Origin of the sequence: Methanosarcina sp. UBA411, assembly GCF_002495725.1 — an archaeon.
Classification (GTDB): Archaea; Halobacteriota; Methanosarcinia; order Methanosarcinales; family Methanosarcinaceae; genus Methanosarcina.
Genome location: NZ_DAGK01000031.1, coordinates 290,984 through 348,654, shown reverse-complemented (window position 1 = coordinate 348,654; position 57,671 = coordinate 290,984). Strand labels below are relative to the sequence as shown.

48 protein-coding genes are annotated in these 57,671 nt (G+C 40.5%); 24 read left to right on the top strand and 24 right to left on the bottom strand.

Going from position 1 to position 57,671, the window contains the following annotated elements; all coding sequences use genetic code 11:
- Positions 1 to 265: 265 nt before the first annotated feature.
- Positions 266 to 1,420, bottom strand: coding sequence for a hypothetical protein (locus BP861_RS12635; RefSeq protein ID WP_292376050.1), 1,155 nt, complete (start codon positions 1,418 to 1,420; stop codon positions 266 to 268).
- Positions 1,421 to 1,590: 170 nt separating this feature from the next.
- On the opposite strand from BP861_RS12635, the gene BP861_RS12630 reads away from it, so the two are divergent.
- Both BP861_RS12630 and hisI read left to right on the top strand, forming a co-directional pair.
- Positions 1,591 to 3,570 (top strand): amylo-alpha-1,6-glucosidase, encoded by a 1,980-nt coding sequence (locus BP861_RS12630; RefSeq protein WP_292376048.1) that lies wholly within the window; start codon positions 1,591 to 1,593, stop codon positions 3,568 to 3,570.
- A gap of 87 nt (positions 3,571 to 3,657) precedes the next feature.
- Positions 3,658 to 4,020, top strand: a complete 363-nt coding sequence (gene hisI / locus BP861_RS12625; protein WP_292376046.1) for a phosphoribosyl-AMP cyclohydrolase — start codon at positions 3,658 to 3,660, stop codon at positions 4,018 to 4,020.
- Between the two features lie 323 nt (positions 4,021 to 4,343).
- Here hisI and BP861_RS12620 read toward each other — a convergent pair whose 3' ends face one another.
- Positions 4,344 to 4,808, bottom strand: a complete 465-nt coding sequence (locus tag BP861_RS12620; RefSeq protein WP_292376044.1) for a hypothetical protein — start codon at positions 4,806 to 4,808, stop codon at positions 4,344 to 4,346.
- A gap of 508 nt (positions 4,809 to 5,316) precedes the next feature.
- Here BP861_RS12620 and BP861_RS12615 point away from each other — a divergent pair.
- From BP861_RS12615 to BP861_RS12590, 6 genes are all read left to right on the top strand, one after another.
- Entirely contained in the window at positions 5,317 to 7,245 is a 1,929-nt protein-coding gene (locus BP861_RS12615; protein WP_292376042.1) for a PINc/VapC family ATPase, read from the top strand.
- Positions 7,246 to 7,769: 524 nt separating this feature from the next.
- The gene (locus BP861_RS12610; protein WP_292376040.1) at positions 7,770 to 8,471 is read left to right on the top strand and encodes a hypothetical protein; all 702 of its coding nucleotides are present in this window, start codon (positions 7,770 to 7,772) and stop codon (positions 8,469 to 8,471) included.
- Between the two features lie 230 nt (positions 8,472 to 8,701).
- A complete protein-coding gene (locus BP861_RS12605) occupies positions 8,702 to 8,842 on the top strand; it encodes a hypothetical protein (protein ID WP_292376038.1) in 141 nt (46 codons plus the stop codon).
- Between the two features lie 168 nt (positions 8,843 to 9,010).
- Positions 9,011 to 9,253, top strand: coding sequence for a class I SAM-dependent methyltransferase (locus tag BP861_RS12600; protein ID WP_292376036.1), 243 nt, complete (start codon positions 9,011 to 9,013; stop codon positions 9,251 to 9,253).
- A gap of 986 nt (positions 9,254 to 10,239) precedes the next feature.
- The gene (hisH, locus tag BP861_RS12595) at positions 10,240 to 10,848 is read left to right on the top strand and encodes an imidazole glycerol phosphate synthase subunit HisH (RefSeq protein WP_292376034.1); all 609 of its coding nucleotides are present in this window, start codon (positions 10,240 to 10,242) and stop codon (positions 10,846 to 10,848) included.
- Between the two features lie 202 nt (positions 10,849 to 11,050).
- Positions 11,051 to 12,376: an AIR synthase-related protein gene (locus tag BP861_RS12590; protein ID WP_292376079.1), complete on the top strand. Its 1,326-nt coding sequence runs from the start codon at positions 11,051 to 11,053 to the stop codon at positions 12,374 to 12,376.
- A gap of 189 nt (positions 12,377 to 12,565) precedes the next feature.
- On the opposite strand, the gene BP861_RS12585 is transcribed toward BP861_RS12590, so the two are convergent.
- Positions 12,566 to 13,870: an NfeD family protein gene (locus tag BP861_RS12585; RefSeq protein WP_292376032.1), complete on the bottom strand. Its 1,305-nt coding sequence runs from the start codon at positions 13,868 to 13,870 to the stop codon at positions 12,566 to 12,568.
- A gap of 78 nt (positions 13,871 to 13,948) precedes the next feature.
- Positions 13,949 to 14,731 carry a slipin family protein gene (locus BP861_RS12580; protein ID WP_292376030.1) on the bottom strand — a complete coding sequence of 261 codons (783 nt, stop codon included), beginning with the start codon at positions 14,729 to 14,731 and terminating at the stop codon, positions 13,949 to 13,951.
- A gap of 586 nt (positions 14,732 to 15,317) precedes the next feature.
- Between BP861_RS12580 and BP861_RS12575 the strand changes: the two genes are divergently transcribed.
- The gene (locus BP861_RS12575; protein ID WP_292376028.1) at positions 15,318 to 17,450 is read left to right on the top strand and encodes a DHH family phosphoesterase; all 2,133 of its coding nucleotides are present in this window, start codon (positions 15,318 to 15,320) and stop codon (positions 17,448 to 17,450) included.
- A 547-nt stretch (positions 17,451 to 17,997) separates the two neighbouring features.
- Here the strand turns inward: BP861_RS12575 and BP861_RS12570 are convergent.
- The 4 genes from BP861_RS12570 to BP861_RS12555 all read right to left on the bottom strand — a co-directional run bounded on the left by BP861_RS12570 (position 17,998) and on the right by BP861_RS12555 (position 21,154).
- Positions 17,998 to 18,612: an orotate phosphoribosyltransferase-like protein gene (locus tag BP861_RS12570; protein WP_292376027.1), complete on the bottom strand. Its 615-nt coding sequence runs from the start codon at positions 18,610 to 18,612 to the stop codon at positions 17,998 to 18,000.
- A gap of 165 nt (positions 18,613 to 18,777) precedes the next feature.
- On the bottom strand, positions 18,778 to 19,278 hold the full coding sequence (locus BP861_RS12565; protein ID WP_292376025.1) for an NOB1 family endonuclease: 501 nt from the start codon (positions 19,276 to 19,278) through the stop codon (positions 18,778 to 18,780).
- A gap of 534 nt (positions 19,279 to 19,812) precedes the next feature.
- The gene (locus BP861_RS12560; protein WP_292376023.1) at positions 19,813 to 20,502 is read right to left on the bottom strand and encodes a DUF169 domain-containing protein; all 690 of its coding nucleotides are present in this window, start codon (positions 20,500 to 20,502) and stop codon (positions 19,813 to 19,815) included.
- 325 nt (positions 20,503 to 20,827) lie between these two features.
- A complete protein-coding gene (locus BP861_RS12555) occupies positions 20,828 to 21,154 on the bottom strand; it encodes a DUF6951 family protein (RefSeq protein WP_292376021.1) in 327 nt (108 codons plus the stop codon).
- Positions 21,155 to 21,546: 392 nt separating this feature from the next.
- Between BP861_RS12555 and BP861_RS12550 the strand changes: the two genes are divergently transcribed.
- The 5 genes from BP861_RS12550 (at position 21,547) to BP861_RS12530 (ending at position 26,437) form a co-directional block, all read left to right on the top strand.
- Entirely contained in the window at positions 21,547 to 21,924 is a 378-nt protein-coding gene (locus BP861_RS12550; protein ID WP_292376019.1) for a 30S ribosomal protein S8e, read from the top strand.
- A gap of 69 nt (positions 21,925 to 21,993) precedes the next feature.
- Entirely contained in the window at positions 21,994 to 22,485 is a 492-nt protein-coding gene (locus BP861_RS12545) for an Lrp/AsnC family transcriptional regulator (RefSeq protein WP_292376017.1), read from the top strand.
- Positions 22,486 to 22,565: 80 nt separating this feature from the next.
- Positions 22,566 to 23,747, top strand: a complete 1,182-nt coding sequence (locus tag BP861_RS12540) for an aminotransferase class I/II-fold pyridoxal phosphate-dependent enzyme (protein WP_292376015.1) — start codon at positions 22,566 to 22,568, stop codon at positions 23,745 to 23,747.
- 653 nt (positions 23,748 to 24,400) lie between these two features.
- Complete coding sequence (locus BP861_RS12535) at positions 24,401 to 24,568, top strand: hypothetical protein (RefSeq protein WP_292376013.1); 168 nt, start codon at positions 24,401 to 24,403, stop codon at positions 24,566 to 24,568.
- A 1,185-nt stretch (positions 24,569 to 25,753) separates the two neighbouring features.
- Positions 25,754 to 26,437: a DUF5591 domain-containing protein gene (locus BP861_RS12530; protein ID WP_292376011.1), complete on the top strand. Its 684-nt coding sequence runs from the start codon at positions 25,754 to 25,756 to the stop codon at positions 26,435 to 26,437.
- Between the two features lie 188 nt (positions 26,438 to 26,625).
- Here the strand turns inward: BP861_RS12530 and BP861_RS12525 are convergent, their stop codons facing one another.
- The 9 genes from BP861_RS12525 to cobD form a co-directional block, all read right to left on the bottom strand.
- The gene (locus tag BP861_RS12525; protein WP_292376009.1) at positions 26,626 to 31,548 is read right to left on the bottom strand and encodes a PKD domain-containing protein; all 4,923 of its coding nucleotides are present in this window, start codon (positions 31,546 to 31,548) and stop codon (positions 26,626 to 26,628) included.
- Between the two features lie 542 nt (positions 31,549 to 32,090).
- Complete coding sequence (locus BP861_RS12520; protein WP_349681021.1) at positions 32,091 to 32,465, bottom strand: hypothetical protein; 375 nt, start codon at positions 32,463 to 32,465, stop codon at positions 32,091 to 32,093.
- Positions 32,466 to 32,589: 124 nt separating this feature from the next.
- Positions 32,590 to 33,552, bottom strand: a complete 963-nt coding sequence (locus BP861_RS12515; RefSeq protein WP_292376007.1) for a SufB/SufD family protein — start codon at positions 33,550 to 33,552, stop codon at positions 32,590 to 32,592.
- Between the two features lie 3 nt (positions 33,553 to 33,555).
- Positions 33,556 to 34,266: an ABC transporter ATP-binding protein gene (locus tag BP861_RS12510; protein ID WP_292376006.1), complete on the bottom strand. Its 711-nt coding sequence runs from the start codon at positions 34,264 to 34,266 to the stop codon at positions 33,556 to 33,558.
- Positions 34,267 to 34,308: 42 nt separating this feature from the next.
- On the bottom strand, positions 34,309 to 34,920 hold the full coding sequence (locus BP861_RS12505; protein ID WP_292376004.1) for an NTP transferase domain-containing protein: 612 nt from the start codon (positions 34,918 to 34,920) through the stop codon (positions 34,309 to 34,311).
- Positions 34,905 to 35,747, bottom strand: coding sequence for an adenosylcobinamide-GDP ribazoletransferase (gene cobS / locus BP861_RS12500; protein WP_292376002.1), 843 nt, complete (start codon positions 35,745 to 35,747; stop codon positions 34,905 to 34,907). Before cobS ends, BP861_RS12505 begins: the two co-directional genes overlap by 16 nt.
- A 34-nt stretch (positions 35,748 to 35,781) precedes the next feature.
- Entirely contained in the window at positions 35,782 to 36,324 is a 543-nt protein-coding gene (gene cobZ / locus BP861_RS12495; RefSeq protein ID WP_292376000.1) for an alpha-ribazole phosphatase CobZ, read from the bottom strand.
- 140 nt (positions 36,325 to 36,464) lie between these two features.
- A complete protein-coding gene (locus BP861_RS12490; RefSeq protein ID WP_292375999.1) occupies positions 36,465 to 37,451 on the bottom strand; it encodes a cobalamin biosynthesis protein in 987 nt (328 codons plus the stop codon).
- Positions 37,448 to 38,938 (bottom strand): threonine-phosphate decarboxylase CobD, encoded by a 1,491-nt coding sequence (gene cobD, locus BP861_RS12485; RefSeq protein WP_292375997.1) that lies wholly within the window; start codon positions 38,936 to 38,938, stop codon positions 37,448 to 37,450. The genes BP861_RS12490 and cobD overlap by 4 nt, the downstream gene beginning before the upstream one ends.
- 338 nt (positions 38,939 to 39,276) lie before the next feature.
- Here cobD and hisS point away from each other — a divergent pair, with 338 nt between their 5' ends.
- From hisS to BP861_RS12450, 7 genes are all read left to right on the top strand, one after another.
- The gene (hisS, locus tag BP861_RS12480) at positions 39,277 to 40,506 is read left to right on the top strand and encodes a histidine--tRNA ligase (RefSeq protein ID WP_292375996.1); all 1,230 of its coding nucleotides are present in this window, start codon (positions 39,277 to 39,279) and stop codon (positions 40,504 to 40,506) included.
- Positions 40,507 to 40,951: 445 nt separating this feature from the next.
- Positions 40,952 to 41,458, top strand: a complete 507-nt coding sequence (locus BP861_RS12475; RefSeq protein ID WP_292375994.1) for a rhodanese-like domain-containing protein — start codon at positions 40,952 to 40,954, stop codon at positions 41,456 to 41,458.
- A gap of 361 nt (positions 41,459 to 41,819) precedes the next feature.
- Positions 41,820 to 42,443, top strand: a complete 624-nt coding sequence (locus BP861_RS12470; protein ID WP_292375992.1) for a TetR/AcrR family transcriptional regulator — start codon at positions 41,820 to 41,822, stop codon at positions 42,441 to 42,443.
- Between the two features lie 4 nt (positions 42,444 to 42,447).
- Positions 42,448 to 43,197 carry an ABC transporter ATP-binding protein gene (locus BP861_RS12465; protein ID WP_292375990.1) on the top strand — a complete coding sequence of 250 codons (750 nt, stop codon included), beginning with the start codon at positions 42,448 to 42,450 and terminating at the stop codon, positions 43,195 to 43,197.
- Positions 43,198 to 44,304, top strand: coding sequence for an ABC transporter permease (locus tag BP861_RS12460; RefSeq protein ID WP_292375988.1), 1,107 nt, complete (start codon positions 43,198 to 43,200; stop codon positions 44,302 to 44,304).
- A 1-nt stretch (position 44,305) separates the two neighbouring features.
- Positions 44,306 to 45,298, top strand: a complete 993-nt coding sequence (locus BP861_RS12455; protein ID WP_292375986.1) for a COG1361 S-layer family protein — start codon at positions 44,306 to 44,308, stop codon at positions 45,296 to 45,298.
- A gap of 466 nt (positions 45,299 to 45,764) precedes the next feature.
- Positions 45,765 to 46,973, top strand: coding sequence for a DUF4214 domain-containing protein (locus tag BP861_RS12450; protein ID WP_292375984.1), 1,209 nt, complete (start codon positions 45,765 to 45,767; stop codon positions 46,971 to 46,973).
- Between the two features lie 77 nt (positions 46,974 to 47,050).
- On the opposite strand, the gene BP861_RS12445 is transcribed toward BP861_RS12450, so the two are convergent.
- Positions 47,051 to 47,236, bottom strand: a complete 186-nt coding sequence (locus BP861_RS12445) for a hypothetical protein (RefSeq protein WP_292375982.1) — start codon at positions 47,234 to 47,236, stop codon at positions 47,051 to 47,053.
- A gap of 128 nt (positions 47,237 to 47,364) precedes the next feature.
- Between BP861_RS12445 and BP861_RS12440 the strand changes: the two genes are divergently transcribed.
- On the top strand, positions 47,365 to 47,823 hold the full coding sequence (locus tag BP861_RS12440; protein WP_292375980.1) for a 30S ribosomal protein S15: 459 nt from the start codon (positions 47,365 to 47,367) through the stop codon (positions 47,821 to 47,823).
- Positions 47,824 to 47,981: 158 nt separating this feature from the next.
- Here the strand turns inward: BP861_RS12440 and BP861_RS12435 are convergent, their stop codons facing one another.
- The 5 genes from BP861_RS12435 to nadC form a co-directional block, all read right to left on the bottom strand.
- The gene (locus BP861_RS12435) at positions 47,982 to 48,764 is read right to left on the bottom strand and encodes an ABC transporter ATP-binding protein (protein ID WP_292375978.1); all 783 of its coding nucleotides are present in this window, start codon (positions 48,762 to 48,764) and stop codon (positions 47,982 to 47,984) included.
- Entirely contained in the window at positions 48,761 to 49,831 is a 1,071-nt protein-coding gene (locus BP861_RS12430; protein ID WP_292375976.1) for a FecCD family ABC transporter permease, read from the bottom strand. The genes BP861_RS12435 and BP861_RS12430 overlap by 4 nt, the downstream gene beginning before the upstream one ends.
- 16 nt (positions 49,832 to 49,847) lie before the next feature.
- On the bottom strand, positions 49,848 to 51,059 hold the full coding sequence (locus BP861_RS12425; protein WP_292375974.1) for an iron ABC transporter substrate-binding protein: 1,212 nt from the start codon (positions 51,057 to 51,059) through the stop codon (positions 49,848 to 49,850).
- A 553-nt stretch (positions 51,060 to 51,612) separates the two neighbouring features.
- The gene (locus BP861_RS12420) at positions 51,613 to 52,824 is read right to left on the bottom strand and encodes an iron ABC transporter substrate-binding protein (protein WP_292375972.1); all 1,212 of its coding nucleotides are present in this window, start codon (positions 52,822 to 52,824) and stop codon (positions 51,613 to 51,615) included.
- Between the two features lie 385 nt (positions 52,825 to 53,209).
- Positions 53,210 to 54,034 (bottom strand): carboxylating nicotinate-nucleotide diphosphorylase, encoded by an 825-nt coding sequence (nadC, locus tag BP861_RS12415; RefSeq protein ID WP_292375971.1) that lies wholly within the window; start codon positions 54,032 to 54,034, stop codon positions 53,210 to 53,212.
- Positions 54,035 to 54,233: 199 nt separating this feature from the next.
- On the opposite strand from nadC, the gene BP861_RS12410 reads away from it, so the two are divergent.
- Both BP861_RS12410 and nadA read left to right on the top strand, forming a co-directional pair.
- Positions 54,234 to 55,049 carry an aspartate dehydrogenase gene (locus tag BP861_RS12410; protein WP_292376075.1) on the top strand — a complete coding sequence of 272 codons (816 nt, stop codon included), beginning with the start codon at positions 54,234 to 54,236 and terminating at the stop codon, positions 55,047 to 55,049.
- Between the two features lie 581 nt (positions 55,050 to 55,630).
- On the top strand, positions 55,631 to 56,545 hold the full coding sequence (gene nadA, locus BP861_RS12405; protein ID WP_292375969.1) for a quinolinate synthase NadA: 915 nt from the start codon (positions 55,631 to 55,633) through the stop codon (positions 56,543 to 56,545).
- 132 nt (positions 56,546 to 56,677) lie between these two features.
- Here nadA and BP861_RS12400 read toward each other — a convergent pair.
- On the bottom strand, positions 56,678 to 57,671 hold a 994-nt coding region (locus tag BP861_RS12400; protein ID WP_292375967.1), incomplete at its 5' end, for a PGF-pre-PGF domain-containing protein.

Genomic DNA, 57,671 nt, shown 5'->3' with positions numbered 1-57,671 from the left:
TTTTGAAATAATTCTACGTTTTATTTCCTATAAGATGCCATCCGTTACAGCTTACAGATAATTTCCAAAGGTTATATACTCTTTCATTGGGCAAATATAACGTTTATCGTAAAATTGCGCTTTTTCCTGAAAAAGATCTTTTTTCACAGGAATCTGGAAGGTAGGGTGGGATTCTTTTTCGAGGGATCCTGTTATTCTGCCAATATCTATAAATATATTTTCTATTTAATATATTTTTCTTCCAATACTTTTTCACGTTTTAAATTCACAGAAATTCGGCATCTTCATCAACAGGCTCCTCAAGAACCTTTGCATTATAAGCGTTGATCTCTAGCGAGTTACGTTTCCCCTTTACTTCCCAGACAGGGATATAAACGAGCTCCATATCGAGCTGTATGTCTTCATGCCTAGGGCTGAGACACCTGTGCTCATATATAACTGCCTGTCCTTCCGTATTGTTAAAATGTATTTCGCGTGTGTTTTCCTCTATAATTAAGTCTAGAAGAATCTTCTCTGCCTGTTTTTTATCCACATTCGGTCTTTTTAACTCATACTGCACGGCTGGGATCCTTGTAGGCGCGCCAAGCCCCTCAATTTCCATCTCTTCTTTTGATTTGTTTAAAGCGTTAAGAAATCCCTTTCCCTTTTCGTCAATACTTAAGACTTTTGACCTGAAGCGTTTTTCAACTTCTACGCTATATCTATATTTCCAGAAAGGTACAAATTTTAAAATTGCATCCTTAGGGTTGCTTATGTATGGTTTCGAAATAATAATCGCCTGATTTTTAGAAATCCTTGGCTCTACAGACTGTATGTTTAGTATCTCGTACGATTTGGTCTCTGGAGCCTCAACCTGCTCCGGTTTACTTAAGCTTTTTCTCTCCTCAAAGCTTCGTGTTGGAGGTTGAGTTTCAAAAGAATCTTTTTCAACCTCTGAGTGTTGGTTCTGAAGAGGCAAGAGTTCTCCGTTAAAGTAGGTTTCTTCTCTGAACTTTTCTTTTAGCCCACAGTTTTCGACAGGTAATTCGGAAGTTGCTTGTCTGTGCTGATCTAGTTTCTCATTCTCTGATTGAATTTCCGGTTCAGCATACGAGATCTTTAACTTCTTTTCCAGATTTACAAGAATCGCTCTTCCAATTTGAAGAGCCAGTTCGTTCCTATCCCAAATATAGATCCCAAGTTCAGTTGCATAATTGATTATTTCTTCAGACCCTTTACGGGTCATTACGTAGATTCCTGTACAGTCCCCTATCTTTTCGGAAAAGGCTTTTATTTCCTCATAATCTGGCTGCAGGGCACACCTGATGTAAGCCTGATGCCCGTTTTTCTCCACAAGGATGTCACACTGGCTGGATATTGTGACATTGTATCCAGAGGATTTGAAGATGTCAACAAGGATTTCTAAAAGGTCTTGCTTCATGATTCTCACCTTCTTATATCCTGCACAGCTAAAATAGTTTATGTTCACACCTTAAATTAAATAATTTGACATTTTTTTACTATAAGCCGGCTTTTCTCCTTATTATATTTCCCTAATTCTTTTTTCTAAAGGTACAAATATTTAAGAAATTAAATCCTAACCAGATATTTATGAGTGGTATCAGGTTTGGAGCAGATTCCTTTTCCACATATGAAGAAGGAATAAAGAAAGAGTGGATCGTAGGAAATGGACTCGGGGGATATGCCTCATCTACAGTAATAGGAGCAGGCACAAGAACCTATCATGGACTGCTCGTAGCAGCTCCAGAAAATTCTCCAGGAAGGTTTGTATTGCTTTCCTCTCTTGATGAGGAAATCTCAATTAACGATGAAGTTTATCGGCTTGCAACCCATAAGTATCCTGGTACTGTTTTTCCTTTAGGCTTCAATTACCTCTCCAAATTCGTCCTTGCTCCTTTTCCTCTCTGGGTTTATCGCCCTGGCGATTTTACCGTAAAGAAAAAGGTCTTCATGATTCACAACAGCAACACAACCTGCATTCTCTATGACATCAGATCCAGAAGAGAAGGAGCTATGCTAAGAATTTTCCCGTTGGTAAATTCCAGAAATTTCCATTACACCGTTCGCTCAGGAGAGCTTTCCTTCACTCAGAAAGCTAATCCTGCTGGAGTAAAACTTGAAAGCTCAAATGGTTTTACTTTTTCACTTTCATCCAATCTCCAGTACCATTCTGACCCCAAATGGTACTATAACTTTGAATATGATATTGAGAGACAGAGGGGGCTCAACTTCCAGGAAGATAATTTCAACCCAGGTTATTTCGAAAGCAAACTCAAGCTGGGAACCTCACATTTCTTTATTGTTTCTTCAACCGAAGATATTTCTTCTCTGACTCTCGAGCAAGTTAAGGAATTTTATACAAGGGAAGTCTATCGACAAAATCTCCTTGCCTTTAATTCAAGGCTTACCGAGCCCTTTGCTCTTAAGCTTCTCAGGGCAGCGGACCCTTTTATAGTAAAAAATCCTTCTTCGGATGAAAACACGGTGATTGCAGGATATCACTGGTTTTCAGACTGGGGGAGGGACACCATGATCTCTATGCCTGGCCTGCTTTTAATCCCCCGGCGCTTTGAAGAGGCAAGATATATTCTCAAAAACTTTTCCAGGCATTGTAAGAGAGGTCTGATTCCTAATGTTTTCCTGTCGCTTGGAGGAGAACCAATTTATAACACTGTGGATGCTTCTCTCTGGTTTATTCACACTGTAGGCCGATATTTCGCATATACTAAGGACTTCCTTTTCCTTTCGGATGTCTGGGATACAATGGATAGTATCATAGATAATTACCGTAAGGGTACTGACTTTGGAATCGGTATGGATTCCGATCATCTTATCAGGCAGGGACCTCAGCTAACCTGGATGGATGCGAAAATTGGAGAGTGGGCAGTAACTCCAAGAGCAGGTAAAGCCTGTGAAATCAATGCTCTCTGGTATAATGCCCTGAAAACGGCTTCCAATCTCGGTAGTCTCTTAGGGAAAAACATTTCCTCATATGAAACTCTTGCAGCCGGAGTGGCTTCGAATTTTGAGAATGTTTTCTGGAACCCGGAGACCAATTGTCTCTTTGACCTTGTATCTCAGGACGAAGCAGGAAATCAGGTTAAAGATCCGGCAATCCGGCCTAATCAGATCTTTTCAGTGGCTCTACCTTATACCGTGCTCTCTCCTGATAAAGAAAAAGCGATTGTAGACCGAGTTGAAAAAGACCTTTTGACACCATTTGGGCTTAGAAGCCTCTCGACTGATCATCCTTTATATAAGGGGCATTATTGTGGAGACGCAGTAACAAGAGATGCAGCTTATCATAATGGGACCGCTTGGCCCTGGCTCCTTGGCGCTTACGTGAAAGCTTATCGGAAGGTTCACAACTATTCTAAAGAAAGTCTTGAAGATATGCGGGCTCTCCTTCAAGGTTTTGATGTGCACCTTGAAACAGCAGGTTTAGGTACTATTTCCGAAGTATTTGATGGCGACTATCCTTACTCTCCAGGTGGCTGCATTGCTCAGGCTTGGAGCGTTGCGGAAATTCTCAGGGCATACGTTGAGGATGTTCTTGGAATAAAGCCTTGAAAAAGTACCAGGCTTACTGTTGTCTCTTCAGCAGCTTTTAAATCTAATTCCCTCCCTTTTTTATACTAGTTTTGCAATCTATCTCCCATGATTGATTTTGATACCTTAAAATCCGAGAAAGGTCTAATCCTTGCTGTCGTTCAGGACCAGCTTAGCAGGGAGGTGCTGATGTGTGCTTATATGAATCGAGAAGCTCTTGAGAAGACTGTAGAGACAGGAATTGCACACTTCTGGAGTCGAAGCAGACGACAATTATGGAAAAAAGGAGAAACCTCAGGACATATACAAAAAGTAAAAGATATCAGGGTTGACTGTGATATGGATTCTCTTCTCCTGCTGGTAGAACAGGTTGGTGGAGCCTGTCATATGGGGTACAGGTCCTGTTTTTATAGAAATCTTGATGGAGAGATTGTGGGAGAGAAAGTCTTCGAGCCGGATAATGTATATTAATCTAAAAATTTGGTAAATTTTTATTCATTTCTTTTTTCCTTTTGTATTCTTTATATCTTTATACTATTATGAATAGGACTTACGCAGTTAAATTGAAAAAAGATGGTGAAAAGATGGTATGGAACGTTATGTTTCCTTTAAAATATTTGCTACAGACCTATCTACGCTTCATTTTAGCTCTCTTCCTACGTAAGTCCTATCAGTAAAGACTCTTTAGTAAATTTTAAGAGTCTCGCTGCTTCTAATCAAATGTGGAATTTACAAATGGGTCGTTATTGGTATGGACTTATGACTAATTTGATCGTTGGCTGAATTTGTCAACATTAACAATCCCAACAGTCGTTGAACCAACCGTTGTCACAATATCTCTCGCCGCGTTCTGTGAAACAGCCACCGACGTTAAATAACTTTATTTTGAAATTGTCACGGAAGTCGCCCTTCCAACCGCCACCGAACCATTTATTTTCTGCAAAGCCTAAAACTTTGTTTTCCACTTTCTCTTTAACTACTTCTTTAACTACTACTTTTTCTTTAGCTACCTTCTTAACTACTTTCTCTTTAGCTACCTTTTCTTTAACGCACTTTTCTTTAGCTACCTTTTCTTTAACGCACTTTTCTTTAGCTACTTTTTCTTTAGCGATCTTTTCATGAGGAGTGCTTTTACATTTTTCGTTGCTAGTCTTTGAGTACCACGCACTTGCTGATGCAGCTGTCAAAGATATTACAAGAAAGACAGCCAACAAAACAATAACAGTCTTTTTTATTTTGCTAAACCTTTTCTCTCCCATCTATTGCCTCCATCATTCTGGTTAATTAGATACAATTTCACTTTATTCGGCTTTTCAATCTCATATCATTAGACAAATATACTTACTCTATCAATAAATGATCTAAGTATATTTTAAGAAGACAAATTAAATAGTATATTCCATTTATTCCTTATTTGCCGATAAAAAAGATTCTCCATTGTATCACTAGTGTATTATTATTCCATAAATATAATAATTAGAGAAATATAAATTAGAAACCAATATTAATTAAAATTAGATCTTTTATGTCCAAAACTGTGATTAATATTTATTTAGTTGCCATATTTTAAAATAAATCCTGATAAAAAAATCATGTTTCTATTATTATCAAAAATTTGTGTATTTAATTAATCATCTTTATTTTTATTAGTCACCGTTTAGCTTTCCCAAATCTTTATTCTTACTCTGCACCACTTTCTGGTTTCTTTCTTGTAAAATAAATTGCCAGAAGTTTTATTATATACTTTCTAACTCTATATTTCCTTATATGGCTGATGAGAAGCGGATATGGAGAATTGTTCCGGATACAAGCGTGATTATTGACGGGAGACTTTCATCCCGAATTAAAAGTGGTGAGTTCGGGAGCGTTGAGGTTATCATTCCCGAAGCTGTAGTCTCGGAACTTGAGGCTCAGGCAAATAAGGGCAGAGAAATAGGCTTCAAAGGGCTTGAAGAACTTTCAGAACTTCGCAAGCTGGCAGACAGGGGAGAGATTCAACTTAAATTCAGCGGGGTTCAACCCACTCTTGAGGAGATAAAGCTCTCAAAAGAAGGTAGAGTGGATGCTCTTATCCGAAGTACTGCTATTGAGGTCGGAGGGTTGTTTTTAAGCGAAGACAGGGTACAGTCTCTTATAGCTAAAGCAAAGGGACTTAATGTTGAGTATATACATCCCAAAACCCTGGATCCCTCAGAGTTTACGTCTCTCAAAGTAGAGCATTTTTTCACTGATGATACTATGTCTGTACATCTCAAAAACGGAGTTTCTCCTATGGCCAAGAAGGGGCCTGTAGGGGATATACATTACGTAAGGATTCGTGATGAGCCTGTTACTTCGTTGGAACTTTCCAGGATCTCGAGAGAACTTATTGAAAGGGCGAGACTGGACCCGGAATCTTTTATCGAGATGTCTTCAAGTGGAGCTACTGTCCTGCAAATCCGAAATATGCGAATTGCAATTGCTCACCCTCCCTTTTCCGATGATATGGAAATTACGGTTGTGAGGCCAACAGTTATTGTGGATCTTGAGCATTACCGGCTAAGTGATAAGCTCAAAGAACGGATTGTAAGCCAGCGTGGTATTCTTATTGCCGGTCCTCCAGGAGCCGGAAAGTCTACCTTTGCCGCCGGAGTTGCCCGATACCTGAATGACCAAGGGCAGGTGGTAAAAACTATGGAGTCCCCAAGAGACCTCCAGGTGCCTCCTGAAATTACCCAGTATTCACCTCTAAATGGCAGGATGGAAAATACAGCGGATCTTTTGCTATTGGTCAGGCCTGATTATACGATATATGATGAAGTTCGGAAAACAAGCGATTTCTTAATTTTCGCGGATATGCGGCTTGCAGGCGTGGGAATGATTGGGGTAGTACATGCAACCAGGGCAGTGGATGCAATTCAACGCCTGATAGGAAGGGTTGAATTAGGTGTGATCCCTCAGGTAGTGGATACCGTTATTTTTATTGATAAAGGAGAAGTGGCAAAGGTTCTGGTACTTGAATTTACGGTTAAGGTTCCGCATGGAATGACCGAACAGGACCTTGCAAGGCCGGTAATTGTTATTTCAGACTTTGAGACCCGAAGAGTCGAATATGAGATCTATACCTATGGGGAACAGGTTGTTGTTATGCCAGTTGGGCCTTCTACCGAACTCAGGAAACCTGCCTGGAAGCTTGCGGAGGAGGAGATCGGAAATGTTATTGGCAGGTATGCCTCCGGTCCTGTTGAAGTAAAAGTGACTTCAGATGACAGCGCAATCGTAAAGGTCCGGGAAGATGAGGTGCGGAAAGTTATTGGTAAAGGAGGAAACGTCATTGACCGCATTGAAGATATCCTTGGGTTGCACATCGATGTAAGAGAACTGGAGGTTGGAGCTCCAAAAGCTGAAGAAAAAGGCAGGCGGAAATACGGAGCTGAAAGCAGAGCTCCCAAAGAGAAAAGAAGAACATCTAGCTTTGAGGAAGTGCCTGCTGTTTCTTCCGTTCATCCTTTTATCGAAAGAGATAAGAAGCATCTTATTCTTGGGGCTCCGGAGCTTGCAGGAAAGGATGTGGAAATATATATTGAAGACCAGTACCTTTTCAGTGCAACCGTAAGCCGGCATGGAGACGTTAAACTCAGGGCAAACTCAGACCTTGCATCCGATATTCTGGAAGCCCAGGATAAGGGAGAAACGATCGAGATCAGACTAATCTGACCTCTCCCAATTACCTTTTTTCGAGCTGTTCTCTCTCTTTCCCACTATTTCTTAGTTTTTCTCCCCTTATTTTTCTATTTTACTGTTATTCATTCTTTATTTATTAATTCCTTTTTCCTCTCTCTCCTTCTTCTTCTCTTCTTTTTAGTATTCTGTTTTTCCTGTCCTTCTTCTCTTTTGTTCTTCTTTTTTGCTGCTTGCTTCATTCTATTAATTTAACAATCTCTAAACCTCAAAAATCTTATATAGTGTTTGACATAATTCTGTATTATTAAATTTCAGGGGTTGTGGTCAGATTGAGTAAATTACATCACGCAGAACCAAAAGTCAGGGAGAATTTACAGTGTAGAATTGAAGTTTTTGACCAAAATTAATTTCAAATCCTTATGTTTGTGTATCTAGAAATGTGGAAATATGCTTAAAACCTTAATCTTTCTATTTTCTCTCTGCTATCTAAAACTATAATCTAGGAATGCGTTTTTCACTCATAATTGATGTTTACAAAATATGGGGGAGTTTAAAAGATGAATGATGACCTAGCTGGGATAATAGAATCATGCCCTTTACAACAACAGATTCTTTGTTTCATCGAAAGTGTAGGATTTGTAACAAGTACTGACTTATCTAAAACATTTGGGAAGGGAGAATATACTTTATCTGACCCTGAGCAACGAAATATTTTACATGCTTTTGGACTTTCGGAATCAGTATGCATAGCATTAAATGCATTAATTGAAATGAGAGAACTTATTCCAGTGCCTTGCATGAGTATTCTTTTCGAACACTTCTCAGGTAATATTCCAGATTTGCCACTCTCTTGGGATCTTTCTGAAAGTGATACTCAAACTAAGTGTTGGCTTCCTGTGATCTTTGTAACTGTTGGCGAGTTCAAGAAGTTTGCAGATAAAGTATTTTCAGATAAAACTGAAGCTGAAGCTATAATCACTGAAATAACATCGGAACAACAAAACTGCAACATTAACAAAGCTTATAGTGAATGCATATTGAAAGTGCATTCTTCTGATATCGTCGTTTTGCAAGTCCCTTACGAACACTTTGATGAAGCAAGTAATAGATTAAAATTAGGAGGGGTGAACTACAGTATACATAAAGGCTGTGTACGTTTTGGTAAAAGAGAATTGTTTGTTGTGAAGAATACCGATGTGCCAATAATAGCCAAGTTGTTTATATCGGGGCGTTTAAACGAAAATTGTATGTATGCATAATTGATGACTGTCTTAAAATTCAATCAATTTATACAATTTTAGAGCTTACACACTTATGATTCAAAATTAAGTACAATAAACTCATAATTTTCTAAAACTCAAATTTTCTCTATAATGGTTAGTATACTCGATTTTGAATCATAAGTGCGTAAGTCCTAATTTTTGCATGATTGGAGAAAAAGGAAAACCAGAAAATAATAAAAAGTCTCTAATTTCGGGAGTAAAATATTGTGGCAAAAGCAGCAGCTAAAACAGGAGTAAGTCCAACAGTGCTAATCGCTATTGAGCAATATTTTCCAGAAAAGCAACGCATTATAGAGGATAACTTGGCATATCGTGTATTGCCATTCAGCGCAAGAGTGTTAGTATGATTGATGCGACCCAACTGGGTCAGAAGCTGTCTGATCCATGTGACCGAGAAAGATTTTCCCGGCATCTGGGATGGTTTGGCGTGTAAAAAGCGGTATATAGACGATAAACTAACGAGAAACTAATTAGACGAGAAACTAATCTATTCGAGCAATCAGATTGGAGCGGTAGTGAAGCTGGGTGCAGGATTTGATACCCGAGCATATCGTTTACCTGCTCTATATGACATACCTGTTTGGGAGGTCAATCAACTTGAAAACATCAAAGCCAAGCAGGGCCGACTTTGTAAGGTGCTTGGAAAAATTCCTTCACATATCAAACTTGTTGCAATAAACCTCGACCTCGAAGATCCTGGTACCATACTGGAATCACACGGTTATTCTACGAAACAAGCGGACCTTTTTCATATTTGAAGCTGTCACTCAATATCTGACAGAAAAAGGCATCAGGTCAACCTTTGATTTTCTGGCTAAGGCTGCACGGGGCAGCCGCCTTGTTTTTACGTATATTTGCAAGGACTTTCTTGATGGTCGATTCATGCATGGTTGGGAGAATTTCTACAAAAAGTACGTGGTAAAAAATAAAATCTGACTTTTCGAGATGGGGCCAGACGCATGGCCAAACTTTCTAAAAGAGTATGGTTGGCAGGCAATCGAGGACGTGGGTTACGACGAAATGGCCGAGAGATATATCAAACATACTGGTCGGATACTTGCCTCGACACCGATAGAGCGAATGGTCTACGCGGAAAATTGTAATAACTTTTTAAGACAATGCCGATTTTTATGATAAACGACATAATCTATGTTTTGTTGTTTCAATCATTACAACCTGATTTTTTTCCATATTTTATCCCTTTTAAATTTGTTAAATTATTCATGCTAAAGTTTCTTATATCTTTATGTTTATTTTTTCTCTTTTATTTTTAATCAAGCATTGTTTTATATAAATCAACTTTTTGATATCCTCATTGAAAACTATATATTTATATAGTTCTTTTACCCATAATTTTCTTATTATTGTAGAATAACCTTAACAATCAGAAACGAGGGGAAACAGTTTTTTGACTCAGGAATGCTCTGATGACTCAGACGAATCGGATCGTAACCGTAGTTTCTTGTGTTTTTTAGGACTGCATGAATGGAAACGAAAAAGCGGGGCATTGTGCTTTTTGCCAACAGTGCTCGAAAAACGCTATGAATGCATACATTGTGGCAAATACAAGGTGATTTTTGAAAGGGAGAAAAGCTCTTGCAGCCTTCCTGCTGGCAGGTCTTGACCGTAAAAGATTTACAATCTCCTTTATTTTTCGTCTTATTTTTCTTTCTTTTAATTATTTCCCTGCTATCTTTTTTCTTGCTCGTAAAGTTAATCTATCTTAACTTTGTTTGTTAAAGCTATGAAAAGAATTGTGATTCTCGATTACGGGCTTGGAAATCTCCGCAGTGTTCAAAAAGGGCTCGAACACGTCGGATCAAGTCCCGCAATCTCCGGGGATCCTGAGGAGATTCTTGCCGCAGACGGTTTAATTCTCCCTGGTGTCGGCGCTTTTGTGGATGCGATGAAGTGTCTTGACCCCCTCAAAGGGATTATAGAAGAATATGTACGGTCAGGCAAGCCGATGCTCGGGATATGTCTCGGGCAGCAAGTTCTAATGAGTTCTTCGGAGGAAGGAAAGCTTACTGGCGGGCTTGACCTAATTTCCGGCAAGGTACTGCGCTTTCCAAAATCCGATTTAAAGGTACCTCACATTGGTTGGAACAATATTAAAATCAAGCAGGATCACCCCCTGTTTGAAGGGATTCCTGACAACTCTTTCGTATATTTCGTGCATTCCTACTACGTGGACACATCTTCTGAAAATACCCTTGCAGCTTGCAATTACGGGCTGGATTTTTCAGCTTCGGTTGTAAACTCTAAAGGCAATGTTATGGGCACCCAGTTCCATCCTGAGAAGAGTGGAGCTATTGGGTTGAAAATCCTGAAAAACTTCGTAGATATGTGCTAAAAGGAATTCTCTTGGGAATTTGCCCTCGTGCTCGAAATTTGTTTTTTCATTTTCTTTTGGTTGCTGAATTCTGATTCCTACTTATCTTATACTGAAGCATCTGAAATTAACAGACTACTTGAAATTAATAAACGATACCTGAATGCCAAACTATCCTGCCCTATACCTTTCAGGGCAGAAATATCTGCAAGAGATGGTGACTATGGATATAGAAGGCTACGCAAAACGGGCTCTCAGGGAGGACCCTTCAAACGAAGCAGGGCTTGAGGAAAAGCTAGCTTCAAGAATTCTTGAAATTAAGCATATAAGCTTGGAAAGAGCTCATGAGATAGCGGCTGCGGTCGTTTGTGAGGCAAAAGCAACAATTGATGTGGAAGGAGACGTGTTAAGTCCAACTTTCTCAGGAGTTTCTATGGGAGAATTCGGGGTAGGTTCCAGAGGTACAGGGGATTTTTACGTTCACTCCAAGCTTGGAGAAGTTATAGGTAAGACTGGTGCAGTTGTGGATAGCTCCCAGCTTGACGACTCCGGAGTTGTCAAAATTGGGGAAGATTACCTTGTAGTTACTATTGATGGGATTCACTCTCGCCTTAGCGACTTTCCTTTTCTCTCGGGCTTTCACGTAGCCCGGGCAGCTCTGCGTGATATATACGCTATGGGAGCTCGCCCCCTCGCAATGCTCTCCGATATTCATGTAGCAGACGACGGAGATGTAGCAAAGATCTTCGACCATATTGCAGGAATAACCACGGTCTCGGAACTTACTGGAATACCTCTTATTACCGGAAGCACGCTTCGAATCGGCGGGGATATGGTTATAGGTGAACGCATGACAGGTGGAGTTGGAGCTGTAGGTATAACATCTTCTCTTACCTCGCGCAACCGCACCGAAGCAGGAGACCTTATCCTTATGACCGAAGGAGCAGGCGGGGGTACGGTTTCTACAACTGCGCTTTACTATGGAATGCATGAGGTTGTAGAGGAAACTATTAATATCCGTTTCCTGGAAGCCTGTGAGGCTCTATTGCAGTCCGAGCTGCATAAAAAAGTTCACTCAATGACAGATGTTACTAATGGCGGAATCCGGGGTGATGCCAAGGAAATTTCAAAGACCGCACGTGTAAAACTGGTCTTTGAAGAGGAAAAGATAAGGGCTCTTGTGAACCCAAAGGTACTTTCAATGCTTGAGCATCTAAAAATCGACTATCTGGGAGTCTCTCTCGATGCCCTGCTTATAATTGTCCCCCCTATATATGCTAACGAGATCCTCGATAATATCAGGGCTGCAGGTATTAAAATTGACATTATAGGGCGTGTTGAGGAAGGAAATGGAGCTGAAATCTTCTTAAATGGAGAATGTAGGGACTTTACGCCAAGATTTAGGGAGTCAGCCTACACACCAGTGAAAAAAGTACATGGAGAAGAAAATCCCAGGGATTTTGAAGAAATGAAAGCAGCAATTGATAAGGCTGCGAATGAAGCTATCGAAAAGAAACAAAAAGTCCTTGAAAAAATAAGAAGTAGATAAAGCTTTTTAAAAAAGCCTTTTCAAAAAAGGCTTTAGCGAAAATTGCTTAAATTACCTAGCTCAGGTTAAGCTAAAGCCTTTTAAAAAAGCCTTTAGCGAAAACTGCTTAATTCAGGACTTAACCATGAATTATTAACCTCGTAATTAGAGTAAAGTCAAAAAGTAATTAAACTGGAGAAGAAGGAATAATTACACTTTTCTTTTTACTAAGAGTACTTCCCTTACTTTTCCAGTGATTTCTACTTCTACCTTCGGTTCAATTTTCTCTTCTGATTTGGCTTTCCAGTATTCGCCTTTATAACGAACAAAACCTGTTTTTCCAGGTCCGAGAGGATCTATGGTTTGCGCAGTATCTCCTATAAACTCTCCAATGACCGGTTTTTTCTTTCTTATCTCGTTTACTTTGTATATTGCAAAAACCAGAAACAGCCCAAAAACAATCGTTGGAGCAACAACTGTCAAGGTAAGAAGTCTCCTGAATTCGGGGGTGTAAATATTTTCGCTTCCCATGGGTACAAGGAGTATACTTCCTATTATGAGACTGATGAGTCCCGCAAGCCCGAATATTCCAAAACCAGGTACTTTGATTTCAATAATAAGAAGTCCTATTCCTAAAAGAATAAGAAAAATTGCCCCGATATTGATATCAAAGCCTGTACCTATCAATCCCAGTGCAATTGAGATGATTCCAAAAACCTCTGCTCCAGCTCCTGGACTTGCGATTCCAAAAATTAGACCATAAATCCCTAGGGTCAAAAGAAGGGAGGAAATTATCGGATTTGAAATAAGCCTTAAAAGGGATAGAGAAAGAGGAGGTTCATAGTTTTCGATCTCTGCATTTTCGGTTTGCAGGATTCTTCTTTTTACTTGTTGCCCGTCAATCTGTACTAATAGGTCTGGAATAGAAGGAGCTACATATTCTATTACGCCGGCCTTCAGGGCTTCCTGCGAGTCAAGATTTTTGTTTTTAGTTATTACTTCTTCTGCAAAGGTCTCGTTTCTCCCATGTTTACTGGCTGTTGCAACCGAAAATTTGACAAGAGCGTTTATTATTTTCTCATCTTTAATGGGTTTTGTCCCTTCAGCCGACATCTGAACAGGCTGAGCTGATCCGATGACCGTAAAGGGCGCCATTGCAGCAATATCTGTTCCCATAAGGATAAGAGTGCCGGCTGACCAGGCTTTTCCGCTCTCAGGCACATACCCAATAACAGGCACGCTCGCATTCTCAATTGAACTTATGATTTTTTGGGTTTCATCCAGTCCTCCCCCTGGGGTATTCAAACTGATTACTAAAGCCTCAAAATTTTCGTTTTCAGCTCTTTCTATTGCATCCGCTATAATGTCATCCGAAGCTGGTGTAATAGCCTCAGATATCTCAAGCACAAGCACTTTCTGTTGAGGCTCGGCATCCACAGACGGTATATAAGCGGCTGTGAGGATGAAACACAGGAAGAAGATAAGGAGAAAATGGTGAATCCCTTTTACAGGCATTTTTATCAGTCCTTTCTTACTTATCCATATCCTTCAGTTCTTTTTTGCATTATCATCCTTTTCTTCAGTTTTTTTCCTTCATTGCTCTTTTCTGTCGGCAATAGACTTAGATAAAGCCGCTATATTTCCGGTTTCAAGAGACTGGGACTGTGTTACTACTATGAGATTCTTTTCCCTGGCAATCTCGGCTAAAGTTTGTAGTTCTCTCAATTTAATCGCTGAGAGTGTTCCCTCATAAAAGGTTGCAGCTTCTTTCATTTTCTGTGCAGCCTGAGACTCTCCTTCCGCAAGGATAATCCTGGCACGCTTTTCCCTTTCGGCTTCAGCCTGTTTTGCAATTGCTCTTTTCATTGTTTCTGGCAGGGCAACATCCCTGATTGTAACGCCTGTAACTTTGATCCCCCACGGATCAGTATATGCGTCCAGAAGCTCTTGAATTTGTTTGTTGATATGTTCTCTTTCCGAAAGCAGTTCGTCAAGCTCCATCTGGCCCATTACGTCTCTCAGGGTAGTCTGTGAAAGGGTCGAAGTTGCAAACATATAATTTTCAACCTGAGTTATGGCAGCTCCAGGTTCCACGACTTTATAATAAACAACTGCATCCACTTCAACCGTGACATTATCCCTGGTGATTACGGCTTGCTTGGGCACATCGATGGCAACAACTCTCAGATCGATTTTTATAGCTTTATCAACAATCGGTATGATCAGGAAAACCCCTGGCCCTTTTACACCACTTAGGCGGCCCAGCCTAAAAATGACTACTCTTTCATATTCGTTAACTACTTTTATTGATTGTGAGAGTATTAATATTAAAACTAACAATACAGGAAGATATATTTGACTTGCAAAAATACTCATAATTGTTATGCCCTCTCATTCCATTAATGTTTAAATAATATCTAATAATAATTAAGTATTCTTTGTTAGGATTATTGATAATAAAAGTTTCTATAGAGTAAGTATTCATCATTCAAAAACTTTGCACCCTGAATTCTCAAAATAACTGAAAAACTATATTATACTATATTATCTATTCTTAATTTCTTCTCTAGATTTTCTATTGACTTTAATTTTTCAGATTTTGAGCGAGATCGAAGAAGGAAATGCGAGATCGGAGAAGGAAATAAGTGTTAGAAATGCAGATACCTGATTGTACAAAATTATGAAGTGGCTGCTTGAGAGACTCATTCTGAGAAATAGCTGTCTCTGAAAATACTTATATTTGAAACGTAGAAAATATAAAACAGGGAAAAGTGAGTTGACAGGGAAAAGAGAGCAGAATGGAATTAGTTTTCGGTCTGGGTAGGGCTGTATAGTTAGATCAACGTACTTAAAAGCTGACAATAAGAACGAGAAACACTGTCCAGGCTCAGGAACATGTTCTGGGCCGCAACAGTAGTTCAAGAAAACGCGGGTTCGGAAGAACCATTGGTGTTGGTATTATATGAGTAAGGAATGTCCAGACTGCCACGGACGTGGCTATGAAGTTGTTTCAACTGAAATCTGCCCTCAATGTAAGGGCAAAGGTAAATCAAAATCAATTGATTTCATGAAAATGTCAGAAAAAAATCTTGACAGTTTTCTAAAAAATGGTACTGCATGTGATAAGTGTAAAGGCACTGGAAGTATCGACATAACTACCCCCTGCAAAACCTGCGAAGGACTGGGAAAGATATACACATGCAAGGCTTGTGGAGCGCGTATTGAGAACCCTCAGGATCCTGATGAAGAACTATGTGATTCCTGTGCCCGTTCTCAGTATGTTTATGCCCTTGATGAATCCTGCGACCTTAAGGACGTGGAGGCAGGAAAGCTTTACCATGGGATAGTGAGCAGTAAAGCTTCTTTTGGGGTCTTTGTGGATCTTAACTCTCACGTAAGAGGGCTTATGCACTCTAGCAATGTCGGGGTTCCTCCTGAAGTCGGGGAAGCCGTAATTGTTCTGGTAAAAAGCGTCAAGGCAGGAGGAAAGCTGGATCTGATCCCGAAAACCCTTAAAAAATACGAAACTATCGAGCTTGAAAAAGAACTTCCACTCAAGAACTCAGCTGAAATCGACTCCAGTATGAAGGGCAGGCTACTAAGAATCGAAGGGGAAGTAATTCAGGTAAAACAGACTAGCGGGCCCACGATTTTTACCATCGGCGATGAGGGAGGTTTTGTGCCCTGTGCAGCTTTTGAGAGTGCTGGGAAAAGGTCCTATCCACACATTGATGTAGGAATGATAGTTTCCATTACTGGAGAAGTGACTCTGCGAGATGACCAGATTCAGATAGAGGTCATGAGCATGAAAAAGCTGACAGGTGAGAAGGAAGCAGTTGTCAAGGGCAGAGTTGAAAGTGTAATTAACGAAAAAGCAGCTCCTGCGGATATTCCTTTCCTTGTCAAAAGCGAGATTATGGAGAAACTTAAACCTAAGATGCTCCATGTAGCCAGAGAGATAAAAAAAGCTATTCTCCATTCAACCCCAATTATTCTCAGGCATCATGCTGATGCGGATGGAATTACCTCGGCAATTGCACTTGAGAGAGCGATCCTACCCCTTATTACAGAAATAGGGGGAGCAGATGCGGAATATTACTTCTACAAACGCGCTCCTTCTAAAGCTCCTTTTTATGAGCTTGCTGACGTTACGAGAGATATTTCGTTTGCGCTTGAAGATCTTTCCAGGCATGGGCAGAAAATGCCGCTTGTGATTCTTGTTGACAATGGATCAACCGAAGAAGATGTTCCTTCAATGCGGCAAGCCAGTGTTTATGGAATCGATATGCTTGTGATTGACCATCACCATCCGGACGAGATCGTTGATCAATATCTTATAGGGCACGTAAATCCTGCGCATGTGGGAGGGGATTTCGGGGTTACTGCCGGAATGCTCTGCGCTGAAGTTGCTCGTATGATCAATCCCGGCATTAGCGATACAATAAAGCATCTTCCAGCGGTTTCGGCAGTTGGAGACCGTTCAGAGGCTCCGGAAGCTGAAAGGTACATAGCTCTTGCCTCGGATCGTTATACCCTTGAAGAATTGAAAGAAATGGCTCTGGCTCTGGACTATGAACAGTTCTGGTTGAAATTTAGTAGTGGAAAGGGCCTTATCGATGACATTCTGGATCTTGGGGATCACGAGACTCATAAAAACTTGGTTTCCCTGCTCTGCGAACAAGCAAATTCCATGATACAGGAACAGCTTGAGACCTGCCTCTTTAATGTCAAGTCTCAAAAACTGGCAAATGGGGCTATTATGAATGTGATAGACGTTGAAAACTACGCCCAGAAATTCACCTTCCCGCCACCAGGAAAGACCTCCGGAGAAGTTCATGACGTGCTTACTAAAAAGTATCTGGATAATCCCGTGGTAACCATCGGATATGGTCCTGACTTTGCAGTCATCCGCTCCAAGGGCGTGCTTATGAATATTCCGAAAATCGTTCGGGAACTCCGGGAAGAAATGAAAGGTGCCGGCGTCAGCGGAGGAGGACATCTTGTTGTGGGCAGTATCAAGTTTGTAGAAGGAATGAGGACTGAGGTGCTATCAAGGCTTGCCGAGAAGATTGCATCCGCAGACGTCGAGTATTAAAGGGCTTTAATAGCCTCTTTCCTTCCTTTGCTTCTATTCTGGATAAAAAAATACTATTCTTAATTAGTTTATTTTAAGAAATTCTATTTTTACAAAAGCTCTGTTTTTTCAGATTTTTCCTTCAAAAAAGACTATCAAGCTTATTTTTATTCTAAAATTATGCAGATGATTTTAGTTATTAAAAATTTTAAAGATAGCTGCAGATTTTGGGAAATTTTTAGCTAGTAAACGAAAACGAGAAGAGAACTTCTTATTTATTTTGCTTGAAATCTCTAGACTATTTATTTTTAAAATTTGTGGTTCTAAGTAGTAAATTAAGTTATTGAAAAATATGTGCATAAGACTTTCCCTACACTTCTCTCAAATTTATACCAGCTTTTTCTCAATCCTAGTAAGTTGATCTTGTAGTCCTGCATCAGTTAGGGGTAAATAGTTAACTCATATAAAAGAAAGAAAATTAAGTTAAAAAGCTTGCCTTTCCTATTTATTTCACCAGGAAAGGCTTTCTGCGCAAAAAAGTTTTAACAATTTGTCCTTACTTTGCCTTTTAGTCCAAGCGTACAATCCTTACAAGAGACTGGATCGGGACATTAGCAATCATGTCTGCGCCTTTTTTGTCTACAAGAACCACTACGGCTCTAGGTTTCGCGCCCATTTCCCTAAGTTGCTCTATAACTTCCATCGTTGTAGAGCCTGTAGTAATGACGTCATCCACGATCACGCAGTTCTTGCCGGCAACGCTTCCGAAATTCCTGCTTATTGTTCCTTTCTGGCCTGGCTGAACCACGTCTTGTCCTTTACGGGAATGATAGAGGGCAAAGTCAGCTCCTAGCTCATTTGCCATCATGCTTGCTAGAGGAATTCCACTGGCAGCGACACCGACAACTACGTCGACTTCGGCGTTTGTTTTTTCCAGAGTCTCAAGCACCATGTCGCAGAGCGCAAGCGAGATGTAGTGGAGCCGCGTAGCACTTTTTCCTATACTGCTCCAGTTCACGGAAATATCCTTCGGAGCGGGGACTGCTACTTCTTTTTTTGAACGGGTTAAAAGCCAGGTAACCGTTTCCCTTGAAACGTTGAGTTCGTCAGCAATCTGGCCGGTTACAAGCCCGTTGCTTTGCAGTTCCACAGCTTTCTGGATTAAGTCTTCTATATTCTTCATGCCTCCATTCCCACCTGAGTTTTTTTATCTGGCTGTATTTTTCGACACATTTTACAACTTACTTATAATCTGCCTGGAATACTGCCTGGAAAACTATATTCAAATGTATATTCTCTCAATTAAAGACACTATTACATTATCAAGCATTATATCTTTTTCTTCAGCTCAAGAGTAACTCTTCTCTTTTCTACTTTTTTTTCTTTTTTTCTTAAGGGGTGAACCGCATATAGGGCAAACATCCCCCTTGTCAAAAGTTTTTTTGCAGCCAATACACTGTTTTTGCCAGATAATAATATCCTTTATTTTTTTCTGGGCAATGGGTTTTACCTGAATCCCAAGTTGTACGGCAACGTTTTGGACTGCATAATCATCCGTAAGCAATATGCCTTTGTCCCTGTATTCAAGAGCTTTTGCAAGGATTTCAAGGTCAGTTTTTGAGAGTTCCTCGGAGTCCCGGGTGTGCTCAGCCATTTCCCTAACTTCTTTTACCATTTTGGGATCTGGCCATTCCACACGTAACCCTCCTTCTTTTGCAAGATCAAAACGAAGTGCGGAGTCCCTACTTTTCAATTCTTCTGCAACCGAAGGGACGGTAATTATCAGGGAACTGTCCAGGTCACAGTTTCCCATTATAAAAACCGCTGAGTCTGCTATGTAATAGGTCATTTTTCTTCTCTTTTCTCTTTTAGTATATAATTGATTCCCGCCCCGAGTCCCGTCTCGGGAGGACGGGGTCCGTTTCGCTCACTTCGTTCGCTCAAGCGGACTAATTTACATAAAGATGCAATTCACTCAAAAAGGTTGACTCACGGGCAAAGGAAATTGTTTTTAAATTTGCTGAAGAAGGTTAGTTTGGATAAGCTCTTTTGGCTTTCGCTCGGTCAACGAATTAATTTATACAGTTAAATCTTTCCCGCATGTTCATTTTCTCTCGTAGGTACTGAATCAGTGGTGAAACTTAAGTTAAAGCGGGTGCTCGTGTAAGAATTTGAATGATATGTTCTGTGCTTTTGGAGGAATTAATAACAAAATTGAGTCAAAAGAATGAGTTAAATGTGTCTATTTAAGGAGTATTGAGATTTCTTAATATGCATATCATAAGCTCTTGCCCTTTCATGGAATTTCTTATTTGGAGATTTCTTGAAAGGACTTGAGCATGAATAAATTTTTTATTTGAAAGGAAGATACTCTTTCTGGGGCTTACTTAGCGCAAATTTCCTTGAGGCCAGCGGCTACATCGGCAAGAAGCTCGATAGGAATCCCCATAATCATTTCTTCATCTGCAATCTTGGTGTATGTCCTGCTGCCGCTGCAGCCGACTGTAACTCCGACTTTGCCTTCTTTATACGCCTGTACAACCCCGTCCGAGCACAAGCTCTGCTTTCCTGCAAAACTTGCTTCGACTCTGCCTCCTGTTTTATACATTAAGGCCTGTGTAAGTAACATAACCTGTTTGGGGGTGCAGATAACCACAACAACATCCGGAGTAAACGTAGCTTTTTCCAGCGGAGAATACAGGATAGCTTCTGTTGAATTCGCGGGAAGCTTGGGGACCCTTTCAAGAGTACGCCTTGCAGCCCCCTGCGTGCTGAACTGTTTGAGTTTATTAAAATAAAATTCTCCACTTGCAACTTTTGGAGGCATTTCGCCAAGGCCCATCGCGCCAGCTCCACCTTTACACATTTGATCTTCTCCCAGAGTATAGAACTCTTCTCCTGTTCTTCTCACTCTGTCAACCAGCTGGCAATGTCTCATAGTCTCATCTACTTTCTTAACTCCCTCCGGAACTTCTCCTCCCTTTGGGATCAGTTTTACTGCAACAGGGGAAGTCTTGAGTTTCAGGCAGTCTACAAGTTCTTGTCCGTACTTGTTTATCTCTTTTACATCCATGTTTTCAACTCGGGTTTTGAGATTATTGTTAGTTCTGAGAATAATGTTTTAGTAGTTCTCAAGTATTTTATAAGCGATTTGCCTAGTCGTCTCTTTATAAATAAATTATATATGATCAGGTTTTTATCAAACTTCTTTCAAAAAAAGTTTGAGACTTGTCTTGTCCACTTTTGGGCAAATTATACATGACAAGATTCGATATAAGCATTCCCGAGTTTATATGTATGCAGGCAATTTTCCACAGTACTACCATTTTCTGCTGGTTTCCTTCCGTACTGCCCATCTTTCCAAAGGAAATAAAGGAGTTGTTTGAAATATAGAAAATTCACTCCAACTTATCAAAGATAATCTCCATCTTTCCCATTCCTCGAGCAAGATTCTTTGAAATCATGCCGTTTTCGAGCCAGCAAGCATTCATTACTGCTGCCGGAACAAGACAAGTAGGTGTAAGGGGCGCTTCAGCCATTTTTTGGTCAAGTACGCTTTCGGGGCCTCCCATAAGATCTTTCATTTCCACATCAAAATCTGTGCCCCACTTCCTGAGTTTTTCGCATGTGGTCTTAATATGTATGTGAGTGTTCTTCCCTTCTTTTGTGGCAATTATTTTTGTTGTATGTCCACATATTGTATTCAATGAAATTTCTGTAGCCATTATTTTTCTCCCCTGGGTACTACACATTTAAGAGCCTGTAATCTATATTTACAACTCTCTAATTTTACAACTCTCTAATCTTATCTCCTTTTACAGGCGCAGGTATGATGCAAGATCAAGTTTTTTCTGGATACCTGATCGCAAAGTTCTTATACGATTCTATTTGTATTGAATAGTCCATAGCAAATATGCTAGTTAAGCACTCCTGCTAATATAATTAATATATAATCAGAGCAATTAAGCAATAGGTATGCCAATGCCCTGACACGATCACCATATCAGGACCATCAGGATTACAGTATCTATAATCGGAAGTACAGAATTATAATAGGAATATAAATAATCATTAAAGAAGCATTGATTCTAATTTCAATACACGATGAGGTTTTAATATGAGATGGCAAGGTAGCTCCAAAAGAAAAGTGACCGGTGGGAAAGTTATTGCTGCCCGCGGGAAGCGCAAGTTTGAAATGGGCCGCGAATCTGCGGAAACCCGTATCAGTGATATAAAGAGGAAAAATGTTCACACAATGGGAGGCAACAGGAAGGTAAGACTTCTTCAGTGCAATATTGCAAATGTAACTAATCCCAAAGATGGAAAGACAACTTCTGCCCCCATTGAGAGAGTTCTCGACAACACTGCAAACAAGCACTATATCAGGCGTAACATTCTTACAAAAGGTTCCGTAATAAGGACCTCTCTTGGGACTGCTAGAGTTACGAGCAGACCGGGGCAGGACGGAGTCGTAAATGCTGTATTAATTGAATAAATTAAATATAATATACCCCGGAAACGGGATTCTTTGTCAAATTCCCTTACCTTTGTGCCGGTGACCAATATGGATGAAAAGATTCGACATATACTGGAAATTCTTGAAACTGATGCACGAACGAGTCCAGAGGAAATCGCATCCCTTACAGATATGTCTGCACAGGAGGTTTCCCAGGCAATTGTAAAACTTGAAGAGACGGGCGTAATCCGGCACTACAAAACCATAGTTGATTGGGACTTGGTTGGGGAGAATTATGTTTATGCCGTTATTGAGCTGAAGGTTACTCTCGAACGCAATCAGGGCTATCAGGCAATTGCAGAAAGAATCTATAAGTTCCCAGAAGTCAGGTCAGTCAGGCTCTTATCAGGGAATTATGACATATCCCTTACTGTCCGGGGGAAATCAATGAAGGACGTGGCATTTTTCGTAGCAGAGAAAATTGCAACTCTTGATCAGGTACAGAGCACATCAACCCACTTCGTACTGAAAACCTATAAAGAAGACGGGGTCATCCTCCGTGAACCTGAAACAATTGAGAGGCTACCAATATCATTTTAATACGAGCCAGTTCAAATTCTGATCTCCCTATTCAATTTTACATTTTATAAAACTTATATGGTTTTTACAGGGTGTTTTGCTTGAGACCTTCATGCAATCCTTCTAAGTTTGTTGCCGACGCTGTGAAAGAAATTCCCCCTTCAGGAATACGCCGTTTTTTTGATCTGGTTTCCGGGCTTGAGGATGTAATCTCCCTTGGTGTAGGAGAGCCTGACTTTATTACTCCATGGCACATCCGTGAGATGTGTATTCATTCTCTGGAAAAAGGGCAAACTTCATATACCTCAAACTACGGGCTTCCGGAACTAAGAGACGAGCTTACCAGAACCTATTACAGACGTTACGGTCTGGACTATGATCCTTCATCCGAGATACTCATCACAACAGGTGTGAGTGAAGCTCTGGATATAGCAGTAAGGACCGTGGTTAATCCTGGTGATGAGGTTATTATCGTCCAGCCCTCTTACGTGGCATATATGCCTTCGGTTGTTCTTGCAGGAGGCAAGCCAGTTATCGTTTCCACCCACAGGGACGATGAATTTAGCCTGACTGCAGAAGCTCTCAAACCTGCAATCACTGACAAGACGAAAGCAATAATTCTTAACTTCCCTAACAACCCTACAGGAGCGATCATGGAACAGGAAGACCTCGAGGGTATTGCCGACCTTGTTGTGGAGAATGATCTGTTTGTTATCTCGGATGAAGTTTATGAGTGTCTAACCTATGGAGGCAAGCATGTTCCGTTCTCTTCCCTTGATGGCATGAAAGAACGGACTGTCATGCTCAACGGGTTCTCAAAGGCTTATGCAATGACAGGACTAAGGCTTGGTTTTGCAATGGGCTCTCCTGAGATTATACATTCAATGATGATGATCCATCAGTACTGCATGATGTGTGCTCCCACAACGGCTCAAATTGGAGCAATCGAAGCACTCCGTCATGGTAAAGAGGAAATGGAGAGGATGGTCAGGGAATATGACCGGCGCAGACACCTTATTGTCAGGGGCTTTAACAGGATAGGACTCGAATGCTGTAACCCTAAAGGGGCATTTTACGCCTTCCCTTATATAGGAAATACCGGTCTTTCTTCCTCGGAGTTTGCGGAGCGCCTTCTGGATGAAAAGAAAGTTGTTACAATTCCCGGAGACGTTTTTGGGGAGTCAGGCGAAGGGTTCCTACGCTGTTCTTATGCCGCATCCGTAAATGATATTAAAAAGGCATTGGAGAGAATGGAAGACTTTGTGGATGGGTTAAAGCAGTAAACTTAACCGAGTTTCTCGGACATCTTTTAAATTTTTTTATTAAACTTTATTTTCTAAACCTTATTTTCTAAATTTTGTTTTCTAAACCTTTTGTGCTCCGTTGTAATTAGTTGACATTTTAATGTACTTACAACTTAGTAAGTCATTAAAATTGTAATATTCAAATCTAATGTATGAAATCAAATAAATATAAAATAGTACTTAAACTTTCGAAAAATAAATTAAAGTTATAGGATTTCTATATTACTATACAAAAATTTCATAAATTTTTAGTTTTAATTTATTCTTGGAGTTGGTTATACTTTCCAAAGTTATCTGAACTCCACTATACAAGGAGTAAATAAGTATGATAACGAATAAAAGACTTGGTATAAGAATGATGCTTTTTTCAATCTACTGGTAAGTATATTTTTTGTCAGTAGTAAGCGCAACATCTAATAATATAAAAGAAGCAAACGAAAAGTATACTGTTGGCAGTAAGGAGATTATATTTAGCAATCATCCAGATTCAAATAGCGCTACTTTGATGAAACATCAAACAATTCTACAATTTTCTATACTGTGAACGTTGATAAATTAGATAATACATATAAAGCAAAAATATATAATATTGATAAAAATTAATAAAGACAAAATCTTATTCTTCAAATCCATTGCTTTCGTCTGATGGTCATGCTCCTGCAATAATAAATTCGATTATTGTAGAAGCAAGTGTGGATATTTATCCAGACAAGTACTTGTATACTAAAGGATCTGAAGGAACTGTCAATCTTGTTGTTGACAATTATGCTCTTCCAGACGGATTTACTATTATTATTTAAGAATACCATTACCAGCTAAATACATAAATGTATATGATGGCTTGAGTCCAGACTATGTATACAACCTTTCAACAAGTAGTAGCTATGCCTTTATACAGAAACTATGAAGGTTAAAGTTAAATATGATAATACAGGAAGCTTCAACTTCTATGCATATGACCATGAACAAGAGGTAGCTAGTGGCCTTCCTGCATGGGATAATGATAGTTCCACTGTAACAGTGTCTTAAATATTTTAAAGGGGGATAGTAATGTCGCTAAAAATATCGAGGGATTTTTTAACAATGATATTTTTAATGATATTACTATTTATTACACTATTTTATTATATTTTCCCAATGTGTACTAATTTGTTGACAAATTTAAGTACTTTTATAGGTACCGTTGCTTATATTTTTACCATAATTGCTATAATAAGTATAATTATTGTAATTGTTAAATCTGTTAGTAAGTATATTAAATTTTGGTAATTTTGAAATGTAAAGTATTTCAAAATCGACAGGTGAACCATCAACAATATCTAGTATATTTTCCAATTAATTACCCTTTTTAAACTTTATATTGGCACTTTGTGGATATAGTTTTATATGTGCAATTATAGCCTTTATTCTGTAAACAAAAAATTAGTTCTCCTCCATTAATTAACTGATATTTTAATATATTTACAACGTAGTAATTCTTTTAATATTTGTTTCTTTTTCGTAATTCCAGATCTTCTGTGTCTTTTTTCTTGAATTTCTACGTTCTATTCCTTTTTTAACCTCTCTACGATACCTATAAAAGTTAAAATGGATGCAATAAAGTCTCATTTGGTTGTAAGTGTTCTAAATTTCTTTGAAAATCCGATTGTTTTTCTTGAGGTTCTATTATTATCCTATCTAAAAGTTAGATTTTATCTTTCAAGTGAACTCGTTAAGATTTCACTTTGATCTATATTTTGACCAAAGATAATCATTTTTTCAACATAAACTTTATTTATTAAATTTTTTTGTTTGATTCTACTCATGATTTGTTTTTGGGACGAGAACGATTATTTTAATGAGGAAACTTATTTTTACCGTCCATTATCTCGATTAACTCCTTTTTTGTTTGATTCATTTTTGAAATATTTCTCAAACCTATGACTTCTGAGGCTGCCGATTCAGTTAATTATATATACAATTTCCAGGCTCAATTAGTGAAGTCTATGAAACCAATTATTCCTGAGGAAGAGCGCTCTAAAGAACCTCTTGACACTGATAGGGTAATTTATCACCCGGATATGATAAGGGCTAATGAATGGGTACTTAATGAGTATGAAGCTCCTTATAGGGAACTCTGTATTTTTGTTCCCTGCGCCAAAAGAAAACCCTATCATGAAAGCCCTTCCCATAAAAAATTCGACAGGGTGATCTTCGGGATTGTAAAACCTGAGGATGTACATATAGTAACCTTCGGAACCTGTGGAATTACTCCCAGGGAACTTGATACGCAATATCCTTTCATGCATTACAGTTTTATGATGGGCAAATGCAATGTGGCAAAGATTAAACGAGATTTCATAAAAATGGAAAGCGAAAGACTTGCCGCTTATCTTGAAAAGACAAGGGATAATTACAAACACAGAATCGCTTACTGTATAGGGGATTTCCGAACTGCGATGGAAAAAGCCGTGGAAATGGTTGACATAAAAGTTGACATCGTGCCCAGGGAATCAACAATTCAGAAAATGATCCAGCCAGATAAGCCTTTTATCTATAACAGCCTCTCCTCAAAAGAATACCTTCAGGACTTTTCAGACGCAATTACGGATGCTCTTAAGCTCCCAAGGAGAAAAGTAGGACTTAAAGAAAGTTTATCGGTTGATGATACTGACTGGTATCTCCTTTAAAATTTAACTCTAGTTTCTCTTTTTTAATCAAATAGCGCTTAAGTTCCACTCTTTTTGGCTTTGTAGAAATCCACAGGAACAGCTAATCTCTATTAACTTAAACTCATATCATAACATCTTTTTGTCGATTATTACCTCTTGAAGCTTGATAGAGAGGTTTCTACAAAGCCTTTTTTCGATTTAAGATCTTATTTATTAACTACTATATATCTGGACCTAGTTTCAGTACTGCTGCTTTCTGGATTATCTACGGTTAAACTAACAGTATATCGTCCTGTCTCATTGTATACATATACAAGATTCTCTTCTGTTGAATTATTTCCATCTCCAAATGCCCATTTCCATGAAGTTGGTGATCCGGTGCTGTTGTCAGTAAAACTGACATTAAGCGGTGCAGGCCCCGATATCGGAAATGCGGTAAAAGAAGCTACAAGGGAGTTTGAAACCGCAATATAGCCGGTTTTCGTCAACACATTACTGCCGTTTGCATTACTTGCTGTCAATGTAACAGAGTATAGTCCTGATTTATTGTATGTGTGTACTGGATTCTTTTCTGTTGAAGTGTTCCCATCTCCAAAAGTCCATGTCCACGCAGTTGGTGATCCTGTGCTCTGGTCAGTAAAACTAACATTAAGAGGCACTTTTCCCGATGTAGAGGACGCAGAAAAGCTGGTAGCAGGAGTGTTTAAAACTCCTGAGACAGCAATATAGCTCTTTTTTGTCAATGCATTACTGCCATTTGCATTACTTGCTGTCAATGTAACAGAATATAGTCCTGATTTATTGTATTTATGTACCGGATTCTTTTCTGTTGAATTATTTCCATCTCCAAAAGTCCATTTCCATGATGTTGGCAATCCTGTGCTCTGATCTGTAAAATCAACAGTTAGTGGGGCTTTTCCTGAAGTTGATGATGCGGAGAAACTTGTAACAGGAGCAGCTAAAACGCTTGAAACAACAATGTTGCTGGATTTTGTCAATACATCACTGCCATTTGCATTACTCGCTGTCAATGTAACCGTGTATCGCCCTGATTTATTGTATTTATGTACCGGATTTTTTTCTGTTGAAGTGTTTCCATCTCCAAAAGTCCATCTCCATGCAATTGGTAACTCTGTGCTCTGATCCGTAAAACTAACAGTTAGAGGCATGCTTCCTGAAGTAGGGGATGCAGAGAAACTTGTAACAGGAGCAGCTAAAGTATTTGACACATAAATATAGCTGGTTTTTGTCAACGCATCACTGCCGTTTGCATTACTTGCTGTCAATGCAACAGAATATAGTCCTGACTTACTGTATTTATGTACCGGATTTTTATCTGTTGAATTACTTCCATCTCCAAAAGTCCATCTCCATGCAGTTGGTGATCCTGTGCTCTGGTCAGTAAAACTAACAGTCAGAGGCATACTCCCTACAGTTGGAGTTCCTGAAAAGGCAGTGGCAGGGATGATATAATCTGGATTCGATACCACACTGCCGTTTTCAGAAATTACATTTATATACCTTGACTTTTGCACCTTATCACTGCCTCCCGCATTAGTTGTCGTCAAAGCAACAGTATAATTTCCTGATTTATTGTATGTGTGCACTGGATTCTTTTCTGTCGAATTACTTCCATCTCCAAAAGTCCATTTCCATAACATTGGCGATCCTGTGCTTTGGTCAGTAAAACTAACATTAAGAGGCGCTTTTCCTGAAGTAGGAGATGCAGTGAAGCTGGTAGCAGAAGTATTTAAAACGCCTGAGACAGCAATATAGCTGGTTTTTGTCAACGCATCACTGCCGTTTGCATTACCTGCTGTCAATTTAACTGCATATAGCCCTGATTCATTGTATGTGTGTACCGGATTTTTATCTGTTGAATTACTTCCATCTCCAAAATTCCATTTCCATGACGTTGGCAATCCTGTGATCTGGTCTGTAAAATCAACAGTTAGTGGGACTTTTCCTGAAGTAGGAGATGCAGAGAAGCTGGTAGTAGGAGTATTTAAAACTCCTGAGACAGCAATATAGCCGGATTTTGTTAACGCATTACTACCTTTTTCATTACTTGCTGTCAATGTTACAGAATAAAGTCCTGACTTATTGTATATATGTACCGGATTTTTATCTGTCGAATTACTTCCATCTCCAAAATTCCATTTCCATGACGTTGGTGACCCTGTGCTCTGGTCTGTGAAACCAACTGCAAGAGGCACTTTTCCTGATGTAGGTGACGCAGAGAAGTTGGTGGCAGGAGCATTTAGAATGCTTGAAACTATGATATAGCTGGATTTTGTTAATCTATTGCTGCCGTCCTCGTTACTTGCTGTTAATGTAACAGAATATAATCCTGGTTTACTATACGTATGTACAGGGTTCTTCCCGGTTGAATAAGCTCCGTCTCCAAAATTCCATTTCCATGATGTTGGTGATCCTGTACTCTGGTCAGTAAAAGTAACGGTATGAGGCGCTTTTCCTGAAGCTGGAGATGCAGAAAAAGCAGCAACGGGGGCTTCATACTCATTTGAAGCAATAATATAGCTGGATTTAGTTACTGTACTACTGTTCCCTGTTTCGTTTAATACCAATGTAACAGAGTATTTTCCCGATTTTTTATATATATGCATAGGATTTTTTTCCGTTGAATAAGTTCCATCTCCAAAAGTCCAGTTCCATGAGGTCGGAGATCCTATACTCTGGTCAGTAAAACTAACGCTAAGTGGGGTTTCTCCTGAAGTAGGGGATGCAGAAAATCCTGGGTGCGGTAGAACAGTTACTGTGGCGAATCTCAAATCAGTGCCGTTTGCATTGTTTACTTTAAGCGTTACATTGTAATTCCCTGCACTAGAATAAGTGTGTACTGAATTCTGCTGTGTTGAACTGGATTTATCTCCAAAGTTCCAGTCCCACTCATCTGCATCCTTCGATAAATCCGTAAACTGGACCGAAAGAGGAGCATAACCGAATGTGAGGTTGCTGCTAAAGTTTGCAATAGGATAAACTGGTTGTGCTGGGAGAGGACTAATAAATTGACCGAAAGCAACAGGACTGAAACCTGTATTTACCGTGGCTGTAACCTTGTTTGTGGCTGTGTCAATTACCGAAACAGTTTTTCCGAGATTATCGTTGTCGCCGGAGTTCGCTACATATGCCCTTGTTCCATCCGGTGTGACTGAAATTCCGTATGGATTTTTTCCGACTTTTACAGTAGCTATAACAGTTTTTGTTTCTGTGTCAATTACCGAGACATCGTTACTGCCTTCATTTGCCACATATACTACTTCTCCGTCCGGGCTGACTGCAATTCCCATGGGCCATTTTCCTACAGGTACTGTGGAGGTAACAGTGTTTGAACTCGTATTAATTACAGAAATCGTGTTACTTTCGCAATTTGCCACATATAGTTCTGTTCCATTCTGGTTACCTGTAACCACCCCACAAGGGCCAAGTTCAACCTTCACAGTCGCTATAACGGTGTTAGTGGTGGTATCAATTACAGAAACATTGTTGCTATAACGGTTCGTCACATATACTTTCGTTCCATCCGGTATGATTGCAACCCCTAATGGATTAGTTCCTACAGGCACTGTGGCTGTAACAGTGTTTGTAGATGTATCAATTACAGAGACACCTTTAACATCACGATCCGCCACATAGAGTTTTTTCCCATCTTGGGTGATTGCAATTCCACAGGGACTGTATTTATATCCTATATCCACGGTAGCTGTAACCTTGTTTATTGCCGTGTCAATTACCGAGACAGTCCCACGGTCGCCGTACTTGGTATTAGTCACATATGTCCTTGCTCCATCCGGGCTGACTGCAACTCCCATAGGATTGGTTCCTACAGGTACCGTGGCTGTAACATTGTTGTTTCCTGTGTTAATTACAGAAACAGTATTGCTGTTGAGATTCGTAATAAATGCGTATGAAGGTGCAGGAGAGCCTTTTGGTACAACATTTACTGTAGCCAACTTTGAATCTGTGCCATTTGAATTGCTTACTGTCAGGCTAACAGTATAGATTCCTGCTGAAGAATAGGTATGCGTGGGATTCTGCTTTGTTGAACCAGACCCATCTCCAAAGTCCCAAACCCATTTGATTGCATTCTTTGAGAGATCTGTAAACTGGACAGGTACAGAAGGAAAAATATAATCTGATGTGATATCGCTGCTGAAGTTCGCTGAAGGATAAGATGGTTGTACCGGGATAGAACCTATAAACTGGCCAGAAGCATAAGGGCTGTTTCCTACGCGCACTGTGGCTGTAACAGTGTTAGTCGTAGTGTCAATTACAGATACAGTATTATAGAAGTTGATCGCGACATATACTTTTTTTCCGTCCGGTGTGACTGCAACTCCCATAGGATTTGATCCTACAGGTATTGTGGCTGTAACTTCATTTGTTGCCGTGTCAATTACCGAGACAGTGCTGAAATATTCATCGTTATTAGTCACATATACTTTTTTTCCATCTGGATTGACTGCAACTCCAAAAGGAACTCCTCCCCCAACCTTCACTGTGTTTGTTACACTGTTTGTTGCCGTGTCAACTACAGATATACTCTTACTGTCGGAGTTCACTACGTACACCCTTGTTCCATCTGGTGTGACCGCAATTTCCTTTGGACTTTTTCCTACGGATACCGTAGCTATAACAGCTTTTGTGGCAGTGTCAATTATTGAGACAGTATTATCTCCATAATTTGTAACATATATCTTTTTACCATCTGGACTTACCGCTACTCCTTCAGGGTATTTTCCTGTGTTCAGCGTACTTACAACAGTATTTGCACTGGTGTCAATTACAGAAACATTATTGCTGTTATGATTTGCCACATATACTTTCGTTCCATTAGGGCTGACTGCAATTCCTTGAGGAGAACTGCCTACAGGCACTGTGGCTGTAATTTTATTTGTTGCCGTGTCAATTATAAATACATCGTTGCTGTAAGCATTTACCACGTATATCTTTGTTCCATTGGGATCAATTACAACTCCTATAGGATTGGACCCTACAGATATCGTGGCTGTAACTTTGTTTGTGGCTGTGTCAATTACAGAGATATCATCACTCTCTGCGTTTGTAATGTATGCAAATGGTGAGGCACCTGCGATGCTCACCAACATTAAAAAAGTAAGTGCTATTATTCCCAAAATTTTATTGAAGATCTGACCCCTAAATCTTCTATTACAATTCGTTCCTTTCATTTAAGATCCCTGAGTATATGTATTTTTAAATTTATTGAAAACTTCAAAGAACCTTAAAACTTGACCAGTTTTCGTAAGGTAATATAACAATTCGTTGAAGTCATAGTTTTTTAGATTACATTGGTTACTGCAACAAGGTACGGCTATAAAAACGACGATGTGAAGAGAAAATCACAAAACATTATTGAATAGTTGTAAATTAATGGATAATAATCTTTCTTTTATTAGCCGGTTTAATAAATATATGTTCTTTTTTTAATATATATATTTATTTTTTAATATTACTCTTCCTCAAAAATACCTTCTGAATGAAAAATTCCTAGAGAAAAAATCTTTGTTATAGGAGACACCGTTAATTGATGAGACCAAACAGAATTAAATTTCAGTATAAAAACAAGGAAAAATTCGAAGATATTAGGAAGATTTTACTATAAGAACTATAAGAAGACAGATACAATAAATCAATCATTTTCAATGCTTACGGTCTCTCCTACAGAAAGCATGAGTTCTCCGTAGAGCAGCTTTTCCAGAGTTTCTGCTACATATTTCCTTTGCTGGTATTTCTGGATATCCTCATGCATTCTGAGGTCAGAATCTACTTGTACTCTCACGAGGGCGAAATGAAAGGCTTTTTCGTTCTTAATAGGTGCGGTATAGAAAGTTTCCAGCAGGTAAGGGAGTTTGAGGGGATCTTCTATAACTTCGCTTAAAAGCAGCATCTCTTCAGGAATATCCTGATAGTGTGAGGATATATCTTTTCTCCCTGTAATAAGTTGCAGGTTTTTTTCGGAATACTTTTTTTCGAGGATAATAATTTCGCCAATTATGCTTTTCACCTCTTGTTCAGATTAAGTTTCCCTATACAGGCTTTAGGGTAAGTTGTCAGTATTCTCTGAATTTCCCTGAATGATACTGAAGCGGTAATTCTACCTACTCTTTGTAAAAGGGAATAAAAAGGCTTCAAGCCAGCATTCCCTTTACTATAGTGTCAATAGCGTCGTCTTCTTCAAGACCGCGAGCCATGAGGGTTTCAACTTCTTTTTTGTCCACACACCCGATTGCAGCCTCGTGGGTTACCTTGGCAAGAGGATTATCGACCCGTACAATGGGGATAGCTTCGGCTTTTGCATTGCCCTGGATAACCTCCATGCAGTCTACATGACCTCTTGCTCTTGGGGCATGGCCTTCGGTAATTCCCCTGAACTCTGATTCTGCGTTATCGGTAATGGCTAATCGGCTTTTGATTACGCTTCTGGCATTTTCCCCATTAAGGGATACTTTTTCTATGACTTTTATTTTATCGTCTTTTTTCCCATAAACCTTGGTAACCATCTCACAGACGGAGTCTTTCTCGGCATCTACGCTGTAATCAAACTCCAGATAACCTACCCTACCCGAAACCAGAGAGAAATTAGTACAGTAACTGCCTCCTTCCTCTATCTTTATATGGGCCCTCGGAACCACCTGAATTCCTCCATGGGGGCCGTGAAAGTGGGTTTCTATATACTTTAATGAGGCGTTTTTTCCTATATGCATCTGAGCGTCCATTCTATGAATAATCTTTACGGCATTAGGAAATGTACAATGGGCAATGAGTTCAACAGCCGAGTCTTCTTCGGCCACGAAATTCATATTTATTTCTTGGAGTCCGTCTTCAGGAATAAGCCCAAAGCAAAGGTGGACAGGAAGTGGAATCTTGTACCCTTTTTTGATGGTCATTTTAACATCCACTCCATGTTTGGTCTCCTGGGTTTCTAGCACGATTCCTTCTGTCCCATTCGCATTGAGTACCTTATTTCCGCTAATCACAAGGCTTGCAAGTTCGTGCTGATGCAGGACTGCAGCATCTCCCCCGGCTGCCGAATAAGCTGCATCCATACTTTCAATTTCATTGGAAAGCGTATTAATAGTTATTTGAGTCATTTTTCAGGCCGCCTTTGGTGGGGATACTCTGCTGTCACACGGTATGCACCTGTTTTTGAAAAATTCACTGATTTCCAGAGGGTCTCCGCTTCTGAGGATAACCCCTTCACACATAAGGGATGCTTTATCGGAAGCGGCTGCAATTTCTTTCCGATGGGTAATTACAAGTACCGAGGAGCCGTTTTCCTTGAAAGTCTGGATCAGGTTTACGATTTCCTTTAGGGAAACAACATCAATTCCGGAGTCTGGTTCATCAAGAATTGCAAGCTTCGGTTTCATTGTAATTATAGAAGCAAGTTCTATGCGTTTTCTTTCGCCTCCGCTGAGCGCCTCGCCAACTTCCCTATCAAGGTATTTTTCGGGTTTAAGGTCGACTTTCTTCAGGGCATCTTTCAGGTCCTCTTCAGTAATGCCTCCTTTATTTTTTGCCCCGATTGCCAGGTAATCTCTGACCTTGAGCCCTTCAAAACGGGCTGGTTCCTGCCAGGCAAGGGTAATGCCCTTTCTTGCGCGTTCGGTTATTGAAAGTTTTGTAATATCTTCCCCATCAAAGATGAGGCTGCCTTCTTCGTGTTCATAACCCTGGAGTCCCATCAGGGTGTAGGCAAGGGTACTTTTTCCTGCACCATTTGCACCGATAATGCTGTGAATTTCCCGGTCGCCGACCTCAAGATTAACCCCTCGTAGGATTTTCTTCCCATCACGGCTCAGCACCAGGTTTTTTAAAGATAGAATCTACGACACCTCTATAATTTTTTAGTTTTTGCCCTGCAGCAGATCCTTGCAGTGCTGCAAATCCTTTACGGTATTTACATTTATTGCTAGTTCGGGATTATCAAGTATCAGATTAAAGTCTTCCTGTTCTTGTCGGATTTGAGAACTGTCCAGAATATTAACTCCGGCAGGTACTATCAGCTTCCCATCCTTGTTAAAGACCGTATCCGGCCTGATTCCGGCTCCTTTGCAGATATTGATAGGAACATAAACCGAAAGTGCCGGCTTTCCTTCTTCTTTATATTTTTCTATTACCGAATCGATCAGCTCAGGGTTTATCAAGGGAAGGTCTGACATAATAATCATTACAGGGCCAACTGTTTCCGCAGTTTCAACCGCATGGATCATATCCCCTACATAATTTCCGCCAAACGTCCTGATTACGCGGACTTCTCCTTTGTAGCGTTCCTGGATCATAATTTCGGTCTTGGGGGTAACAGGAGAGACCGCTACAAAAACCCTGTCTATATTCTTTGAGGCCCTGAGGGTATCTATCACGTAGGCTATAAGCGGTTTTCCAAGTAACTCTACACAAGGCTTTTCCCCCATCCCAAGCCTCTGTCCGAATCCCCCTGCCATTACAATAGCGTCCATTTTAAACCTCCCATATATCCGTTAAATGAAAGTTTCAGGAGAACTGCGAGAACAATGAGCGCAGTTACCCGACCAATTTCGTTAGCAGTACCTATTCCGTCGCCATTTAAGCCTCCGAAATGGGCATAGCTTCGGTTAAGAATTACCAGAGCCGAGATACAGGCTCCCAGATAAGGCAACAGTCCTATCCACCCGAAAGGCAGAAAGCAAACAATGGCTCCGAATACAAGTCCTATCAGGAAATTCTTTCTGGTTGCCCCGCTTATAGTCATGGCTCCCAGGCCAGGATAGGCCTGTTTTTCCTGTGGAGGTATAGGCTTTCCAAAGGCCGCGATAGTTAGCATGGACTGCTTTGCACTGACCTCTGCAATAAACATTGATGCAAACATTAAAACCGGAAGGTTCGCCCCGAAAACAGCGGAGCCTCCTTCCTGGACTGCCCTTATAGAACTGTATAGAGTAAGTAACAACAGAATGCAGAAGGACACGCCTCCTGTCCCGATGGTTGTATCTTTTAGGGCCTTGATCTTCTTCTCAATAGACCCATGGGCCATAAAACCGTCCCCTATGTCCGTGACTCCATCGAGGTGGTTAAAGCCAGTAAGATAATATATGAATCCCATGATAAGGGCTGCAAGTACAGGCCCGGGAAATATTACCTGTCCTATGTATGCAACTGCCCCTATCAGAAGCCCAAGTACGGCTCCAACAACGGGATAAAAATAGATTTTCTTCATGAGTTCGTCAATTCCTTCCATGCTGATCCCCACAGGGATCGTGGACAGGAAGCCAAACCCCGATTTAAAAGCAAGCAAATATGAATTCATTGTGAACCGCCTGTTTTTCAATCCTTTCTGTCTTTCAGTCCTTCCCTACAAATTCTGCCATTCCTCTTGAATACATATTGGAAGACACGCCTCCTATAAGACCTCCGATCACGTCATCCATAAAAGGCCCGAGCTTTGCAAGTATTCCAGGCTTTTGTTTATCAAACCTGACAAACTCAAAAGCGCCCTTGGAGCCGCTGATATAGGTTGCAATACTTGTACCGAGCACTTCATCCGCAATTATAAAAGTAAGGTCCTTTTCATAGGAACTTTTGCTGAGATTCGGAAGGGTTCCTGCCCTTCCTTCTCTCTCCAGCAGGATTCCGGAATAGATCAGAAGGCAGAGGTTTGGATCCGAAAGTGCGTACTTGAGTTCCCTTTTAAATAAAGCATCGGCTTTCTCACTGGTCTCAATCCCTGGATGGGGGACATACATTTCCAGAGCAGTATCAGCAAGGTCCTGAACACTGATGCCTTCTTCAGCAAGGACATCGAGGATGTCGACTGTAGCTTTTTCTTCTACTTTCTCAGGCTGCCCTTTTTTAAGGTCTCTTTCCTCAATATCGGATAACTTCATATGATCACTTCGGGGTTGTTAAAACGGTTCTATTAATTTTTGAAAATCTTTAACATTATAAGCCGACTTTTCACAGAGTCCCGGTTTCCTTAGAATTCGGATTATCTCAGGAACCGGGCTTCTGGCAGGTAAAGAAAGGGTCATGGGTGCAGGTGCGTCCCTGCTAATTGAATTACTGCAGCACAGGCAGCAAGCGAGAAGCCTGAAGCAACTGCTATTAATTGGGATACCCTTTTTATATCTTTTACTTCGGTCGGGGGATATAAGGCCCCAAGTATATAAGTACCAGGTTTTTCGAGTTTGACTCCGAGCGCTCCTGCAGTAGCTGCCATGGGATAGCCGGAATTAGGGGACGGAGTTTTCATTCCATCTTCAAGAGCACTCTTTATGCTGTTGAAGGGGGATGTTTTTCCCTGTTTTTTCGAGAGCAGACTCACTGTGAAGGCTGCCGCAAGAATGAATATAACGGAGATGCGGGCAGGAATCCAATTCAGTACATCATCGGATTTCGCTGAGAAGTATCCGAGTTCCCTGTAGGGTTCGGTTTTGTACCCAACCATTGAATCCAAGGTACTTATGGCTTTAAATGCATATGCCGCCACAAGCCCGAATTCTCCGAAAAGGGTATAATAGAAAATGGGACTTAGGATGCCGTCAACATAGTTTTCTGATACGGATTCAATAACTGCGGAAGACATCTGGATTCTGGTAAGTTTGGAAGTGTTCCGGCTTACGTATATCGGGAGCAGTTCCCGAACTTTATCAAGCCTGTTTGCTTCAAGATGCCCGTAAATTTCCCTTGCAGGGCTGAGCAGGCAGTTAACAGCAAAAGTGGCTTTCAGGAAATAAGCTTCGAGAAGAAGGGCAAGCACCCTGGGAATTCCCGGAAGGGCAGCAATGTAAAGCACGGAGTACCCCAGCAAAGCTGCGAAAAAGACACAGCAGAGAGCCATTGCAACTCCGTAGGCTTTCCTGTGGGTTTGAGGAGCCGCATTTTTAAAAACATTAATTAATTTTCCTATCCACACAACAGGGTGTACGGCAGCAGGCGGCTCCCCAAAAAATATATCTATAGCGGCTGCTAGCAAAAGCACAAGGGCAAGGTGCCCGCTGTCCGGCACGATCATAGGATAGGCTCCATTACTTTCTTCCAGGCGACTTTCACAAGTTCGTCCGTATCTCCTTCCTGCATAAGGCAGTCAAGGATCTTCTGCGCGGTTTCCGTATTGTGAACCAAATGACAGTCAACACAGCTCCAGACTTTTCCGCCTCTTGAGCTCTGGATCCATTTTCCTCCTGTGCGCTCGTCTTCACAGGGATAGAACGGACAGAAGCAGAAGGTACAGTTCTGGCCTTCAAAGTGACAGGGATAGTATTCACAGGTTTTCCTACCTCCTATGCCTTCTTCAGAGGCTTTTTCAATCACATTCTGGAGCTCTTGTTTTGCCTGTTCTTTGCCCCATTGGGTAATTACATCCCCGATTGCAGCAATCAGCCTGTCATTTTCTTCTGCAGTCCGAACTGCAAGCCTTATGTAATCCTTTCCAAGGCCATGGAGGGAAGAACAGTCCCTTATAAGTACTCCACGTGCTGCCAGACGTGCAGTTAATTCCGTTGAATCAAGCATGAATTTGCTGATATTGACTAAGATAAAGTTTACATTCACTTCCCCGGCTTTAAAACCCCTGATCCTGTCGAGTTTGGCTTTAAACTTCTCTCCTTCTTCCTTGATCATATCCCTTGCTTTTTTCAGGTACGGGTTTTCAATTCCGCCTTCAACATTAAGAAGAGCAGTCCCGACAGCGTTTGCCAAAGTTCCTAAGTTCCAGGAAAGCCTGGCAGTATCCAGGATTTCAGCCACTTCAGGGGAAGCTATTCCAAAACCCATCCTGATTCCCGGGATTGCAAAGTCCTTTGTAAGGGAACGCATGACAAAAACGTAATTATTGCTTGCTGCAAGGTCTGCAACGCTTTGTGTAGGATCAGAGAGCTCAATAAAAGCCTCATCTATGAAGAGGAGGGTTTTGTGCTTAGTGCAGCGTTCTGCAAGGGTTTTAATTTCTTCTCGAGTACGGAGTTTTCCGGTCGGGTTATTGGGGTTGCAAATAAACAGAATTTTTGCTTTTTCCAGAAGCTCGTCAGGAAGCGTATCGACTTCATCCTGGCTTGGATACTGTGGTTCTGCTCCCATAATCCGGCACTGCATCTCGTATTCTCCAAAAGTGGGCCAGGGCAGAAGGACAATATCTCCTTTCTCAACTACACATTCCACTACAAGCCTGATTATTTCCGTTGAGCCGTTACCAGGAATTATATTTTGTGGGCTTACTCCAAGTCCTACGAACTTTGCAGCCGCCTCTCGAAACTCAGGATATCTATTATCAGGATATTCTGTAAGTTTTTTAAAACCGGTTTTAAGAATCTCGTCAAAGTTCAATCCGGTTTCCGGATGCTCAAAGGGGTTTCCCAGAGGATTAAAGTTTGCACTGAAGTCAAGAATTTCGCTTTCAGGAATCCCATAAGTCTCAGATGTTTCCTGAATCAGCCCTCCATGCCTGCAGGGTTTCAGGTCCAGTAGATGTTTCCTTAAAGGTACACTTCTTTGCTCGGACACGGTGATCGCAAATATTTAGTGTAAATCATGTATATTAATCTGCTTATTATATTATTCAACGTAAACTTGCCTTTATTTGCTTTACAATTGTTTGATTGCGAAAACTTTGGTTTTCGGAATCCATTCTACTTTATTTTACAGACTAACTATATTAATCCTGTCTCTAAAGCTTCTATTTCCTGCTGGTTTTAGATAGCATCGAAAAAGTAAAATAGCTTGCTTTTAACTAGTACAATCCAGAAGCGCTAAAAAGCTCCAAATTATGCCTTAAAATAATTATTTTATATCATACCTTAAAATAGTTGTTTTAAATTTGAGATTATCAGGTGCATTTAAAAATGACAGTCAATAGACCAAGAGGGACCCGGGACTTTTTACCTGCCGATACTGCCCGGAGAAGATACGTGGAAAGTATTATGCGAGATGTTGCCCGCAAATGGGGCTACAGTGAAATCATTACGCCCACGTTTGAACATCTGGATCTTTTCACCCTGAAGTCAGGGGAAGGAATCATAGGGGAACTCTACAACTTTACGGACAAAGGTGGCAGGGAAATGACCCTCAGGCCTGAACTTACCGCTCCTGTCATGCGCCTGTATGTGAACGAACTTCAGCCATTTCCTAAGCCTTTAAAATTATTCTACTTCGAAAACTGTTTCCGTTATGAGCGCCCCCAGAAAGGTCGTTTCAGGGAATTCTGGCAGTTCGGGGTTGAACTTATAGGAAGCGGAAAATCCGATTCCGATGCCGAGGTTATTGCCCTTGCCGCTGCCATGTTAAAAGCTGTCGGAGTAAAGGGCGATATGAAGCTAGGAAATCTTGCAGTCATACGCACGCTTTTGAGCGGACTTGAACCCGAAATAGTGAGCAAGGTCATGCGGCTTGTGGACAAGAAAGAGTATGCAGGTCTTGAAGCCCTGCTTGAAGAAATCGGAGCCGAAGAGCAGCTCAAATCTGACCTTTTCCACCTGATTAAGCTTGAAGGCAAGCATATCCTCCCCGAGGTAATAAAAATCGTAGGAAATATCCCTGAGCTTGTAAGCTTTGAAAAGACCCTCAAGCTTCTCGACGCATACGGAGTCGATTACTCCCTTGACTTCGGAATCGCCCGCGGGCTTGACTACTACACAGGCATGGTTTTTGAGGTCTATGCTGAGGGCCTCGGCGCCCAGAAGCAGGTCTGTGGAGGCGGCTCTTACCAGCTTATCCAGCTTTTCGGAGGCGGAGACGTGCCTTCAACTGGCTTCGGGATAGGCTTTGATCGGATTATGGAAATCTGCCCTCTTACTCCGCCTGCCCCTAAAACCCTTATGTTGATCTCGAAACCCGATGTCCATCTGGAAGCGATAGGTTTTGCCAATGAATTGAGAAAATACGTGCCAGTCCATGTAGACATCATGGAGCGCAATTTCAAAGCCCAGCTCTCCTATGCAAATACCATCAACGCTGACTACGTGGTCATAGTCGGGGAAAAAGAACTCGAAGTCGGAAAACTGACTCTGAGAGATATGGTTTCAGGAGAACAGGAACTTCTGACGCTGGAAGAGATTATCGAGAAGGTTTGTTAAATGCGGGATTAAGACAACTCGCTTTCTATTTTTTTTCAAATCTTTTGTAATTGTTCCCATTTTAATTTTTTAATTATCATATGACCTATGTGCTTGGACTGAGAAATCGATAGCATTAACCTATATTCTTACTGGATCGTAAACGAAAGTTTAATATCTACGTAAGTAATTTCCATTTATAACCTTTGTTTATTGAGATAAACTGTGGTTTCAAAAACTTCATTAGAGTCCGTTATTAGGCATCTTAACTAAGTTTTATAAATTTTTAAAGAAATAAACTCAAATTTTAAGCTAAATTAAAACGTATTTTTAAGGGGAGATTTAATTTAGTGGTATTTATAGAAATAAAACGCTCTGTAATGTGTTATTTTCTAAATATTTTTAAGGCCTAAAATTTTCCCTTAAATTTAAAGGGGTACAAAATTGTATTAGTGGAGGGATAGACTTGAATAAACAATATTTGTCAGGTTTTGCTGCAATCTTTATTGCGCTTCTCATAATTGCTCCGGGTATTGCAGGAGCAGCACCCAAAATTGGTTGTACTGTTCCAGATGCATATCAGAATGTTACGGCTTGTCAAGCTAAAAACATACTCGAAAATAAAGACGTATTCCTTCTGGACGTTCGCACGCCTGCAGAGTATAATTATTCTCACATTGAAGGAGCGACATTAATACCTTTAAAAAATGTACCGGCACATGATCCTGTTAATTTGTCCGACGATAAGCTATTGCCTAATCGAATGAAAGAACTGCCAAAAGACAAAAACACAAAAATAGTTGTTTACTGCTATTCCGGGAAACGGGGTGGCATTGCAAGCCAAATGATAGCAGATGCCGGTTACAAGAGAGTATATAACATTCAAGGCGGTCTCACAGCATGGGTAAATGAAGGATATCCAGTTGTAATTGATTCTGCAAAATGGTCAGCTAATTATCCTCATTATCCGTAAAGAAATAATATATGCATATTCCCAGCTTTTGTAGAAATCATCTTATTTAGGAATTTCTAAATACTTATACCAAGGTACAAAGTTAAATCTCAGTGATTGAATAGAGGATTTCTACAGAGCCTATATTTTACATTTAGGACTCACGTGATTGAACTAGAAACTCAATAACGTTAAACCATATTGTTTTTCCCTATTTATTAATATAATTAACATTTTATGGCGTAAATTGCTGAAAATAATAGTACGGTAAATAAATAATAGTACAGCGAATTTTTCATATTTCGATTTTTACTTTCAGCAGATTTTCGAGATATTGTACATAACAACATCTTTAACTGTATGTAAGTAATTACTTACTTACATGGAAGATACAGAACAAAGAATATTAGACGCAGCTTTGAGAGAATTCGCCAGCGAAGGATACACGGGTGCGACTACTCGGAGAATTGCGAAAGAGGCAAATGTTGCCGAGGTAACTTTGTTCCGAAAATTCAAGTCAAAAGAAAACCTGCTGAAAGAGGTATTAATTAATAATCGAACTATTTTTTCATCACTGGATGACTTATCTCATTTATTCCCAAAAGAAAAGGATGTAGATCTTGAGACAGAGCTTCGTATTTTAGGGAAAAATATTGCAAAAGCTATGAGGGATAGAAAGAAGGATAGTAAACGCCGGATGTTTATGCTCATGTTGTTTGAAGAAGGGAGAAGGAGACCTGAAGTCGCTGAGGCTCTATCATCTCTTCTTCAAATGAATATAAACCCTTTAAGTGAATATTTTGAGCTACAAATTAAAAATGGGAAAATGCGAAATATCAATCCTCGATCGGCTTCAATAACTTTTGTCGGTTATTTTGTCCATACATCTTTACTCCGAGAGGTAATCGGTGACGGTTTTTTGGGTAATAATGATGAGGAGATTGATGGATTTATTGACATATTTATTAAAGGTATCCTGAAGGTTGAGGATATGAAAAATAGGTGAGTAAATGGAGCCAATTATTGAGGTCAAAAATCTTGTTAAAGTTTTTCATTCACGAAGAAGGAAAATCACTGCAGTTAATGACGTCAGCTTCGATGTATTCAAAGGAGAAATTTTTGGCATGATAGGACCAAATGGAGCTGGCAAATCCACTACGTTTTCCATGCTTACCACATTAATAAAACCTACTAGTGGCAGTATAAAAGTTGCGGGCCTTGATGTTGAAAATCAGGACTACAAAATAAGACCACTTATAGGTATAGTTCCGCAGAAGCTCAGCCTTTACCCACTCCTTACAGCCAGGGAAAACCTGGAACTTATGGGGAACCTCTACCATGTTCCAAAAAAGGTCATGGAAGAAAAAATCGATTACTATCTAAAGCTTGTAGGGCTCGAAGCTAGTGCTGACCGGTATACAGGAGGCTTTTCTGGCGGTATGAAGCAGCGCTTATCAGTTATCGCCGCAGTATTACACGACCCTCAGATTCTATTCTGGGACGAACCTTCAACCGGGCTTGATCCCCAGACTAGGAATGTTATCTGGAAACTTGCTAGAAAATTCAACGAGGAAGGAAGAACCCTAGTTTTTACAACTCATTACATGGAGGAGGCGGATAATCTCTGTGACAGGGTTGCTGTAATGGATTCCGGAAAAATGGTAGCTCTTGATAACCCTGAACGTTTAAAGGAAACTACAGGGAGTACAAATCTTGAAGAAGTTTTTGTACACTTTACAGGGGAAGAGGTACGTGATTAAATGACAATAAAAACTGAGCTAAAGGATTCATTAATAGTAGCGAAAAAGGAATTCAAAATACTCTCCAGAAAAAAAGCGCTCATTTTTCCTTTGTTTTTATTTCCAATAATCATGATAGTCTTTTTCGGCTACGGCATGGGTGGCACGGTAAAAGATGCTCCTATTCTCATAATCAATGACGACTCAGGCAGGGCATCAAGTTCCCTTGTTCAGGAAATCGGAGGCTATACCCCCAAATACGATGCAAACCCAATGTTCTCGGTAACCTACACAAAGGACATGTCGCAGTCGGAAGCTGAGAGTAAAATAGATGCAGGAATTTATAAAGGCGCTCTGATTATTCCACAAAACTACAGCGATAGCATAGCCAAAAATGAGAGTGCGACTTTGACGCTTCTGACTGATTCCTCAGACACTACAACAAGTGGTGCAATCATAAATGCTTTGAGACAACTGTTGGCAAAAACCGGACTAGTATCTTTAAACATTCCCAGTATTTACGGCGATCTTGAATACCTTGACTTTATCACACCAGGTGTTATTGCTCTTACCGTGTTTATGGGTTGTATATCATCCATAGGTTCTGCGATTGCAGGAGAAAAAGAAAACGGTACCCTTGTTCGTATGTTAATGACGCCTGTGAGTAAGAGATCGGTAATTCTCGGGAAAACGATCTACCAGCTAATATTGCAATTAGCCAGAACTGTCGTCCTGATATTTGCAGCATACCTTCTTGTGGGATTTAATATGAATGGTAGCTGGCTCGCTGTTGCTCTGGTGCTTATCGTTTTCACTCTTAGTGGTGTAGGGATAGGGATAATCATGTCTTCAAGGGCAGAAGATATGGAATCTTTCATTCAATTAAACATGCTGGTTACTATGCCATCCATGTTTGTTACGGGTGTATTTTTCCCCTTGAGTTCGGTCCCTGGCTGGATGCGTTGTATAGCTTACTTTTTGCCTCTGACATATGCAATTGATGCTATGCGTACTATCATGATCAAGGGTCAGGGTTTGAGCGCTATATCTACCGATTTGATAATACTCACGCTCTTTGCAATTGTTACTTTCACTTTAGGTGTTCATCTTTTCAGGAGGGAAGCATAAAATGAAAAAAGTGATAATCATCTCTTTAATCTCTCTATTAATTGCTATGATATCATGTGCTGCAGGCGCTTCTAATACTCCGGATAATTATAATATCCCCCAAAGCTTTGATCTTGGAAAAAATTATTATAATGTGTATGGTAGTCCTGATCTTAATGCCAACATTATTGGAAGTAATGAGTTTGATAGAGATCAAACGGCTACTTTGAATATTGATATAATGAACAAAGGCAAATTGTTAGGATTTAAAAATGACAAAACTCCTTATGACTCTGATGAAATCTATGCAGCTCAGACCGAAATGAAACTTGAGAGTGGGATAGTGGACGCTACAAACGTAGTAGCTTCTCTTTCAACAGATCCGGGAAGCCCAATTGAAGTTAAGTCAGTCAGTCAGCAGATAGGTTCCATAAAAAGCGGAGAGAACTCCCCAGCACCAGCAAAATTCGATATAAAAATTGATAAAAAAGCAAAGGCTGGAGAATACAACCTTTATTTGAATCTTTCTTACGATTATCAAAAGAATGTGCATATTACGAATCCGAACGTTGCTGCTCAGACCTATGATGTGAGCCACTGGTATGGAATTATGAACCAGAGCCAGACATTAAAGATTAAAGTGAAAGATCAGGTCGATTTTGAAATTGTAAATACTACAGGCAGTCTTTCCCCAGGTGGGGAGAACATGATCGATATAACAATTAAAAACACTGGTGAGGAAGAAGCAAGAAACGTTAAAGCAATTATTAACCCAGCTGACCCTCTAAGTACAACCGATAGTACGGCATTTCTATATTCTATAGCACCTGGCAGTACGGCTGTTGCAAGGATTCAGATTAAAGCAGATAGTGAAGCTGTGCCCAAAGTATATGGAGTTGACACTGTATTAAAATACGAAAATCCAGAAGGTGATATTAAGTATACCGATATCCTTGATGCTCCGGTAGAAGTAAAAGAAGCTGGATTCTTCGAGAAGCTTTTTGGGTGGATTTAATGGCAGAAACTCTTGGTTTCTTTTATAGCTCAAGTGTAGACATTTAGCTCAGGTGAGGGACTTTATATCTTTATCTCTCACCTTACCAAAGGCTGAAGAGTTCTTATCCATTTTTATTCAACTTTTTTGTTGTCTTAAATAATTGAATATAGAATAAGCGAAAATATGTAAAAACTTATATCTTAAAGCAGCAAAATTATTCAGAGTCATTCAAGCCTTGAGAATTTACACGATACTGGTGCTTCGATTCCGAAATAAATTCATTACTGATTGGAATCTGTGACTTATGAATCTATTCGAAATTCAAGTTTTATGAATCTGTTTTGGAATCACAATACTACTGGGTTTTTATTTCAAATAAACATCTAGAGATATTATGCTATGATTTTTCAGTTAACTGTCTAAGTCTTAAAGTAATATCGGTAGATAAACTGGGAGATCGGTAGATAAACTGGGAGTATTGAGAATGGAGAAGACTGACGAATTTATTAATTATTGTTACAGCAAGATTTTAGGTAGAGTTCCTGATCATGAAGGAAAAGAACATTATCTTAAATTATTGAGCAAAGGTGTACCAAAACATGAAATATTAATCTCTTTTTTGGATTCTAATGAATATGCTGGTCGCCTAAAAAATTTCATAACGAATACACCCGAAAATTCGAAAACGGAGCAGACTTTTGACGAGTTTATTAATTATTGTTACAGCAAGATTTTAGGTAGAGTTCCTGATCCTGAAGGAAAAGCACATTATACTAAATTATTGAATAAAGGTATAACAAAACACGAAATATTAATCTCTCTTTTGAATTCTGATGAATATGCTGAGCGCATAAAGTATCTTATGAGTCCTACTATAAAATTCGCTCCTCCAGGACATTTCTACTCTCCATTGCCAAATCTGGATAACATCTCAAATTTATATCAAAAAATCGATAAATCCCGGAATCCTACTGGAATTGAGATCAACGGTGATAAGCAGATAGAATTACTCAAACAATTCCAGAAATATATCTCCATAGTTCCATTTGGAGATGGTTTCAAGCAGAATAATACCAGATATTTTTTTAACGGTAATGAGTGGTACAGTTACGGAGACGCAATTGTATTATTTTGCATGATCAATTACTTTAAGCCAGAACGGCTTGTTGAAGTGGGATCGGGTTATTCGTCACTTGTTACTCTTGACACCTGCGAATTATCAAATTTTAATACGAAAATTACCTTTATTGAACCTTATCCAGATCTTATTTTAAGTCTATTGTCTGATCGAGATGATCCAGAAAAGCTTATTTTAAGAAAAGAGGTTCAAGCGGTAGATCTATCTCTTTTTGAGGATCTGAATAGTGGGGATATTCTATTCGTAGATAGTTCCCATGTTGTAAAATTTGGTAGCGATGTTCTTTTTATTCTTTCCGAAATACTTCCCCGTCTCAAATCTGGTGTAATTATTCATTTTCACGATATCTTCTGGCCTTTTGAATATCCTCTTGAGTGGCTAGAACGTGCATGGAATGAGGCATACTTTTTAAAGACATTACTTATAAACAATAATAATTACGAAATTTTGTATTTCAATGATTATATGGGGCAAATGCATCCAGACTTGGTGAAGCAATACATGCCGCTTGCATTGAAAAATTTCGGATGCGGAATTTGGTTAAAAAAACTTTAATCTGAATTTTTCGTTGGTTGAATGCTTGAATAAGTGTTTATCATACGTTTCAAAACTAGATCTAATTATACCTGGCGTTAATCTTCAATCTTCAGTTTTTCGCTTCCTGGGTGTAGAAAAACGTGTTTATCATAGAGGTTTTTCAGCCTGATCGGAGCCAGACGCCTCCATGTCCCAACACAAAGTATATATGTTATGCTGCGTTCTCTAGTGATGTTTTTACCGAAAAACTCATGCTTTTCCAGGGATTCCTGAAAAGTCACACAGCAGTTTGTTGTGGCGGATTAAAATCTCCCGATCGATGTGTTGGTCCGTTATAGTCGGTAAAGATATAACTTCAGCCCGAAGATTCTCTTCAGGGCATCGATCAATTAATATCAGGAGAAATATTATGGCAAAAATGCATACCAAAAGAAGAGGTAAGTCAGGTTCCACTAGACCTATCAGAACCGAGCCGCCTGAGTGGTGCAAGATCAGCGCAGAAGAAGTTACTTCGATCACCCTTGACCTCTGGAAACAGGGTGTTTCCACTGCCGAAATCGGAATGATTTTAAGGGACCGCTACGGGGTTCCAGATACCAAACTTATTACAGGCAAGAAGATCACAACCATCCTCAAGGAAAACAGCGTTTCTCCAAACGTTCCGGAAGACCTCACAAACCTTATTGTTAAGGCTCTGAGACTCAGGAAGCACCTTTCTATTAACAAGAAAGATGTCCACAACAAGCGTGCCCTTAACCTGACTGAATCCAAAATTAGAAGGCTTGTTAAGTACTACCAGCAGGAAAAGGTACTTCCGAGAGACTGGTTCTACAAACCTGAAACTGCAGAAATGATGATTACCAGGTAAAAACCTGGAAATCTTTCTCTGGTCGGCTTTACCTCTCCGGCAAACCGCACCGCTATTTTAAAATCTACTTTTATTTTTTCTTTTATACTTTTTTCTCTGACGACTTTTTAATTTGTTATTTACTCTTTATCTTGTTTTTCTCTCTGCATTATCGGTTTTTATAAGTTCTGAGCGAGCACCACTTCAGGACTCCCAGGAACTACACAGCGCATACCTGCAATTTCTCCTATTATTACGGGGAGACCATACACTTCCTCGATAACCTGAGGCGTAATTACCTCGGCCCCTCCATGAGCGTGAACTTTCCCTCCTTTAAGGAAAATAAACCGGTCTGCGTACCTTAAGGCCTGATTGAGATCGTGCATTGTCATTACGGCTGCAATCCTGTGTTCAAGGACGATCTGCCTGATTATGGCCAGAATCTCAACCTGATTTCTCATATCAAGGCTGCTTGTAGGTTCGTCAAGGAGAAGGATTTTTGGCTCCTGTACGAGTGAGCGTGCGATTGCGACCTTCTGGAGTTCGCCTCCGCTCATTTCATCGATATATGCCAGGCGGAGTTTTTCCATGGAAAGTAACCTGAAAACCGAATCGACTATTCGGAGGTCTTTTTCTGTAACATCCCATTTAATATGGGGCCGCCTTCCTAGCAGGACTGCATCAAAAGCGGTCAGCCTTCCGGTTTCCACCCGCTGGGGAACATACCCGATAAGGCGTGCAATCTCCATTGTTCCAAGGTCAAAAAGGTTATTCCCGTCAAGATGAACTGCTCCTCCTTTGGGGCGGAGAATCCTGTTAAGGCATTTTAAAAGTGTAGTCTTGCCAACTCCATTGGGCCCAAGGATTGCTACAACTTCCCCTTCCTCTATGGAAAAGGCGACTTCATGTAGAATTTTACGGTTGCGATACAAGAATTCAAGTTCTTCTACTGAAAGAATCATCGTTTGTACCCCTTAAGAAGTAAGTATATGAAAACAGGTGCTCCCATGAACGCAGTAAGAATAGATACGGGCAGTACATATGGCGAAATTATAAGCCTTGCCGCAGTATCGGATGCCAGAAGCAGAATTCCTCCAAACAGGATAGAACCTGGTATCAGGTAACGCTGGTCATCACCTATGACTCTTCTGACCATATGAGGACAGACCAGCCCTACAAATCCTATAACCCCAAGAAACGCAACAATCACTGCAGAGACTAGGGCTGCGACTACCATGCCTACCAACCTTGTCCTTTCCACATTGACCCCGAGGCCTTTTGCAGTTTCATCTCCAGCATCTATGGCATTGTAGTTCCAGCAGTTAGTAATGAAGAAGATAATCGCAAGCAGCACGACGGCTGTCATTATTTCAAGTTCCAGCCAGTTCACTCTTCCTACATCACCAAAAGTCCAGAAAACGACCGCTGCAAGCTGGGTATCGTCAGCAAAGTACTGGAGAAACGCCGTGCCTGCGGTAAAGAGGGAAGAAAGCGCAACTCCTGCAAGTACCATTACCTCGGGTGAAGCCCCCCGTATACTTGAGATTAGCAGAATTACTCCGGTTGCAAGGAGGCAAAAGAAAAAGGCTACTATTGTTGTCAGGTAAGGGTTGTTAATTGTTACAGCATCTGCAACTGTGGACTGTACTTTTCCGGTGCCGAGAACCACAACAGATACTGCAGCTCCGAAAGCACCGGCATTTGAAATTCCAAGTGTGAAAGGAGATGCAATGGGATTACGCAGGATAGACTGCATCACAACTCCTGCAACTGAAAGTCCGGCTCCTGCGACTATTGCAGCCAGGGCTTGAGGGAGTCGGATGTTCCATATTATTAAATCCCATTTTGTAGAAACACTGTGCCCCATTATGGTTTGCAGCACTTCATAAGGCGGTATTGTCACCGCGCCTACCGAGATTGAGTAAACAAGCATAATAAAGAGGAGCAGAAGCCCCCCCATGATCCAGAAGTATTTTCTGCGTATATACACGAGATAATCTTCCGGAACTGCTCCTTTGGCGAAATGCACCTGTTTATACCCTCCATCATAGTGGGATCTGCTTGAATCCCATGTTATTGTACTGTCCGTTCAGGTCTGAGAATACAGGTTTTCCAACAAAGAAAGTGTATATCTCGTCAGCTTTTGCTTCCGGATCGATATCTTCAAACCTGTCAGGATAGAGCACTTTTCCAACAAAATAAGCGTTTGCAAGCACGGATTCATAGTTGGTGCTGTAGAAGTTGTAAGGAATTACTCCATAGACCCTGCCATTCTTTACAGCCGAGAGCCCTGCGAGGGACGTATCATTCTTGAGCTCTCCGATCGCTCCTTCATTTCCAAGCTGGAGGGTGCCAACATCGATAAATATATAATCGGGATCCCAGTCTACAAGTGCCTCTTTGGCAATATCCGCATGCTCTGTGCCCATTCCGGCTGCAACATTCTTTGCATTCACCCAGAGGAATGGCGCATAAGCGGGCTCTGTGGAGATTATCCCGTGAGCGCCTGCCATACTCACCCCGCCAACATAGACAGTTTTTCTTTCAGATTCCGGAATGTCTGCAGTCCTGTTTTCAAGGTCCTGCATGGTAGCTTCGATATACGAGATTACTTCTTCTGCCCTTTCCTGTTTCCTCATGGCCTCGCCCATGATCCTGAGAGAGCTATACATTTCGGTTTTCTGCTCCTCATTATTCAAAGACCCGTAAGGGAAGGAAACCACGGGAATAACTGTTTTTTCCTGAAGAGCGTCGGCATCAGTAGCAGTTGATGATGATGCCTGGCCAATCATACTGCTTTTCAGGATAACCTGAGGGTTAACCTCAAGGATCTTTTCAGGGTCGTCTTCCCCTCTTGCCTCCCCTATTAGGGGATATTCTTTAAGCTGCGGATTAGCATGGACATAGGGGCGCCCCTCAATTTCGTTTTCCTTTTTCTCCATGCTGTCAACCCCTACTATATGATCCTGAGCCTGGAGGTATACAAGATAGCGGAGGCATCCGGCTCCTGAGCAAACAACCCGTTCCACATTCTCAGGTATGGTGACTTCCCTGCCGAACCCATCCGTAAGTGTAATCATTCCAGATTCTGCTGCTTTGTCAGCATCCACAGCCCCTGAAGCTTCTGCTGGAGCCGATACTTCAGGATTTTTATTAGATGCGGATTTGTCTGTGCATCCTGAAGTCATTACCAGGGCAGCAATGAATATTCCTATTAAAATAATTTTATTTAATTTATTACTATGACCTAGTTTCATGTTACTTCCCTCTATGATCAAAGAGTAAAAGTATTACATATAATTAACTAAATTTTCTTATTTATTATCTAGACCTCAATAACTTTCCGAAAGTGATGAGCTATTGTGAATTTTAAAGCCAGACAAAGATAAACTTGCGGTGTAATCTGATCGGCTTGTTTTTTATTACTGAAAACGAGAACCTATGATTGCGGCTGTTCTTTGGTGGGTTTATGCCTGTAAAAAGTTAACTCTGTGAAAGCTGACCCGGTAAAAATATGAACTAAAAGGGAATAAAATTGTAAGAATTAGATAAAAACACCACAGTAAAAAACAACAAAAATAGAATAAATGTAGTTTAAAAAATAAACAAAAACTGTATGAAGTAATTATTGAGCGGATCCCAAAGCTCAAAATTACTTCTTTGAAGCTCGAATCTTCTCTACTAAAATCAAGTAAATGTATGAAAATGATGAGTAGAAGCTCCCATAATTAGGAAGTGTTTCCTCCTTACGTAGTCTAGGTAATATTTCGTAACTGCTTAATTGCCAGAATGCACTTCTTTATATCTCTTTCATAATGGAATTGGTTTGAATCCAAGGTTGTCGTACTGTCCATTAAGATCAGAGTATAAAGGTTTGCCAAGGAAGAAGGTATAAATCTCGTTGGCTTTTGCTTCCGGATCGATATCTTCAAACCTGTCAGGATAGAGCACTTTTCCAACAAAATAAGCGTTTGCAAGCACAGATTCATAGTTGGTGCTGTAGTAGTTGTAGGGGATCACTCCATAGACCTTTTTATTCTTTACAGCTGAAAGTCCTGTAAGGGATGTATCATTTTTTAGCTCTCCAATCGCTCCTTCTTTACCAAGCTGAAGGGTGCCGATATCGATAAATATATAATCGGGATCCCAGTCTACGAGTGCTTCTTTGGCAATATCCGCATGGTCTGCACCCATTCCAGCTGCAACATTCTTTGCATTCACCCAGAGGAATGGCGGATAAGCCGGTTCCGTTGAGATAATTCCATGAGCTCCTGCGCTGCTCACTCCTCCAACATAAACAGTTTTTCTTTCGGATTCCGGAATGTCTGCAGTCCTGTTTTCAAGGTCCTGCATGGTAGCTTCGATATACGAGATTACTTCTTCTGCCCTTTCCTGTTTTCCCACAGCTTCGCCCATGATCCTGAGAGAGCCATACATTTCGGCTTTCTGCTCCTCATTCTTTAAAGACCCATATGGGAGCATTACAACAGGAATGCCGGTTTTATCCTGAAGCGAGTCGGCGTCAGCAGTATTGGTCGCTGTCGGCTGACCGTTTGCGCTGGTTTTCAGGATGACCTGGGGGCTGATGGCAATTATTTTTTCAGGATCATCCTTGCCTCGGAATTCTCCAATTAGGGGATAATCTTTAAGCTGCGGGTTTGCAAGGGCATAGGGACGACCATCGATTTCGCTCTTCTCTTTTTCTATGCTGTCAACCCCTACTACATAGTCCTGAGCCTGGAGGTATACAAGATAGCGGAGGCATCCGGCTCCTGAGCAAACAACCCTTTCCACATTTTCTGGTATGATGACTTCCCTGTCGAACCCATCCGTAAGTGTAATCTTTCCAGATTCTACTGCCTTGTCAGCATCCACAACTCCTGAAGCTTCTTCTGGAGCCGATACTTCCGGATTTTTATTTGATGCGGATTTGTCTGTGCATCCTGAAGTCACTACCAGGGCAGCAATGAGTACTCCTATTAAAATAATTTTATTTAACTTATTACTATAACATATTTTCATGTTACTTTCCTCTATAATCAAAGAGTAAAAGTATTACATATAATTATCTAAATTTTCTTATTTATTACTAAAGTCTCAAAAGTTTTCTGAAAATGACGAGTTATTATAACTTTTAAAGCCAGACAAAGATAAACTTGCAGTGTAACCTGAAACCAGCTTGCTTTTAATTATTGAACAATTGTGGTTGCTTTTGGTGGAATTGATGCCTCCAAAAAGTTAACTCCATGAAAAACTGTCCGGTAAATATTTGTCAAAAACAGATATAATAAATGGTATGAGTATTATAAAAACATATAAATTTGTAAAAATTAGGTAACTATATCCTGAATAGTTACCACATCTTTTTAGTTTATAGGTTGCTCACTTTAGCTTCCTTAATTAGGCTTTAACTAATTATCTCCAGGCTCATATCTATCCATCTCGATTTATGGATAAGAGAACCCATAGATATGACATCTACTTTCGTTTTTGCATAATCTTCAAGGTTTTCTTGGGAAATTCCTCCGGAAGCCTCCACAATAACTGAGTTTCTAAGCCCTTTTCCTTTAAGTATTTCAAGGGTTTTTTGGACGGCTTCGGGCTGCATATTGTCCAGCATTATAATATCAGATCCCATTTCTGCGGCGAGAACAGCATTTTCTGCAGACTCTACCTCGACTTCTATTTTCCTTGTGAAGCTGGTTTTTTTTGCGGCTTCAATTGCGGCTTCTACTCCCATAAGTTTGATGTGATTGTCTTTAATCATAACTGAGTCCGAGAGGTTGAATCTATGAGTGTCTCCTCCGCCTGCAGCTACAGCCAGCTTTTCAAACTTCCTTATGCCTGGAGTGGTTTTTCTGGTACAGGCCACTCTTGTAGTCTCGGAAAACTTCCTTACCGTATCCACGCAGGTTCTTGTAAGGGTTGCAATCCCGCTAAGGTGCCCGAGAAAATTTAGGGCAAGCCTCTCTGCCCTGAGAAGGGATACTGCTCCCCCCTTTAGCCTGAAAATTATCTCTCCTTCCTTGAGATAGTCTCCGTCCTTTAGAGTGGTTTCTGCCTGAATTCCAAGATAGCAAAAAATTGACTCAGCTTCTTTTATCCCTGCAACGGTACAGGCTTCTTTTGTAAAAATAATGGCTTCGGCTGGTTTGTCAGGTACAATAGTGCACGAAACGTCATCGTATCCCAGATCTTCTTCTATAAAGCTTTCAACCTCTTTAATAAGCATAATTTTTACCCGCTGTTTTTATGTTGCCCGGATTTATAAGAGGTACGGGCGTTTTTTGTTTTTCTCTCATTTAGTAAAATAATCTCAACAGAAGGTTTTAAGAGAGGGAAATGAATACAGTACCCCGGTTCTTAGGCTTTTAAAGCCGAGTACTAATATCTAAAGATCAAGGTTTATTGATTATTTATAGGAGCCTGGAATTCTGAAAATAGGAGTTATTGGTTGCGGATTTATTGGTGGACAGATTTGCAGGGCTATTGATGAAGGAGTTATTAATGCCGAGTTGTATGCCCTCTGCGACTCTTCTGAGCGCAAAGTTAAGGAACTCAAAGCATCTCTTGAAAGATACAGCCCTGCCTCAATGACAATTGATGAGCTACTGCAAAATGTGGATCTTGTTGTAGAAAGCGCCTCTCAAAAAGCTGTCAGGTTGATGGTACCGCAGGCTCTTGAAGCAGGGCGTGATGTGATGGTTCTAAGTGTAGGCGCTCTTGCGGATGAAGAACTCAGAGAAAGACTCTTCAGACTTGCAAAACAAAATAACTGCAAGCTCTATTTCCCTTCAGGCGCAGTTGCTGGTATTGATGGGATAAATTCGGCTTCAGCAGCGGAAATCTCCTCAGTTACCCTTACTACCAGAAAACCGCCTATGGGCCTTGCAGGCGCTCCCCATGTTGAAGCTCTGGGAATTAAGCTTGAAAAAATCGAAAAAGAAACCCTTCTTTTCGAGGGGCCAGCCTCGGAAGCAGTTAAAGCCTTCCCTGCAAATGTAAATGTTGCAGCCACAATAAGTCTGGCAGGCATAGGCTTTGAGCGGACTAAAGTAAGAGTAATTGCCGATCCTACTTTGTCCAGAAACGTACACGAGATAACTGTAGAAGGTGAATTCGGGAAACTTACAACAAGAGTCGAAAACCTTCCCTCTCCTGAAAACCCGAAAACCAGTTACCTTGCAGCCCTTTCTGCAATTTCCACCCTGAAAAAGATCCTCAGCCCTGTCCAGATCGGCACCTGAATTGGCAAACAAAGGCGTGAAATTAACATCCCTTTTCATTTTCTTTTTACAGCAACCGTTGAGCCGCAACCGTTGAGCCGCAACCGTTGGGCCGCAACCGTTGCGCCGGTTGATCACGCCGAATAGGGTTTGGGGATAAGGCTAGCAAACTCAAACGTAGCTAGTTATCAATCGGGGAGCTAGACCGATCTTGATGCCCGGTTTGGGGATAAGGCTAGCAAACTCAAACGTAGCTAGGGGGGTTTCGATCAAGCCTTTTTTGAAAAGACTTGTGGGCAAGCAGTTTTTTAAAAAGGTTTGCGGGACTCGGACAGCGACTCGAAGGTTCACAAAAATACAATCCCAAATATTATTCACAAATATTATATAGTGCGGGAGAGTTAAGCACGTAAGCTCTCAAGAGCAAATGGCATGCGTGCAAAAAGAGCGCGCTGGATGAAATATCCATCGTTGCACTCCTTTTTACGTTCACTCGCCTGTTAAAATTCCTTTATGTCTAAACTGATTGTTTTAAGCTTGATCTTCAATTTCAGCCCCGGATTTATTTTCCGGATTTTGTTTCAAAAACTTATGGTGGTCCCATGCAGCAAGCAGAGCTAATAGAAAGGATCAAAAAACTGAAAATAAAACGAAATGCAGTTATTCTTGCTCATTATTATTCCCGTCCTGAGGTTCAGGATATTGCAGATTTTGTCGGAGACTCTCTAGGACTTAGTCAGGAAGCTGTCCGTCAGACTGCTGACGTTATCGTTTTCTGTGGCGTCCATTTCATGGGAGAAAGTGCTGCAATTCTTTGTCCTGACAAAACTGTCCTCCTGCCAGAAATCGATGCCACTTGCCCTATGGCAGACATGGTAGATATCGAAGGTCTTAGGAGAGAAAAAGAAAAGCATCCTGATGCCCCTGTGGTCTGCTATGTTAACAGCTCGGCTGCAATCAAGGCTGAATCTTATATCTGTTGCACGTCTGCCAATGCTGTTGAGGTGGTAAACTCTCTGGAAGCCGATGAGGTTATTTTCGTGCCTGATAAAAATCTGGCTGCCTACGTTGAAGCCCGGACTGACAAAAAAATCATTCCCTGGGAAGGGCATTGTCCCACGCACCACCAGATCCTAAGAGAGGATGTCCTGAAAATGAAGGAGAAGCATCCTAAAGCTAAGTTCATTGCACATCCTGAGTGTCGCCCCGAGGTTTTGGAACTTGCAGACCATATCGCAAGCACTCGAGGAATGATAATGTATGCAAAGAACTCTCCTGCACAGGAGTTCATTATAGGTACGGAATGTGGACTTCTTCACGGGCTCTATAAGGCAGCTCCCGAAAAGAAATACTACTGCATCTCCGAATTTGCCTGCTGCCCAAGCATGAAAATGGTTAATCTTGAAAAAGTCCTAGTCTCTCTTGAAAAAATACAGCATATCGTAACTGTCCCATACGATGTAAGAATCAAAGCAAAAGAGGCGCTTGACCGAATGCTTGCGGTAAAAATTCGATAAATACTTGGTGTTTTAAACTTCCTTTTAGATTCACTTGATTTCAAATAAGGGAAAAATATGAGGAGTAGGTGAGAAGAGAAATTTCACCTATTATTTCACCTACTTCATTTAAGACACAAATGTACATTTTCCTCAGATCTTTTTCTTTAATATACAATATCCAATAAGAAGCATGAAAAGCGGTAAGGAGAGTGCCATAAATATCCTAGCTGCTCCCATCGGATTCTTTATTTTACTGTTTTTTTCTGTATCGCCATTAAGACTTCCTCCGCTTCCCAGACTTCTCAGGGTTTCCTTTATTTTTCCTGCCCCACTGACTTCTTTTACAGTTTGTCCGGTATATTCTGTTATTGCAAAGGAAGAATAGCCAGGAGTTTCCGATTTAAAGTAGACGTAATTCTCGTCTTCTCCAGTTTTTTCCGTATTAAGGGGCTGCCACTCTTCATCGTATCGTTGAAGTATTACGCGAGCATCACTGATATTGTTATCTTTGATCCATGTCTTCTCAACCTTGAACTCTACAAATCCACTTCTAATGGAACTAGGAAGCCCTGCTCCCTTATCTCCTACCCAGATATTAACATATTTATATACTGTACCTTCAGGAGAGATCGGGACGAGTGTGGATCTGTTTTTAAGTTCCTCTACAATGGTTGTTGTTTTTCTGAACGTCTTCTTCGGATCAAATTCAATCTTTGTAATGCATGTGACATTTTCTATAAATTCGAATCGAGCAGGATAACCACCCATAACACTCCTGGTAGAAAGTTCCTTAACTGCAATGTTGGTTGCTTTCTCGCTGGAAACAAGATTCATACCTGAACCGCTAGAAGAATCTGAATCCTCATCTTCAGTATCGGAATTTCCGCTATCTGAGTTTTTAGTATCTGGACTTTTGATATCTGAACTTGTTCTATCCGAGTCTTGAGTATCAGAATCCCCATTATCTGATTTTACGGTATCTGATTTTACGGTATCCGATTTTTTGGTTCCTGAATTTCCATTGTCTGGACTTGTGCCGTCTGGACTTGTGCCTGAGTCTCCGCTACCTGAGTTTGAATCCCCTTTGTCAGAATCTCCATCATCCGAGCCGGGAGTTGAGCTTCCATCATTCGAGTCAGAATCT

Excerpts from the sequence above, each read along its gene's own strand:
- BP861_RS12635 (WP_292376050.1), bottom strand. The coding sequence starts at position 1,420 with ATGAAGCAAGACCTTTTAGAAATCCTTGTTGACATCTTCAAATCCTCT.
- BP861_RS12630 (WP_292376048.1), top strand. The coding sequence starts at position 1,591 with ATGAGTGGTATCAGGTTTGGAGCAGATTCCTTTTCCACATATGAAGAA.
- hisI (WP_292376046.1), top strand. The coding sequence starts at position 3,658 with ATGATTGATTTTGATACCTTAAAATCCGAGAAAGGTCTAATCCTTGCT.
- BP861_RS12620 (WP_292376044.1), bottom strand. The coding sequence starts at position 4,808 with ATGGGAGAGAAAAGGTTTAGCAAAATAAAAAAGACTGTTATTGTTTTG.
- BP861_RS12615 (WP_292376042.1), top strand. The coding sequence starts at position 5,317 with ATGGCTGATGAGAAGCGGATATGGAGAATTGTTCCGGATACAAGCGTG.
- BP861_RS12610 (WP_292376040.1), top strand. The coding sequence starts at position 7,770 with ATGAATGATGACCTAGCTGGGATAATAGAATCATGCCCTTTACAACAA.
- hisH (WP_292376034.1), top strand. The coding sequence starts at position 10,240 with ATGAAAAGAATTGTGATTCTCGATTACGGGCTTGGAAATCTCCGCAGT.
- BP861_RS12590 (WP_292376079.1), top strand. The coding sequence starts at position 11,051 with ATGGATATAGAAGGCTACGCAAAACGGGCTCTCAGGGAGGACCCTTCA.
- BP861_RS12585 (WP_292376032.1), bottom strand. The coding sequence starts at position 13,870 with ATGCCTGTAAAAGGGATTCACCATTTTCTCCTTATCTTCTTCCTGTGT.
- BP861_RS12580 (WP_292376030.1), bottom strand. The coding sequence starts at position 14,731 with ATGAGTATTTTTGCAAGTCAAATATATCTTCCTGTATTGTTAGTTTTA.
- BP861_RS12575 (WP_292376028.1), top strand. The coding sequence starts at position 15,318 with ATGAGTAAGGAATGTCCAGACTGCCACGGACGTGGCTATGAAGTTGTT.
- BP861_RS12570 (WP_292376027.1), bottom strand. The coding sequence starts at position 18,612 with ATGAAGAATATAGAAGACTTAATCCAGAAAGCTGTGGAACTGCAAAGC.
- BP861_RS12565 (WP_292376025.1), bottom strand. The coding sequence starts at position 19,278 with ATGACCTATTACATAGCAGACTCAGCGGTTTTTATAATGGGAAACTGT.
- BP861_RS12560 (WP_292376023.1), bottom strand. The coding sequence starts at position 20,502 with ATGGATGTAAAAGAGATAAACAAGTACGGACAAGAACTTGTAGACTGC.
- BP861_RS12555 (WP_292376021.1), bottom strand. The coding sequence starts at position 21,154 with ATGGCTACAGAAATTTCATTGAATACAATATGTGGACATACAACAAAA.
- BP861_RS12550 (WP_292376019.1), top strand. The coding sequence starts at position 21,547 with ATGAGATGGCAAGGTAGCTCCAAAAGAAAAGTGACCGGTGGGAAAGTT.
- BP861_RS12545 (WP_292376017.1), top strand. The coding sequence starts at position 21,994 with ATGGATGAAAAGATTCGACATATACTGGAAATTCTTGAAACTGATGCA.
- BP861_RS12530 (WP_292376011.1), top strand. The coding sequence starts at position 25,754 with ATGAAACCAATTATTCCTGAGGAAGAGCGCTCTAAAGAACCTCTTGAC.
- BP861_RS12525 (WP_292376009.1), bottom strand. The coding sequence starts at position 31,548 with ATGTTGGTGAGCATCGCAGGTGCCTCACCATTTGCATACATTACAAAC.
- BP861_RS12515 (WP_292376007.1), bottom strand. The coding sequence starts at position 33,552 with ATGACTCAAATAACTATTAATACGCTTTCCAATGAAATTGAAAGTATG.
- BP861_RS12505 (WP_292376004.1), bottom strand. The coding sequence starts at position 34,920 with ATGGACGCTATTGTAATGGCAGGGGGATTCGGACAGAGGCTTGGGATG.
- cobS (WP_292376002.1), bottom strand. The coding sequence starts at position 35,747 with ATGAATTCATATTTGCTTGCTTTTAAATCGGGGTTTGGCTTCCTGTCC.
- cobZ (WP_292376000.1), bottom strand. The coding sequence starts at position 36,324 with ATGAAGTTATCCGATATTGAGGAAAGAGACCTTAAAAAAGGGCAGCCT.
- BP861_RS12490 (WP_292375999.1), bottom strand. The coding sequence starts at position 37,451 with ATGATCGTGCCGGACAGCGGGCACCTTGCCCTTGTGCTTTTGCTAGCA.
- hisS (WP_292375996.1), top strand. The coding sequence starts at position 39,277 with ATGACAGTCAATAGACCAAGAGGGACCCGGGACTTTTTACCTGCCGAT.
- BP861_RS12470 (WP_292375992.1), top strand. The coding sequence starts at position 41,820 with ATGGAAGATACAGAACAAAGAATATTAGACGCAGCTTTGAGAGAATTC.
- BP861_RS12465 (WP_292375990.1), top strand. The coding sequence starts at position 42,448 with ATGGAGCCAATTATTGAGGTCAAAAATCTTGTTAAAGTTTTTCATTCA.
- BP861_RS12460 (WP_292375988.1), top strand. The coding sequence starts at position 43,198 with ATGACAATAAAAACTGAGCTAAAGGATTCATTAATAGTAGCGAAAAAG.
- BP861_RS12455 (WP_292375986.1), top strand. The coding sequence starts at position 44,306 with ATGAAAAAAGTGATAATCATCTCTTTAATCTCTCTATTAATTGCTATG.
- BP861_RS12450 (WP_292375984.1), top strand. The coding sequence starts at position 45,765 with ATGGAGAAGACTGACGAATTTATTAATTATTGTTACAGCAAGATTTTA.
- BP861_RS12440 (WP_292375980.1), top strand. The coding sequence starts at position 47,365 with ATGGCAAAAATGCATACCAAAAGAAGAGGTAAGTCAGGTTCCACTAGA.
- BP861_RS12435 (WP_292375978.1), bottom strand. The coding sequence starts at position 48,764 with ATGATTCTTTCAGTAGAAGAACTTGAATTCTTGTATCGCAACCGTAAA.
- BP861_RS12425 (WP_292375974.1), bottom strand. The coding sequence starts at position 51,059 with ATGAAACTAGGTCATAGTAATAAATTAAATAAAATTATTTTAATAGGA.
- BP861_RS12420 (WP_292375972.1), bottom strand. The coding sequence starts at position 52,824 with ATGAAAATATGTTATAGTAATAAGTTAAATAAAATTATTTTAATAGGA.
- nadC (WP_292375971.1), bottom strand. The coding sequence starts at position 54,034 with ATGCTTATTAAAGAGGTTGAAAGCTTTATAGAAGAAGATCTGGGATAC.
- nadA (WP_292375969.1), top strand. The coding sequence starts at position 55,631 with ATGCAGCAAGCAGAGCTAATAGAAAGGATCAAAAAACTGAAAATAAAA.